At 65.3% G+C, this 56,460-nt stretch carries 48 protein-coding genes, 5 tRNA genes and 2 pseudogenes (2 of these 55 running past the window's edge); 32 read left to right on the top strand and 23 right to left on the bottom strand.

All coding sequences use genetic code 11. The features are described from left to right. Positions 1-102: the 5' portion of a phosphoglycerate kinase gene (pgk, locus tag EZM81_RS09195; RefSeq protein WP_135448766.1), read on the bottom strand. Its footprint begins 1,089 nt before the window's first position; 102 of the gene's 1,191 nt are visible here — the first part of the coding sequence; the start codon lies at positions 100-102; its stop codon lies beyond the left edge, outside the window. Between the two features lie 139 nt (positions 103-241). Between pgk and EZM81_RS09190 the strand changes: the two genes are divergently transcribed. Further along, positions 242-754, top strand: a complete 513-nt coding sequence (locus EZM81_RS09190) for a peptidylprolyl isomerase (protein WP_136645506.1) — start codon at positions 242-244, stop codon at positions 752-754. A 179-nt stretch (positions 755-933) separates the two neighbouring features. Continuing rightward, the gene (locus EZM81_RS09185; RefSeq protein ID WP_136645505.1) at positions 934-1,506 is read left to right on the top strand and encodes a peptidylprolyl isomerase; all 573 of its coding nucleotides are present in this window, start codon (positions 934-936) and stop codon (positions 1,504-1,506) included. Positions 1,507-1,543: 37 nt separating this feature from the next. Here EZM81_RS09185 and tyrS read toward each other — a convergent pair whose 3' ends face one another. Continuing rightward, positions 1,544-2,794 carry a tyrosine--tRNA ligase gene (gene tyrS, locus EZM81_RS09180; protein ID WP_136645504.1) on the bottom strand — a complete coding sequence of 417 codons (1,251 nt, stop codon included), beginning with the start codon at positions 2,792-2,794 and terminating at the stop codon, positions 1,544-1,546. A gap of 55 nt (positions 2,795-2,849) precedes the next feature. Between tyrS and EZM81_RS09175 the strand changes: the two genes are divergently transcribed. After that, entirely contained in the window at positions 2,850-3,950 is a 1,101-nt protein-coding gene (locus tag EZM81_RS09175) for an anhydro-N-acetylmuramic acid kinase (RefSeq protein ID WP_136645503.1), read from the top strand. A gap of 87 nt (positions 3,951-4,037) precedes the next feature. Here the strand turns inward: EZM81_RS09175 and rarD are convergent, their stop codons facing one another. The 6 genes from rarD to EZM81_RS09145 all read right to left on the bottom strand — a co-directional run bounded on the left by rarD (position 4,038) and on the right by EZM81_RS09145 (position 8,576). After that, the gene (gene rarD / locus EZM81_RS09170) at positions 4,038-4,943 is read right to left on the bottom strand and encodes an EamA family transporter RarD (protein WP_136645502.1); all 906 of its coding nucleotides are present in this window, start codon (positions 4,941-4,943) and stop codon (positions 4,038-4,040) included. 78 nt (positions 4,944-5,021) lie between these two features. Then, a complete protein-coding gene (locus EZM81_RS09165) occupies positions 5,022-5,441 on the bottom strand; it encodes a cupin domain-containing protein (RefSeq protein WP_136645501.1) in 420 nt (139 codons plus the stop codon). Next, complete coding sequence (locus EZM81_RS09160; RefSeq protein WP_136645500.1) at positions 5,438-5,974, bottom strand: rRNA large subunit pseudouridine synthase E; 537 nt, start codon at positions 5,972-5,974, stop codon at positions 5,438-5,440. Before EZM81_RS09160 ends, EZM81_RS09165 begins: the two co-directional genes overlap by 4 nt. A 39-nt stretch (positions 5,975-6,013) precedes the next feature. Beyond that, entirely contained in the window at positions 6,014-6,346 is a 333-nt protein-coding gene (locus tag EZM81_RS09155) for a YrdB family protein (protein ID WP_135448758.1), read from the bottom strand. 4 nt (positions 6,347-6,350) lie between these two features. Continuing rightward, entirely contained in the window at positions 6,351-7,628 is a 1,278-nt protein-coding gene (gene eno, locus EZM81_RS09150) for a phosphopyruvate hydratase (protein WP_136645499.1), read from the bottom strand. A gap of 51 nt (positions 7,629-7,679) precedes the next feature. After that, positions 7,680-8,576 carry a DMT family transporter gene (locus tag EZM81_RS09145; RefSeq protein ID WP_136645498.1) on the bottom strand — a complete coding sequence of 299 codons (897 nt, stop codon included), beginning with the start codon at positions 8,574-8,576 and terminating at the stop codon, positions 7,680-7,682. A gap of 142 nt (positions 8,577-8,718) precedes the next feature. Between EZM81_RS09145 and EZM81_RS09140 the strand changes: the two genes are divergently transcribed. The 4 genes from EZM81_RS09140 (at position 8,719) to EZM81_RS09125 (ending at position 14,938) form a co-directional block, all read left to right on the top strand. Further along, complete coding sequence (locus tag EZM81_RS09140; protein WP_136645497.1) at positions 8,719-9,609, top strand: DMT family transporter; 891 nt, start codon at positions 8,719-8,721, stop codon at positions 9,607-9,609. 464 nt (positions 9,610-10,073) lie between these two features. After that, positions 10,074-13,766 carry a vitamin B12-dependent ribonucleotide reductase gene (locus EZM81_RS09135; RefSeq protein ID WP_136645496.1) on the top strand — a complete coding sequence of 1,231 codons (3,693 nt, stop codon included), beginning with the start codon at positions 10,074-10,076 and terminating at the stop codon, positions 13,764-13,766. Then, positions 13,766-14,314: an ImmA/IrrE family metallo-endopeptidase gene (locus EZM81_RS09130; protein ID WP_248298179.1), complete on the top strand. Its 549-nt coding sequence runs from the start codon at positions 13,766-13,768 to the stop codon at positions 14,312-14,314. The genes EZM81_RS09135 and EZM81_RS09130 overlap by 1 nt, the downstream gene beginning before the upstream one ends. Positions 14,315-14,542: 228 nt before the next feature. Next, positions 14,543-14,938 carry a Fur family transcriptional regulator gene (locus tag EZM81_RS09125; protein WP_240783975.1) on the top strand — a complete coding sequence of 132 codons (396 nt, stop codon included), beginning with the start codon at positions 14,543-14,545 and terminating at the stop codon, positions 14,936-14,938. On the opposite strand, the gene EZM81_RS09120 is transcribed toward EZM81_RS09125, so the two are convergent. Next, on the bottom strand, positions 14,935-15,456 hold the full coding sequence (locus EZM81_RS09120) for a flavin reductase family protein (protein WP_248298175.1): 522 nt from the start codon (positions 15,454-15,456) through the stop codon (positions 14,935-14,937). The two genes, EZM81_RS09125 and EZM81_RS09120, sit on opposite strands and share 4 nt — an antisense overlap. 52 nt (positions 15,457-15,508) lie before the next feature. Continuing rightward, positions 15,509-17,533, bottom strand: coding sequence for an NADH:flavin oxidoreductase (locus EZM81_RS09115; RefSeq protein WP_136645494.1), 2,025 nt, complete (start codon positions 17,531-17,533; stop codon positions 15,509-15,511). A 131-nt stretch (positions 17,534-17,664) separates the two neighbouring features. On the opposite strand from EZM81_RS09115, the gene EZM81_RS09110 reads away from it, so the two are divergent. Then, positions 17,665-18,297 carry a TetR/AcrR family transcriptional regulator gene (locus EZM81_RS09110; RefSeq protein WP_136645493.1) on the top strand — a complete coding sequence of 211 codons (633 nt, stop codon included), beginning with the start codon at positions 17,665-17,667 and terminating at the stop codon, positions 18,295-18,297. 257 nt (positions 18,298-18,554) lie between these two features. Here EZM81_RS09110 and EZM81_RS09105 read toward each other — a convergent pair whose 3' ends face one another. The 3 genes from EZM81_RS09105 to EZM81_RS09095 are packed head-to-tail and all read right to left on the bottom strand — an operon-like array spanning position 18,555 to position 23,707. Beyond that, complete coding sequence (locus tag EZM81_RS09105) at positions 18,555-21,884, bottom strand: efflux RND transporter permease subunit (protein WP_136645492.1); 3,330 nt, start codon at positions 21,882-21,884, stop codon at positions 18,555-18,557. Positions 21,885-21,894: 10 nt separating this feature from the next. Further along, positions 21,895-23,076, bottom strand: coding sequence for an efflux RND transporter periplasmic adaptor subunit (locus EZM81_RS09100; protein ID WP_136645544.1), 1,182 nt, complete (start codon positions 23,074-23,076; stop codon positions 21,895-21,897). Positions 23,077-23,083: 7 nt separating this feature from the next. Further along, entirely contained in the window at positions 23,084-23,707 is a 624-nt protein-coding gene (locus tag EZM81_RS09095; RefSeq protein ID WP_136645491.1) for a TetR/AcrR family transcriptional regulator, read from the bottom strand. Positions 23,708-23,870: 163 nt separating this feature from the next. On the opposite strand from EZM81_RS09095, the gene tgt reads away from it, so the two are divergent. After that, positions 23,871-25,001, top strand: a complete 1,131-nt coding sequence (gene tgt / locus EZM81_RS09090; protein ID WP_136645490.1) for a tRNA guanosine(34) transglycosylase Tgt — start codon at positions 23,871-23,873, stop codon at positions 24,999-25,001. Here the strand turns inward: tgt and EZM81_RS09085 are convergent. Then, a complete protein-coding gene (locus EZM81_RS09085; RefSeq protein ID WP_136645489.1) occupies positions 24,998-25,408 on the bottom strand; it encodes a hypothetical protein in 411 nt (136 codons plus the stop codon). The genes tgt and EZM81_RS09085 overlap by 4 nt on opposite strands. 197 nt (positions 25,409-25,605) lie before the next feature. On the opposite strand from EZM81_RS09085, the pseudogene EZM81_RS18535 reads away from it, so the two are divergent. From EZM81_RS18535 to lon, 4 genes and pseudogenes are all read left to right on the top strand, one after another. Then, positions 25,606-26,373: pseudogene (locus EZM81_RS18535) on the top strand (Hint domain-containing protein); the annotation flags it as partial. Beyond that, positions 26,303-26,464, top strand: a pseudogene (locus tag EZM81_RS18755) (hypothetical protein); the annotation flags it as partial. The pseudogenes EZM81_RS18535 and EZM81_RS18755, both read left to right, overlap by 71 nt. Positions 26,465-26,542: 78 nt before the next feature. Continuing rightward, complete coding sequence (locus EZM81_RS18530; protein ID WP_248298173.1) at positions 26,543-26,755, top strand: hypothetical protein; 213 nt, start codon at positions 26,543-26,545, stop codon at positions 26,753-26,755. 187 nt (positions 26,756-26,942) lie between these two features. Further along, on the top strand, positions 26,943-29,339 hold the full coding sequence (gene lon, locus EZM81_RS09075) for an endopeptidase La (RefSeq protein WP_136645487.1): 2,397 nt from the start codon (positions 26,943-26,945) through the stop codon (positions 29,337-29,339). 51 nt (positions 29,340-29,390) lie between these two features. Here lon and EZM81_RS09070 read toward each other — a convergent pair whose 3' ends face one another. Then, positions 29,391-29,822, bottom strand: a complete 432-nt coding sequence (locus EZM81_RS09070) for a tail fiber domain-containing protein (RefSeq protein WP_136645486.1) — start codon at positions 29,820-29,822, stop codon at positions 29,391-29,393. 168 nt (positions 29,823-29,990) lie between these two features. Here EZM81_RS09070 and EZM81_RS09065 point away from each other — a divergent pair, with 168 nt between their 5' ends. From EZM81_RS09065 to EZM81_RS09025, 9 genes are all read left to right on the top strand, one after another. Continuing rightward, a complete protein-coding gene (locus EZM81_RS09065; protein WP_136645485.1) occupies positions 29,991-30,413 on the top strand; it encodes an HU family DNA-binding protein in 423 nt (140 codons plus the stop codon). 13 nt (positions 30,414-30,426) lie between these two features. Next, a tRNA-Val gene (locus EZM81_RS09060) sits at positions 30,427-30,501 on the top strand. A 90-nt stretch (positions 30,502-30,591) separates the two neighbouring features. After that, a tRNA-Val gene (locus EZM81_RS09055) sits at positions 30,592-30,667 on the top strand. A gap of 253 nt (positions 30,668-30,920) precedes the next feature. After that, complete coding sequence (locus tag EZM81_RS09050) at positions 30,921-31,856, top strand: pirin family protein (RefSeq protein WP_136645484.1); 936 nt, start codon at positions 30,921-30,923, stop codon at positions 31,854-31,856. A 121-nt stretch (positions 31,857-31,977) separates the two neighbouring features. After that, positions 31,978-32,054: transfer RNA gene (locus EZM81_RS09045), tRNA-Asp, on the top strand. A gap of 30 nt (positions 32,055-32,084) precedes the next feature. After that, positions 32,085-32,161: transfer RNA gene (locus tag EZM81_RS09040), tRNA-Asp, on the top strand. Positions 32,162-32,191: 30 nt separating this feature from the next. Beyond that, a tRNA-Asp gene (locus EZM81_RS09035) sits at positions 32,192-32,268 on the top strand. Between the two features lie 80 nt (positions 32,269-32,348). Next, a complete protein-coding gene (locus EZM81_RS09030) occupies positions 32,349-32,705 on the top strand; it encodes a hypothetical protein (RefSeq protein ID WP_135448739.1) in 357 nt (118 codons plus the stop codon). A gap of 85 nt (positions 32,706-32,790) precedes the next feature. Then, the gene (locus EZM81_RS09025) at positions 32,791-33,012 is read left to right on the top strand and encodes an RND transporter (RefSeq protein ID WP_135448738.1); all 222 of its coding nucleotides are present in this window, start codon (positions 32,791-32,793) and stop codon (positions 33,010-33,012) included. A gap of 72 nt (positions 33,013-33,084) precedes the next feature. Here the strand turns inward: EZM81_RS09025 and EZM81_RS09020 are convergent, their stop codons facing one another. Together EZM81_RS09020 and EZM81_RS09015 are read right to left on the bottom strand one after the other, a co-directional pair. After that, positions 33,085-33,528 (bottom strand): GNAT family N-acetyltransferase, encoded by a 444-nt coding sequence (locus tag EZM81_RS09020; protein WP_135448737.1) that lies wholly within the window; start codon positions 33,526-33,528, stop codon positions 33,085-33,087. Then, on the bottom strand, positions 33,525-34,910 hold the full coding sequence (locus tag EZM81_RS09015) for a dipeptidase (RefSeq protein ID WP_136645483.1): 1,386 nt from the start codon (positions 34,908-34,910) through the stop codon (positions 33,525-33,527). The genes EZM81_RS09020 and EZM81_RS09015 overlap by 4 nt, the downstream gene beginning before the upstream one ends. A 201-nt stretch (positions 34,911-35,111) precedes the next feature. On the opposite strand from EZM81_RS09015, the gene hemA reads away from it, so the two are divergent. The 3 genes from hemA to ispG all read left to right on the top strand — a co-directional run bounded on the left by hemA (position 35,112) and on the right by ispG (position 38,880). Continuing rightward, positions 35,112-36,341 carry a 5-aminolevulinate synthase gene (hemA, locus tag EZM81_RS09010; protein WP_136645482.1) on the top strand — a complete coding sequence of 410 codons (1,230 nt, stop codon included), beginning with the start codon at positions 35,112-35,114 and terminating at the stop codon, positions 36,339-36,341. Positions 36,342-36,461: 120 nt separating this feature from the next. Further along, on the top strand, positions 36,462-37,673 hold the full coding sequence (locus tag EZM81_RS09005; protein WP_136645481.1) for a helix-turn-helix domain-containing protein: 1,212 nt from the start codon (positions 36,462-36,464) through the stop codon (positions 37,671-37,673). 82 nt (positions 37,674-37,755) lie between these two features. Continuing rightward, complete coding sequence (ispG, locus tag EZM81_RS09000; protein ID WP_136645480.1) at positions 37,756-38,880, top strand: flavodoxin-dependent (E)-4-hydroxy-3-methylbut-2-enyl-diphosphate synthase; 1,125 nt, start codon at positions 37,756-37,758, stop codon at positions 38,878-38,880. 91 nt (positions 38,881-38,971) lie between these two features. Here ispG and EZM81_RS08995 read toward each other — a convergent pair whose 3' ends face one another. Further along, positions 38,972-39,712 carry a DsbA family protein gene (locus tag EZM81_RS08995; protein ID WP_136645479.1) on the bottom strand — a complete coding sequence of 247 codons (741 nt, stop codon included), beginning with the start codon at positions 39,710-39,712 and terminating at the stop codon, positions 38,972-38,974. Positions 39,713-39,896: 184 nt separating this feature from the next. Between EZM81_RS08995 and EZM81_RS08990 the strand changes: the two genes are divergently transcribed. The 4 genes from EZM81_RS08990 (at position 39,897) to EZM81_RS08975 (ending at position 45,904) form a co-directional block, all read left to right on the top strand. Next, positions 39,897-41,105: an N-acetylmuramoyl-L-alanine amidase gene (locus EZM81_RS08990; RefSeq protein ID WP_136645478.1), complete on the top strand. Its 1,209-nt coding sequence runs from the start codon at positions 39,897-39,899 to the stop codon at positions 41,103-41,105. Positions 41,106-41,217: 112 nt separating this feature from the next. Further along, a complete protein-coding gene (locus tag EZM81_RS08985) occupies positions 41,218-43,767 on the top strand; it encodes a penicillin-binding protein 1A (protein ID WP_136645477.1) in 2,550 nt (849 codons plus the stop codon). 89 nt (positions 43,768-43,856) lie between these two features. Then, a complete protein-coding gene (prfB, locus tag EZM81_RS08980) occupies positions 43,857-44,984 on the top strand; it encodes a peptide chain release factor 2 (protein ID WP_135448729.1) in 1,128 nt (375 codons plus the stop codon). A 152-nt stretch (positions 44,985-45,136) separates the two neighbouring features. Next, on the top strand, positions 45,137-45,904 hold the full coding sequence (locus EZM81_RS08975) for a DUF2189 domain-containing protein (protein WP_136645476.1): 768 nt from the start codon (positions 45,137-45,139) through the stop codon (positions 45,902-45,904). Here EZM81_RS08975 and EZM81_RS08970 read toward each other — a convergent pair. From EZM81_RS08970 to EZM81_RS08950, 5 genes are all read right to left on the bottom strand, one after another. Further along, positions 45,883-47,235: an MFS transporter gene (locus EZM81_RS08970; RefSeq protein ID WP_248298172.1), complete on the bottom strand. Its 1,353-nt coding sequence runs from the start codon at positions 47,233-47,235 to the stop codon at positions 45,883-45,885. The genes EZM81_RS08975 and EZM81_RS08970 overlap by 22 nt on opposite strands. A gap of 115 nt (positions 47,236-47,350) precedes the next feature. After that, positions 47,351-47,869, bottom strand: coding sequence for a polymer-forming cytoskeletal protein (locus EZM81_RS08965; protein WP_135448726.1), 519 nt, complete (start codon positions 47,867-47,869; stop codon positions 47,351-47,353). Beyond that, positions 47,859-49,196, bottom strand: a complete 1,338-nt coding sequence (locus tag EZM81_RS08960; RefSeq protein WP_136645474.1) for a M23 family metallopeptidase — start codon at positions 49,194-49,196, stop codon at positions 47,859-47,861. Before EZM81_RS08960 ends, EZM81_RS08965 begins: the two co-directional genes overlap by 11 nt. 190 nt (positions 49,197-49,386) lie before the next feature. Continuing rightward, complete coding sequence (locus tag EZM81_RS08955) at positions 49,387-50,202, bottom strand: ferritin-like domain-containing protein (RefSeq protein ID WP_240783966.1); 816 nt, start codon at positions 50,200-50,202, stop codon at positions 49,387-49,389. A 71-nt stretch (positions 50,203-50,273) separates the two neighbouring features. Further along, positions 50,274-50,735, bottom strand: a complete 462-nt coding sequence (locus tag EZM81_RS08950; RefSeq protein WP_136645473.1) for a peroxiredoxin — start codon at positions 50,733-50,735, stop codon at positions 50,274-50,276. A gap of 164 nt (positions 50,736-50,899) precedes the next feature. Between EZM81_RS08950 and EZM81_RS08945 the strand changes: the two genes are divergently transcribed. The 3 genes in view from EZM81_RS08945 to EZM81_RS08935 are tightly spaced (each overlapping or abutting the next) and all read left to right on the top strand, a layout consistent with a single transcriptional unit that may run on beyond the window. Next, positions 50,900-54,247: a hypothetical protein gene (locus tag EZM81_RS08945; protein ID WP_169052342.1), complete on the top strand. Its 3,348-nt coding sequence runs from the start codon at positions 50,900-50,902 to the stop codon at positions 54,245-54,247. Then, the gene (gene queA, locus EZM81_RS08940; RefSeq protein WP_136645471.1) at positions 54,244-55,284 is read left to right on the top strand and encodes a tRNA preQ1(34) S-adenosylmethionine ribosyltransferase-isomerase QueA; all 1,041 of its coding nucleotides are present in this window, start codon (positions 54,244-54,246) and stop codon (positions 55,282-55,284) included. Before EZM81_RS08945 ends, queA begins: the two co-directional genes overlap by 4 nt. Next, positions 55,284-56,460: the 5' portion of an MFS transporter gene (locus tag EZM81_RS08935; protein ID WP_136645470.1), read on the top strand. Its footprint extends 86 nt past the window's final position; only the first 1,177 of its 1,263 coding nucleotides appear in the window; its start codon is at positions 55,284-55,286; its stop codon lies off the right edge, out of view. Before queA ends, EZM81_RS08935 begins: the two co-directional genes overlap by 1 nt.

Here is a 56,460-nt window from a genome sequence, read left to right as displayed (position 1 = left end):
CATGTCGGTGACACGGCCGGCTTCCATCGGCACGTTGATGTCTACCCGCACCAGCACCACCTTGCCGGCCAGGTCCATCTCGTCCAGCGTTTTCCAGGGCATCGCATCATCCTCCTTGAAAGCCTGCCAGCACATGCCGCCCTTATCACGCGCGCGTCAACAGGTTGCGACGCTTTGTGCTTTCCTTGGCCGGATGCCGCCGCTACGGTCGCGCCCGACCGCAAACCCGAAGGAGACCCCGATGCCCGACATCAAGGACCCGGAAAACACCATCATCATGACCCTGAAGGACGGCGAGGTGGTGATCGAGCTGCTGCCCGACGTCGCGCCCAAGCACACCGAGCGGATGAAGCAGCTTGCCCGCGACAAGGCCTATGACAACGTGGCCTTCCACCGGGTGATCGACGGCTTCATGGCCCAGACCGGCGATGTGGAACATGGCAACATGGCCAGCCCGAACTACAACCCTCGCCGGTCGGGCACGGGCGGGTCGCAATATCCCGACCTGCCGGCGGAATTCTCGAAACTGCCGCATGACCGGGGCACGCTGGGCGCCGCGCGGTCGCAGAACCCGAACTCGGCCAACAGCCAGTTCTTCATCAACTTCCGCGACAATCATTTCCTGAATGGCCAATATACCGTCTATGGCCGCGTGATCTCGGGGATGGAGCATGTGGACAAGATCACGCGCGGCGAGCCGCCGGCCAGCCCGGACCGGATGATCTCGGTCCGCGTGGTGGCCGACGTTCTGTGACGGCAGTTCCGGCGTGACCGGCTGGTCGTGGGGCAGGCCATCGTGCCTTGCCCCGCCCACCCCTGGCGGGATGCGGCAGGCCTGCCGGACAGCCCCCGCGGATGTGATGCCTCCCCGGTTGACGCAGGGGCCAAGGCCATGGACAAGGCCTCCGATCCAACATCTCGAAAGGACATCTCATGCTGCGCAGACTTGTCGTCGCCCTGACGCTTGCGGCGACGCCCTTGCTTGCCCAGGGCTCTGACGGCCCCGGCCCGAACCTCGTGATCGAGATCGCCGGTCAGGCCAACGGCACCGTGGTCATCGACCTTCTGCCCGATGTGGCGCCGAAACACGTGGCGCAAGTCGTCGCGCTGGCGAAAGAGGGCGCCTATGACAACGTGGTGTTCCACCGCGTCATCGACGGCTTCATGGCGCAGACGGGCGACGTGCAATACGGCAAGGCCGGGGGCGACCTTTCCATGGCCGGCATGGGCGGCTCTGCCATGCCCGACATCCCGGCAGAGTTCACCAACGCGCTGTCCTTCCAGCGGGGAATGGTCGGCATGGCGCGGGCGCAGGATCCGAACTCGGCCAACAGCCAGTTCTTCATCATGTTCGATGACGGCAGCTTTCTTGACGGGCAGTATACGATCTTCGGCCGGGTGATTTCCGGCATGGAGGTCGTGGACGCAATCAAGCGGGGCGAGGGGCGGAACGGCGAAGTTACCGCCCCCGCCGATGTCATGGTGAAGGTCACCGTCCAGGAATGAGACCTGCGCGGGGTGGGCGCATGACCCACCCCGATTGCTAGCTCATCACCACCAATGCGTGGCGTTTCTTGCCTGCGCTCAGCTTCATCGGCTCGATCAGATGGCTTGCGCCGAAGCGCAGGCCCGGGTCGGTGATCAGCTCGTCGTTCACCCGCGCGCCCCCTTCCGCGATCAGACGCTTGGCCTCCTTGCCGCTGGATGCCAGGCCCGCACGCACCAGAAGCTGCACAATGCCCACACCTTCGGCCAGCTCTTCGGGTTCCAGAGCCACGGTGGGCAGGTCGTCGCCGATTCCGCCCTTTTCGAACACTTCGCGTGCCGTTGCCTCGGCCGCCGCCGCTGCCTCGGCCCCGTGCAGAAGGGTCGTGGCATGGTTCGCAAGAACAACCTTTGCCTGATTGATCTCGGCCCCGCCCAGCGCGCCCAGGCGGTCGCATTCCTCGACCGGCAGTTCTGTGAAGATCTTCAGGAACCGGCCCACATCGGCGTCGGTCGTGTTGCGCCAGAACTGCCAGAACTCATAGGGGCTCAGCATGTCGCCGTTCAGCCAGACCGCGCCCTGCGCCGATTTGCCCATCTTACGCCCGTCGCTGGTGGTCAGCAGCGGCGTGGTCAGCCCATAGATCTCCTTGTCCACCACGCGGCGGGTCAGGTCGATCCCGTTGATGATGTTGCCCCACTGGTCCGACCCGCCCATCTGCAACAGGCAGCCGTAGCGCCGGTAGAGTTCCAGGAAATCATAGGCCTGCAGGATCATGTAGTTGAATTCCAGGAACGACAGCGACTGTTCGCGGTCCAGCCGGGACTTCACGCTCTCGAAGGACAGCATCCGGTTCACGCTGAAATGCCGCCCGATGTCGCGCAGGAAATCCAGGTAGTTCAGATTGTCCAGCCATTCGGCATTGTTCAACATGATGGCGTCGGTCGGGCCCTCGCCATAGGTCAGATAGTTTGCAAAGACCTTCTTCAGCCCGGCGATGTTGGCGTCGATCGCCTCGGGCGTCAGCAACGGCCGCTCCTCCGACCGGAACGAGGGGTCGCCCACCTTGGTCGTGCCCCCGCCCATCAGCGTGATCGGCTTGTGGCCCGTCTTCTGCAACCAGCGCAGCACCATGATGTTCATCAGATGCCCGACATGCAGGCTGGGCGCGGTCGCGTCATAGCCGATGTAGGCCGGCACCACACCCTTCAACAATGCCTCGTCAAGCGCCTGATAGTCCGTGCAATCGGCAACAAAGCCGCGCTCGAACATCACGCGCATGAAGTCAGATTTCGGATGGTAGTGCATGGGTGCCTCGGTCTAGGATGCGCGCGGTATATCTTTGGCGGGAGCCTAAGGGAAGATGCGCAAGGAAGGGGCCCTGTGGGCGCTGGGCGCGATGTCCGGCACCTCGCTCGATGGTGTCGATGCCGCCATGATCAGGACAGACGGGATCACGATCGAGAGCTTCGGCCCCTCGGCCTTCCGCCCTTACAGCACGAAGGAACAGGCCACGATCCGTGCCGCCCTGGGGCGCTGGCCTGGTGAGCCGGGCGTCGCCGAGGCGGCCCGTGTTGTCGAGGATGCGCATGTCGAGCTTCTGGCCCGGTTCACCGGGGCGGAACTGGTGGGCTTCCACGGCCAGACCCTGGCACATGACCCGGCCGGGCGCGGTACGCACCAGTGCGGGGACGGTGCGCTTCTGGCGCAGGTTCTGGACCTGCCGATCGTCTGGGATTTCCGCAGTGCCGATGTCACCATGGGCGGGCAGGGCGCGCCGCTTGCGCCTTTCTATCATTTCGCCCTCGCCCGCCATCTGGGCCTGACCGAGCCGGTGGCCTTCCTGAACCTTGGCGGGGTGGGCAACCTGACCTGCGTGAACCCCACCGCCGACAGGCCGGAAACGCCGGGCGCGCTGCTGGCGTTCGATACCGGGCCGGCAAATGCGCCACTGAACGACCTGATGCTGGCTAGAACCGGCCAGCCGGTTGACCGCGACGGCGCGCTTGCGGCTCGGGGCCGGGTTGACGAAGGTTTTGTCGCCAGGGTTCTGTCGGACCCATGGTTCGACCTGCCCCCGCCCAAGTCGCTGGATCGCAACGATTTCCAGAGTATGGTCGAGGCACTTGACGACCTTGGCGACGCCGATGCCGCCGCCACGCTGACAGCGGTGGCAGCTGCGGGCGTCGGTGCGGGCCTTCTGCACCTTCCCGCGCCGGTCAGCCGCATCCTGGTGACCGGCGGAGGGCGGCGCAACCCGGTGATGATGGCCGAGTTGCGCCGCCGTCTGCCATGCCCTGTCCAGCCTGTCGAGGATCTGGGTCTCGACGGTGACATGCTGGAAGCACAGGCCTTTGCCTTTCTGGCCGTGCGGGTGCTGCGCAAGATGGCCACGTCGGGCCCCGACACGACGGGCGCACCGGCCCTGGTCGGTGGCGGCCAGATCAGCCGCCCCGAGGGCTAGGCCGCTGCCTCGGCGACCCTGCGCCGGTGTGGCCATCCGGCTCTTGGGCAGCTGTCCCTGATCGTTCCTGGAACGGCCTGCCGAAGCTCAGCGAAGGCGTGCCCTCAGGACCGGCAGCGAATAGAGGGCAAGCGCGCTCCAGATCATTCCAAAGGCCAGCAGCTTCATGCCGCTGAACGGTTCGTCGAAGATGAACACCGCTGTCAGGAAGATCAGCGTGGGGGCGATGTATTGCATTACCGCAATGGTCGAAAGTCGCAGCCGTTTTGCCCCGTTGGCATAGATCATCAGCGGGCCCGCGGTGACGATCCCGCAGCCAAGAAGCAGTGCGTCGTCCCAGGCCACCCCTTGCAGGAAATGCCCGCCCCCCGTTGCGGAAAGCCAGATCATGTAGCCCAGCGCCACGGGCAGCAGGATCAGTACCTCCAGGGCGAACCCTTGGTTCGGTCCGATCGGCAGCCATTTCTTCAGGAAGGCGTAGAAGCCCCATGTGACCGTCAGCCCCAGTGCGACCAGCGGCAGGCGCCCTGCCTCCCACGTCAGGATTGCCACGGCAACGGCAGCCAGGCCAATGGCCACACCCTGCATCCGCCCGATACGCTCGCGCAGAAGTGCCGCGCCCAGGAAGATGGAAAACAGCGGGTTGATGTAATAACCCAGCGCCGCATCCAGCGCATGGCCGGATCCGATGGCCCAGACATAGATCCCCCAGTTCACGCTGATCAGCGCAGCCGTCATTGCGCCCATGCCCAGCATCCGGGGGCTGCGCAGCGCGGCCGTCAGATCGGCCGTCCGCCGAAGCCAGAGCAAGACTGCCATTGCCACCGGCACCGACCAGATGACCCGGTGGGCGATCACCTCGACCGGCGGGACATGCGCAAGCGCCTTCATGTACAGCGGCAGGAAGCCCCACAGCAGATAGGCCGTCAGCGCGAACAGAAAGCCCGACAGGCTGTCCTCGTTCCTTGCAGTCAGGGCAGGGGTATCGACCATGGGCTTCCCCTACCCAATGCGCCCGCCGGCCACCATGACAATCTTGTGCCCGGAACAATGCGCCAGACAGGTCTTGTCTCAGATCTGGCGCGGCAGCGTCCAGCCTGGCGGGGCAAGCTCGAACCCCTCGAAACGGAAGCCGGGCGATACCGTGCAGCTGACAAGGGTCCATTCCCCCGTGGACCGTGCGGCCTGCCACCAGCCTGCCGGCACCACCGTCTGCACGACCTCGCGCCCCAGGATGTCCGGGCCCAGCCGCACATCGGCTGCGGCTGTCACGCCCAGCGAAAGGACCAGCGGGGCACCTGCGTGCCACAGCCAGATTTCGTCCGCATCAACGCGATGCCAATGGCTTCGCTCTCCGGCGCGCAGCAGGAACAGGATCGCGGTTCCGCTGGCCCGGCCACCGATGTCCGGTCCGGCCCAGGTCTGTCGATACCAGCCCCCCTCCGGGTGAGGTTCCAGTTCGAGCTTGCGGATGATGTCTTCTGCGCTCATGCCTGTCTCCATTCGCCGGGGGCCAGCCCCTCCAGCGTCCAGTCCCCGACCCGCCAGCGGATCAGCCGCAGGCAGGGCAACCCCACAGCTGCGCACATGCGCCGCACCTGCCGGTTGCGCCCCTCGCGGATCGTCAGTTCGATCCAGCTGTCCGGCACGGTCTTGCGCACCCGGATCGGCGGCGTCCGGGGCCAGAGCCAGCCCGGCGGCCCCACCGCACGGGCCTTTGCGGGCAGGGTCGGGCCATCGTTCAACTCCACACCCCGCCGCAAACGCTCCAGCGCTGCCTCGGTCACCAGCCCCTCGACCTGCGCGAAATAGGTCTTTTCCAGCTTGAACCGCGGGTCCGCGATCCGCGCCTGCAACCGGCCATCGTCGGTCAGCACCACCAGCCCCTCGCTGTCGCGGTCCAGCCGCCCGGCCGGATAGACCCCTTTGACCGGCACGAAATCGGCCAGCGTCGCGCGCCCCTCGCCGTCGGTGAACTGGCAAAGGACGTCATACGGTTTGTTCAGAAGGATAACCCGCGCCATGTCTTTGCCATAACCCGCCGCAGGCACAGCTAAAAGCCGTCAGGGCCGGTCGGCAAGCCCGAGTATCAGCGACAGCGCGGCTGCTCCGGCAAACAGGGGCCAGGCCCAGCCGGGTCCCCCGGCCCGCCAGGCCAACGTGCCAAGCAGGAAAAGGCCTGCCTTGAGTGCAAGAAGTGCCCCGGGATCAAGGCGGCGGGGCGAGGCAGGGGCCGCCCATAGACCCCAGACCACCGTCACGCCCGCAATGGCCATTGCGGCAATCAGCCATCCCGCCGGCCCGCTCTCGAAGGTCAGGTAGGTTGCACGACCGACCCCGGCCAGCAGCGCCATCTCGACCGCAAAGGCCAGTGCGCCGTTGACCAGGGTCAGCACGCGGTCAACCCTTCAGGATCGACCGCCCGGCATACTCTGCCGTCTCGCCCAGCATCTCTTCGATACGGATCAGCTGATTGTATTTCGCCAGCCGGTCAGACCGCGAAAGCGAGCCGGTCTTGATCTGCCCGCAGTTCGTGGCCACGGCGAGGTCGGCGATGGTGCTGTCCTCTGTCTCGCCTGACCGGTGGCTCATGACGTTCGTATACCGCGCGCGGTGCGCCATCTCGACGGCCTGCAATGTTTCGGTCAGGGTGCCGATCTGGTTGACCTTGACCAGCATCGAGTTCGCTACCCCTTCCGCAATCCCGCGCGACAGGCGCTTGGGGTTGGTCACGAACAGATCGTCGCCCACCAGCTGCAGCTTGTGGCCGAGCTTGTCGGTCAGAAGCTTCCATCCTTCCCAGTCGTCCTCGGCGCAGCCGTCCTCGATCGAAACGATCGGATAATCCGCCGCCAGCCTGGCCAGCCATTCGACATTCTCTTCCGGGCTCAGCGACAGGCCCTCGCCCTTCATCTCGTACTTGCCGCCCCGGAAGTATTCCGTCGAGGCGCAGTCGAGCGCAAGGTAAATGTCCTCGCCAGGTTTGTAGCCTGCCTTTTCTATGGATTTCAGAATGAAATCAAGCGCATCTCGGGCCGAATTCAGATTCGGCGCGAAGCCGCCCTCGTCGCCGACATTGGTATTATGCCCGGCCGCCGACAGTTCCTTCTTCAGCGTGTGGAACACCTCGGACCCCATCCGCACCGCCTCGCGGATGTCCTGGGCACCGACCGGCATGATCATGAATTCCTGGATGTCGATCGGGTTGTCGGCGTGTTCGCCGCCGTTGATGATGTTCATCATCGGCACCGGCAGCACCCGGGCGCTGGTCCCGCCCACATAGCGATACAGGGGCTGCGAGGTATATTCCGCCGCTGCCTTCGCCACCGCAAGGCTGACCCCCAGGATCGCATTTGCGCCGAGCCGCGACTTGTTCGGCGTGCCGTCCATCTCGATCATCGTGCGGTCGATGCCGACCTGCTCGGTCGCGTCGAAACCGACGATCTCTTCGGCGATCTCGCCGTTCACCGCGGCGACGGCCTCCAGAACGCCCTTGCCCTTGTAGCGCTTGGCGTCACCATCGCGCTTCTCGTTGGCCTCATGCGCGCCGGTCGAGGCGCCCGAGGGCACCGCCGCGCGGCCCATGCTGCCGTCTTCCAGCGTTACGTCCACCTCGATCGTGGGGTTGCCGCGGCTGTCCAGGATTTCGCGGGCGTGAATGTCGATGATCGTGCTCATGGGCGGTTTCCTCAAGGCCGAAGGGTGCTCTCCCGGCCCCTTTACCCCGGCTCAGGCGACGAGGGAAGCGCGTTTGAGCCGCCGTTCGCGGGCGAAGGCGTAAAGCCCCGAAGCGACGATCAGACCCGCGCCGGCAAGGGTCGGGCCGTCGGGGCGTTCAGCCAGGAACACCACCCCGAGACTCATCGAAAAGACCAGACGACTGTAACGGAACGGTGCCACGACCGCGACTTCGCCCGTGCGCGTGGCCGCCGTCACCGCCCAGTAGCCCGCGGTGCCGAAGACGACAGCCCCCAGCAGGATGATCGTCTCGGGTCCGGAAACCGCCTTTGCCTGGCCGCTGGCCAGCATCATCCCGATGCCGAGCAGCGTCACCGACAGAAGCCCCCAGGCCGAGACCTGCGCCGTCGTGACCGAGGCCGGAATAGCGCGCGCTGCAAGGTCGCGCAGCACGATCCCGGCGACCGAGATCAGCACCAGAAGCGTTTCCACCCGGAAGCCATCGCTGCCCGGGCGGATCACCAGCAGAACCCCTGCGAAGCCCGCCAGAATCGCCGTCCAGCGCCGCCAGCCAACCCGCTCTGCGAAGACCAGGGCAGCGCCCATGGTGACGGCCAGCGGAAGCGCCTGCAACACTGCGGCAACGGTGCCAAGCGGCACTGCGGCAAGGGCGGCGACGTAACTTGCCGCAGCGATCATTTCTCCGGCATTTCTTGCAATGACAGCGGGATGAAGCGCTTCCTTCACCCAGATTCCCCGCCCTTGCCTGCGCGCCATGACCCAGAACACCGGCGCGCCAAGGGCACCTGAAATCAGGACGATCTGACCGACGGGCAGGCCAGTGGCAGCAAGTTTCAGGAACAGGTCCTCGACCGCAAACAGCGCCATCGCGGCCAGCATCAGAAGGATGCCTGTCAGGTTATCGCTTCGGGGTTCGCTGCGGGCCATCGGGCCGTTCTATGCCCGCCGCGGAGCGAAGGAAAGCGTCTGCACCTCGATCAAGGTGGCTGATCCCGCCACGCTTGGGCATCGCGGCCTTGTTCCCGCCGCGCAGGCCATGCACAAGTGCCGGGCGGCAAGGAGCAAGAGCATGCAGCGCAAGGATCGGCTTGATGCCTTCGGCGGATCAGTCCTTTTGGGGGTGACGCTGCTTCTGGCCTTCAACCAGGTAATCGTGAAGCAGGTGAACCAGGGCTTGCAGCCTGTGTTCTTCGCGGGTCTGCGGTCAGCGCTGGCAGTGCTGTTCGTCTGGGCCTTGCTGCTTTTCCGGCACCGTCCACCGCGACTGAGGCGCAGGGCCCTTGGCCCGGGCCTGCTGATGGGCGCCGTCTTCGCAGCCGAGTTCCTTTGCCTTTTCATGGCGCTCGACCTGACGACGGTGGGGCGCACCTCGGTCATCTTCTATTCCATGCCGGTCTGGTTCGCGATCATCGCGCATTTCGGTCTTGGCGAACGGATCACGCCGATCCGGGCGCTTGGGCTTGCAATGGCCTTCACCGGGGCGGCCTGGGCGATCCTGGCTGGCAGTGCTTCGGGCGAAGGCAGTCTGATCGGCGACCTTTTCGCCCTGGGCGGTTCCTGGGGCTGGGCGGGGACTGCCTTCATCGCGCGCCGCCCGGTGATGCGGGACGAGGGGCCCGAGATGCAGCTGTTCTGGATGGTCCTTGTCTCTGGACCGATTCTTCTGCTGGCGGCGCCGGCGTTCGGCCCGCTGATCCGCGATCTGCAACCGGCCCATCTGTTCTGGCTGGTGTTCCAGGCGTCGGTCGTGGTGGCCGGGGGCTTCGTCACATGGCTCTGGCTTCTGTCGGTTTATCCGGCCTCGACCGTGGCCTCGTTCTCGTTCCTGACCCCGATCCTGGCCATTCTGCTGGGTGCCTTGATCTTCGGCGAATCCGTCACCTGGCCGATTCTCGGCGCGGCCTGTCTGGTCGCGGCCGGAATCGTGCTGATCAATCGGCCGGCGCGCCCGGCGCTCTGAAGGCCTGTGCAGAATCGCCCGCCGCCGAATTGGCGTGGGCCCTCCGGCTGCAAGGCGGCCGGTCAAGCGCGCTGCATTTCTGCGAAATCGGGGACACTTCACAAACTGCTCGAACCTTGTCCCCAAACCTGTCCACAGGGGGGCGTCTGCTGCACCGCTGACAGGGTGGTGTGGCAGCCCAACGTCAAGGGAGAAAATTTCGATGAAGGCAAAATTTTCCCGTTGATCGACTGTCATGATTACGACAGTTTGATAAAGCGGCAGGGGAAACCACAAAATCTAGTGCCGCAGTGGACAGGCAGATTGACCCAGTAGAAAGGGCATCCGGAACGGATGCGCCCCTCCAGCCGGTGCAGGCCGGCAGGATGGTGGGTTGTTGTCTTTCGCTGCAACCGGATCGGTACCCCGCGCAAGATTGCAGCATTCATCGGCCTTATTGGCCGCAAGAACGGGAGTTCAGGGGCATGAAGATCGAGCGGCACTTCACCACCGAGGCCACCGGCGCCTATGGGGCCATGGCCTTCACGACCACCGTTTCGGAAATCCGCAACCCCGACGGGAAGGTTGTCTTCCGCAACGACGCGGTGGAAGTCCCCGAAGGCTGGAGCCAGGTCGCCAGCGACGTTCTGGCACAGAAGTATTTCCGCAAGGCAGGTGTGCCGGCGGCGCTGAAGAAGGTCAGGGAAAAGGGCGTGCCCGAGTTCCTGTGGCGCTCGGTCGCAGACGAGGAGGCCTTGGCCAGCCTGCCCGAGGACCAGCGCTACACTGGCGAGACCTCGGCCAAGCAGGTCTTTGACCGTCTGGCAGGCGCCTGGGCCTACTGGGGCTGGAAGGGCGGCTATTTCACCACCGAGGCCGACGCCCGTGCCTATTATGACGAGATGCGCTTCATGCTGGCCCGCCAGATGGCCGCGCCGAACTCGCCGCAGTGGTTCAACACCGGCCTGCACTGGGCCTACGGCATCGACGGCCCCGGCCAGGGCCATTTCTACGTGGACCACAGGACCGGCAAGCTGACCCAGTCCGACAGCGCCTACGAACATCCACAACCCCATGCGTGCTTCATCCAGTCGGTGAAGGACGACCTTGTGAACGAAGGCGGCATCATGGACCTCTGGGTGCGCGAGGCGCGGCTGTTCAAGTATGGCTCGGGCACCGGCACCAACTTCTCCAGCCTTCGGGGCGAGGGCGAAAAGCTTTCGGGAGGCGGCAAGTCCTCGGGCCTGATGGGCTTCCTCAAGATCGGCGACCGCGCGGCGGGGGCGATCAAGTCGGGCGGCACCACGCGCCGCGCGGCCAAGATGGTGATCGTGGACATGGATCACCCCGACATCGAGGAATTCATCAACTGGAAGGTGATCGAGGAACAGAAGGTCGCCTCTTTGGTGGCCGGATCCAAGATGCACGAGGCGCGGCTGAACGACATCTTCGCCGCGATCCGCCAGTGGGACGGCGCGGACGGGGATGCCACCGATCCGGCGAAGAACTCCGCGCTGAAGGCTGCGATCAAGGCAGCCAAGAAGGCGATGATCCCCGACACCTATACCAACCGCGTGCTGCAATACGCGCGGCAGGGCTTCACTTCGATCGAATTCCCGACCTACGACACCGACTGGGATTCCGAGGCTTACATCTCGGTCTCGGGCCAGAACTCCAACAACTCGGTCCGCGTCACCGACGCATTTCTGCGCGCGGTGAAGGAGGATCTGCCCTGGGAGCTGATCCGCCGCACCGACGGCAAGGTGGCCAAGACCGTCTCGGCACGCGATCTGTGGGACCAGATCGGCCATGCCGCCTGGGCCTGCGCCGACCCCGGCATCCAGTTCCACGACACCGTCAACGCCTGGCACACCTGCCCCGAGGACGGGCCGATCCGGGGCTCGAACCCGTGCTCGGAATACATGTTCCTCGACGACACGGCCTGCAATCTGGCGTCGATGAACCTGCTGACCTTCTACAAGGACGGCCGCTTCGACGCCCAGGCCTATGTGCATGCCACCCGCCTGTGGACGGTCACGCTGGAAATCAGCGTCATGATGGCGCAGTTCCCTTCGAAGGAAATCGCCCAGCTCTCCAATGATTTCCGCACCCTTGGCTTGGGTTATGCCAACATCGGCGGCCTTCTGATGAACATGGGCCTCGGCTATGACTCGGACGAAGGCCGCGCCCTTTGCGGTGCGCTGACCGCGATCATGACGGGCATCTCCTATGCCACCAGCGCCGAGATGGCAAAGGAACTGGGGCCGTTCGCGGGCTATGAGCGGAACAAGCAGCACATGCTGCGCGTCATCCGCAACCACCGCGCCGCGGCCCATGCGACCGGCCAGTATGAAGGGCTGAACGTCCCGGCTGTCCCGCTGGATCATGCGAACTGCCCCGACCAAAGCCTTGTTACCCTTGCCAAATCCGCGTGGGATGAGGCGCTGCGCCTGGGCGAGGCCTACGGTTACCGTAACGCCCAGACCACGGTGATCGCGCCCACCGGCACCATTGGCCTCGTCATGGACTGCGACACCACCGGCATCGAGCCCGACTTCGCCCTGGTGAAGTTCAAGAAGCTCGCCGGCGGCGGCTACTTCAAGATCATCAACCAGTCGGTCCCTGCCGCGCTGGAGGCCCTCGGCTATTCCACGTCGCAAGCCGCCGAGATCGTCGCCTATGCCGTCGGCCACGGCTCGCTCGGCCAGGCCCCGGCGATCAACCACACCGCGCTGATCGGCCACGGCTTTGGCCCGCGCGAGATCGAGAAGATCGAGGCTGCGCTGCCTTCGGCCTTCGACATACGCTTTGTCTTCAACCAGTGGACGCTGGGCGAGGACTTCTGCAAGGGCACTCTCGGCATCCCCGCCGAAAAACTTGCCGATCCGACCTTCGACCTGCTGCGTCACCTCGGCTTCACCAGGGCGCAGATCGAGGCCGCCAACGATCATGTCTGCGGCACCATGACACTGGAAGGCGCTCCGCACCTCAAGCCCGAACACTACAAGGTCTTCGACTGCGCCAATCCCTGCGGCAAGAAGGGCACCCGCTATCTGTCGGTGGAAAGCCACATCCGCATGATGGCTGCCGCCCAGTCCTTCATCTCGGGCGCGATCTCCAAGACGATCAACATGCCGAACTCCGCCACCATCGCTGATGTGCTGGCAGCCTACGAACTGTCGCATTCGCTGGGTATCAAGGCCAATGCGCTTTACCGCGACGGCTCCAAGCTCAGCCAGCCGCTCGCCTCTGCGCTGATCGAGGACGACGACGAGGCCGAAGAGCTGCTCGCCTCGGGCACGGTCACCGAAAAGGCCCAGGTCGTGGCCGAGAAGATCGTCGAGAAGGTGATCGTCAAGGAGATCGTCCGCAGCCACCGCGAGAAGCTGCCGGAACGCCGCAAGGGCTATACCCAGAAGGCGATCGTGGGCGGGCACAAGGTCTATCTGCGCACCGGCGAATATGCCGATGGCAGCTTGGGCGAGATCTTCATCGACATGCACAAGGAAGGCGCGGGCTTCCGGGCGATGATGAACAACTTCGCCATCGCGGTCTCGGTCGGCCTGCAATACGGCGTGCCGCTGGAGGAATTCGTCGAGGCCTTCACCTTCACCCGGTTCGAACCCGCCGGTATGGTCCAGGGGAACGACTCGATCAAGAACGCGACCTCGATCCTCGACTACATCTTCCGGGAACTGGCGATCAGCTATCTTGACCGCACCGACCTTGCCCATGTCGCGCCCAAGGGGGCGAGCTTCGATGACCTCGGCCGGGGCGACGAGGAAGGCAAGCGCAACTTCGCCGAACCCAGCGAGATCGCGGCCTCGAAATCGCTCGAGGTGCTGAAGCAGGTCGCCTCGACCGGCTACATGCGCAAGCGCCTGCCGCAGGAACTGGTGGTGTTGCAGGGCGGGCAGGGGGCCACCGGCTTCGGCGGGGGGCTGGCGACCGGCACCGACAGCGCCGCGCCCCTGACGGCGGTCCTGTCGGAGACAAGGGTCTCGGGCTTCTCGGAAACCACCAGCAGCTTTGCGATCAGCACGGCGGATGCGCGCACCAAGGCCAAGCTGCAGGGCTATACCGGTGACAGCTGCGGCGAATGCGGCAACTATACGCTGGTCCGCAACGGCACCTGCCTGAAGTGCAACAGCTGTGGCGCCACGACCGGGTGCAGCTGATGGGCAAGAAGCAGTTTCTCACCCTCAATGATGCCTTGAGTGTCGTTCGCACCGGCGCCGATGCGCATGCGCTCAGGCAGTTCAACTTCATGAACAAATCGCTACCTGCTTCGGTGGGTGACTTGCTGCGGGAACTCGGGTTTGGCTGCCGTTTTGAAGCTATGCCCCATGCCGTCTCTGGCAAACTCGTGCCCGATACCTGGGCCGAAAAAAGCTACGAGGTGGTCCTGAATAGTCGGCACCCGCGCTTGCGGCAGCGCTTCAGCGCTTTGCACGAAGTGGGCCACTACTACCTGCATGTCGACCCGTGCGATCCTCTTGCGCCCGTCAAGCATAGGGCGACTGGCGATACGTTGGACCAAGTATATGACCTTGCCGGGATGCTCGAAGAGAGCGAGGCAAATCAATGGGCCGACGCTGTCATTTTTGGCAACCACGCTCTGGAGGGAGCCCTTGGGCTATACGGGAGGGATCTGGACGCGCTGTCTCGCCATTTCGCGTTCTCGAAAGAGGTTGTGGAGCGGGCGCTGAAGCGTCGCGGGTTCTGAGCCAGCTTCAGTAGACCTTTCCCTCCCCAAATATCCCACGGGGGGTCCGGGGGTGTGAAACCCCCGGTCCTCGACCAGCCATCCGGCGCAATGACTGAAAGCCTGGGACCTCCCTCCCCCCACGGTGGGGGAGGGATGGGGTGGGGGATATGCCTTCCGGCCCGAAGGTTTGACCCCCGGCAGCCCAGCCGCTACCATCCCGGCATGAAGCCCGATCCTGCCCGCAAGATGACTCAGGCCCTCCGCGACACCGGCGTGCGCGTCACGCGCCAGCGCGAGGCATTGCTCAAGGTCCTGACCGAGGCCCAGGACCACCCCGACGCGGCCGAGTTGCACCGCAGGGCGCGGGAGCTAGACGACAGCCTGTCGCTGGCCACCGTCTATCGGACGCTCTCGGTGCTGGAGAGGGAAGGCGTGGTTCTGCGCCTTGCCCTGGAAAACGGGGGCGCGCGGTACGAGGTGGCGAACACCGCGCATCACGACCACATCATCGACCTCGACAGTGGCGAGATCATGGAGTTCCACTCCGAAAAGATCGAGCAGCTTCAACGCGAGATCGCCGCCGAGCTTGGCTACGAGATCGTCCATCACCGGATGGAACTTTACTGCCGGAAGAAGCCCTAGCCGGCAAAGCTGCCATAGCGGCCCTGGCTGAAGACCAGGGGCTCGCCCGCCCGCACCGCCATGCGCAGCACACGGCCCAGGATGATCGCATGATCCCCACCGTCATGAACGGCATGGCGCGCGCAGTCGAACCGGGCCAGCGCCCCGCTCAGCGCGGGCAGTCCTTCCGACGTCAGCGAATGGTCAAGCCCGGCGAACCCGGCCCCGCCCCGGGCGAAGCGAGCCACCCAGTCGCGCTGCCCTGCCTCCAGTACATGGATCGCGAAATGCCGTGCCCCGGTGAAGATGGCAAACCGCGACGAGGCGCGGGCAGGGGACCACAGCACCAGTGGCGGGTCAAGCGACACCGACGAGAAGCTGTTGGCCACGAAGCCCACCGGCCCTTCGGGCCCCAGCGTCGTGACCAGCGTCACGCCGGTCGCAAAGCGCCCGAAGGCGTCGCGCAGCGCGCGCGGGTCGGAAGGGTCAAGCAGCAGGTCGGTCGAAGCTGTTCCGTCAGGCATGGCAGGTCCGTTCATGGGCCCTACCAGATATGCCGACGTCCGCGACAATCAACGTCAGATCTGCCGGTCAGACTGTGCGCAAAAGCCTGAGTGCGTCGTAGATCGCCGCATGGGTATTGCGCGCGGCCACCGCATCGCCGATCCGGTAAAGCGCAAAGCCGGGTACCTCGGGTTGCGGCCGTCCGCCGATCAGGGCCTCATAATCCACGGCGCCAAGATTGCCTGACAAGGGCTTGAGGTCAAAGTAGATATCTGCCAGCGGCTGGGTGCCGTGATTGACCACCACCTGATCGTACAGCGACGTTTTCGCCAGCTTCATGTAGTCCGACCCGATGGTGGCCTTCAGCTGGTTTCCGGCCCTTTCCACCGCCAGCAGGCGATAGGTCACCGTGAAGGTCACGTCCTTGTCCTGCAAGGCGCGCATGTAGGGCACCAGATTCATGCCCATCACCTCGGGCGCGAAGGTGCGGTCCGGTGTCATGATCTCGACCCTCGAGCCTGCCTCGGCGATGACCTGCGCCGCCTGCAGGGCCGCATGGTCCCCGGCGTCGTCGAACAGCAGCACGTTCGCCCCCGGCTTCACATCGCCTGACAGGATGTCCCAGGTGGAGACGACCAGATCGTTGCCGGCACCAAGCACATCGGTCGTGGGCAGCCCGCCCGTGGCGATCACCACCACGTCCGGGTTTTCTGCCGTCACGTCGGCGGCTTCGGCAAAGGTGTTGAAGCGAAACTCTACCCCCCGTGCGGCGCATTGCGCCATGCGCCAGTCGATGATGCCGATCATCTCGCGCCGGCGCGGCGTCAGCGAGGTCAGCAGCACCTGCCCGCCCGGATCGGCCGCTGCCTCGAACACCACGACGTGGTGGCCGCGCTCGGCCGCCACGCGCGCGGCTTCCAGGCCTGCGGGGCCCGCGCCAACCACAACGACCTTCTTCTTAACCGAAGCTGGCGCGATCTCGTGCGGCTGCGTTTCCTCGCGCCCGGTCGAGGGGTTGTGGATGCACAGCGCCATGCCCCCCTGATAGATCCGGTCCAGGCAGTAGGTCGCACCGACACAGGGGCGGATGTCGGCCTCGCGCCCCTCGACGATCTTGCGCACGATATGGGGGTCGGCCATGTGGGCGCGGGTCATGCCCACCATGTCAAGCTGCCCCGTGGCCACTGCATGCCGGGCGGTCGCCACGTCGGGTATCCGCGCGGCGTGGAAGGTGGGCATCCCCACCTCGGCCCGCACGCGGCCTGCGAAATCCAGATGCGGGGCGGATCGCATGCCCTGGATCGGGATCACGTCCGTCATGGCCGGATCGGTATGGATGCGGCCCTTGATGATGTTGAGAAAGTCCACCAAGCCGCTGTCGCGGAACATCTTTCCGATGGCGATGCCTTCCTCGGGGTCGATCCCGCCGGGCGCGTCCTCGTCTGCCGTATAGCGCACGCCCAGCAGGAAATCCGGCCCCACGCGCCTGCGGCAGGCGGCCAGCACCTCCATCGTGAATCGGGCCCGGTTTTCCAGACTGCCCCCCCAGGGCGCAGGCAGTGCATTGGTCAGGGGCGACATGAACTGGTCCATCAGGTGGCCGTAGCATTCGAATTCCACCCCATCGAGCCCCGCCGCCTGCATCCGTTCGCAGGCATCGGCATAGTCCGTGATGATGCGGCCGATGTCCCAATCCTCGATCACCTTGGGAAAGGCGCGATGGGCCGGTTCCCGGGATGGCCCCGCCCCCACCACCGGAAGCCAGTCGCCCTTGTCCCAGCGCGTGCGGCGGCCAAGGTGGGTCAGCTGGATCATCACGGCGGCCCCGGCCTCGTGGCAGTCGTCGGCCAGCCGCCTCAGCCACGGCACGACCTCGTCCTTGTAGGCCAGAACGTTGTTGAAGGCTGGCGGACTGTCCTTCGACACCGCGGCCGAGCCGGCCGTCATCACCATCGCCACGCCCGCCTTGGCCCGTTCCAGATGATACAGCCTGTAACGGTCCTTCGGCATGCCCTCTTCCGGGTAGGCCGGTTCGTGGCTGGTGGTCATGATCCGGTTGCGAAGCGTCAGGTGCTTCAGTTGATAGGGCTGAAGAAGCGGGTCGTTCGACATGGGCCGGGGCCTCTGGCTTGGAAGTCTGGGCCAACGCTAGACCGGGGATGGAGTCGGCTCAAGAAAAATCGACATGTGTGTCGAGTTTTCTGGCCTTGTGCCGGAAGCCGGCCCGCGCATAGGGTGCCGCCATGGATGCAGAGCGCAACGAACGCGGCTGGCGTGGCAGTCCGGACCTCTGGCTGGATGCCGCCTACGAACTGCTTGTCGAAGGCGGGGTCGAGGCCGTCAAGGTCATGCCGCTGGCCCAGCGCCTTGGCCTGTCGCGCACCAGTTTCTACTGGCATTTCCCCGACCGTGAGGCGCTTCTGGCCGGGTTGATCGACCGGTGGCAGGCAAAGAATACCGGCAATCTGGTCGCACGATGTGAGGCCCCGGCCCAGACCATAGCCCAGGCCATGTTGAATCTCTGCGACTGCTGGCTGGACTCTGCGCTGTTCGATAGCCGCCTGGAATTTGCCATGCGGACCTGGGCGCTGACCGACAGGGCGGTTGAGCAGGCGATGGCCGATGCAGATGCCACACGCATCGCCGCGATTACCGCGCTTTTCCGTCGCTTCGGCTATCCAGAGGGCGAAGCCGACACCCGGGCACGCACGCTGTATCTGACCCAGGTGGGCTATATTGCACTTCGGTCGAACGAGACCCTCGAACAGCGGATGGCACGGATCCCGGCCTATGTTCTGACCTTCTGCGGTGTGCCGCCCACCTCGGATGACGTGGCCGCCTTCGAGGCCCGCCACCAGGAATGGTCAGGCGGCTAGGCCGGGCCGGAAGCTGCCGGCTCAGCTTTGCGTTCGGGGCCGATTGAAGCAGCCGCTGACACATCCTTGCGCATGGATCCCTACAGGGGGGGGCGGGCGTATCGCGTCCCCATTTCAGAGCCTGCTGACCGACCTGCATCGCAAATCGTCTGCCGCCATGATCTTCAATGGGGAGCGTCAGGGATCGTGCGGGGTGCCGCGACCAGTGCCCACGCCCCCATCCCCTCCCCACACACAAGGGGGGAGGGGGAGGTGCCTCATTCTGCCGCGTGTGGGCGCGGCTTGCGGGCGGCAAGCGCTGCTTCCAGCGCGGCAAGGCGGCCTTGCAGCAGGGCAAGGTCCATCTCCCCGCGCTCGATCCGTTCGGCCAGCACATGCGGCTCGGGGGTTTCAGGCTCGGCCTCCTTCCTGCCGATGAACCGACCGAGCACCCACGAAAGCAGCCGCGACAGATCGTCCATCACCAGATACATCGACGGCACGATCACAAGGCTGAGGACGGTCGAGACGATGATCCCGCCGATCACGGCGATGGCCATGGGCGAACGGAACGCGCCGCCTTCGCCCACCCCCAGCGCCGAGGGCAGCATCCCGGCCGACATCGCGATCGATGTCATCACGATCGGCCGCGCCCGCTTGTGCCCGGCCTCGATCACGGCGTCGATCCGCTTCAGGCCGCGCGCCCGCATCTCGATGGCAAAGTCGATCAGCAGGATGGCGTTCTTGGCCACGATCCCCATCAGCATCAGGATGCCGATAAGAACGGGCATCGACAGCGGATTCTGGGTCAGGATCAGTGCCGCGGCCACCCCGCCCACCGACAGCAGCAGCGAGAAGATGATCGTCAGCGGTTGCAGCACCGAGTGGAACAGCAGGATCAGGACGAACATCATCAGAAGCACGCCCAGCACCATGGCATTGACGAAGCTGCCGACCAGTTCGGCCTGGATCTCGGCGTCACCCGAGGGGCGCACCACGACCGAAGACGGCAGGTTCAGTGTCGGCAGGATCTGCATGAAGCGTTCGGTCGCCTGGTCCAGCACATAGCCCGGTGCGATGTCGGCGCCGATGGTGGCCACGCGCTGGCGGTTCAGCCGCTTGACGATCGAGGGCCCTTCGCCCACTTCCACGGTCGCCACGGCCGACAAGGGCACCGGGCCCCTTGCGGTCTGCACTTTCAGCGCCGAAATCCGGGCCAGACTGTCGCGCGACACCTCGTCAAGCTGCACGCGGATCGGCACCAGACGATTGTCGATCGAAAGCTTGCCCAGCGCGGCAGACACGTCACCGATCGTCGCGACGCGGACAACGTTGGCGATCTGCTGCACCGTGACTCCCAGGCGCGCGGCTTCTTCCAGCTTGGGCGTGATCTGCACCTCGGGACGGGGCAGGGCGGCCTCGGCCGAGGGATTCACCAGCATCGGCTCGTCCCGTAGCGCGGTTTCGATCTTCTGCACCGCATGGTTCAGCGCCGCCTCGTCAGAGGACAGGATGTCGAAACTGAAGGGCCGCGACCCGCCGCCGGGACCGCCCACCTTGAAGGCGCGGACGTCGGGGATGGCGCGAAGGGCAAGGAAAACCTCTTCCTCGATTTCGGATTGCGGCCGGATCCGGCCCTGCAACGGTGTCTCTGGCAGCAGGGCGCCGATCAGCGGCAGTTTCTGACCCAGATCGGAAAGCTTGCGGCCTAGCCCGTTGTCCAGGCGGTCCAGGATGATGGTGAAGCTTGCCCGCCGGATGTCTCGATCACCCAGCGGGGTCGAGCCGCCGACCACGAGAACCGATTTCACGCCGTCTATGTCCGCGACCACCTGGCGCATCGCCTCGGTCGTCCGGTCGGTATCCTCCAGCGTAGCGCCCGGCGGCAGCTCCACGGCAACGACGATGCGGCTTTCGTCCTCGGGCGGGAACAGGCTGCCCGGAACCCCCAGCATCGCCTGGACCGAGAAGATCACCAGTCCGATGGCGGCCACGACGGTCAGGTAATAGGTGGGCAGGCCCAGCCATGGCAGCTTGCGGAAGCGCCAGACCCGCGTGGTGAGGCGCACCAGTCCCAGATAGCCACGCATGATGAAGCCGTCGCGATGGCTGTTTTCGCGATGCCCCTCGGCATCCTTTGCGCGCATCAGGTAGGCGGCCATCATCGGCGTGATGAGGCGCGCCACCGCCAGCGAGAACAGGACAGCAATCGCCACGGTCAGGCCGAACTGCCGGAAATACTGACCCGGAATGCCCGGCATGAAGCTGACCGGCACGAAGACTGCCACGATGGTTGCGCTTGTGGCGATGACCGCAAGGCCGATTTCGTCCGCCGCGTCGATCGCCGCGCGGTAGGGCGTCTTGCCCATGCGGATGTGCCGGGCGATGTTCTCGATCTCCACGATCGCGTCATCGACCAGGATGCCGGTTGCAAGGGTGAGGGCAAGGAAGCTGACAAGGTTCAGCGAGAACCCCAGCATGTCCATCAGCCAGAAGGTCGGCACGGCAGAAAGGGGCAGGGCAACCGCCGCAATCAGCGTTGCGCGCCAGTTGCGCAGGAAGGCCAGCACCACGAGAACCGCCAGCAGCGCCCCTTCCAGCAGCGTATGGATCGCCGCTTCGTAGTTGCCGTATGTGTAGAACACCGAATCGTCGATCATCGTGATCTTGACGTTCGGATTGTCCCTGCGCAGCTGCTCGACGACGCTGTTGGTGGTCTCGGCAACGCTGACCTCCGATGCGCCCTTGGCGCGGAACACAAGAAAGCTGACCTGCGGCTCGCCGTCGATGCGGGTGAAGCTTTTCAGTTCCTCGTAACTGTCGATGACCTGGCCGAGGTCGGACAGGCGTACGAACCGACCTGATGGCAGGGCGATAGTGGTGGCGGCCAATTGCTCGACCGTGCCGCTGTCGCCCAGGGTGCGGATCACCTGTTCGCCCGAGCCGAGGCTCAACTTGCCCGCGCCAAGGTTCGTGTTCGTCGCCGCGATCTGGGCGCTGACCGCCTGGGCCGTAACGCCGAAGCTGTCCAGCTTGACCGGGTCGAGTTCGACGCGGATTTCCCGGTCGGCCCCGCCGATCCGGGTGACGCGGCCGATCCCGGGGCGGCCTTGCAGCGCGCGGGTCACCGTGTCGTCCACGAACCAGCTGATTTCCTCCATCGTCATGTCGGGGGCGCTGACCGCGAAGGTCATGATCGCCTGGCCCTCGACGTCGATCCGGCTGACGATGGGCGCCTCGATGCCGCCGGGCAGGTCGCCACGGATCTGGTCTACCGCATCCTTCACATCCTGCACGGCCTTGTCGGTGGGCACCTCCATGCGGAATTCGACAACCGTTGTGGACAGCCCGTCGGTGACGTTCGAGGTGACGTTCTTCACCCCGGTGATGCCGGCGACGGCATCCTCGATTTCCTTGGTGACCTGGCTTTCCATCTCGGCCGGCGCAGCGCCGGACTGGGCCACGCTGATGGCGACAAGCGGCACGTCGATGTTCGGAAAGCGCGTGATCGGCAGGGTATTGAAGCTCTGCCAGCCAAGCACCATCAGCAGGAAGAAGGCCAGAAGCGGCGCAACCGGGTTTCGGATCGACCAGGCGGAAAAGTTCATGATGCGATCCTCAGTTGGTGGCGCCGGCATCCGGCACCGGGTTGATCCGGTCGCCTGCCCGCACGAAGGCCCCGGCCTTGGCAACCACTAGGTCGCCGGCCGCAAGACCGTTGACGATCTCGACAAAGGCGCCGTCGCGAATGCCGGTGGTGACCACCACCCGTTCGACCAGCCCATCCCGGACGCGCATCACCGTGGGGCCCTCGGCGGATGAACCGACTGCGGTCAGCGGCACCGCCAGAGCCTGATGCTCGTCTGCCACGATCTCTGCCTCGACGAACATGCCGACGCGCAGCCGGTCCGGCTCGTCGATGTGGATCCGTACCCTCCCCAGGCGGGTGACCGGGTCGATGGTGGGTTCGACCATCCGCACAATGCCGGACAGGGTATCGGGCACACCCACGGCACGCAGCAGGGCGGGCTGGCCTTCCTTCAGCCGCAGCACATCGCCCTCGGATACATCGGCGCGCAACTCCAGTGCCCCGTCGCGGATCAGCACGAACATCGGCTGTCCCGCAGCCGTCGCGATGGCGCCCAGCCTGGCGTTGCGCGCAATGATCTTGCCGGCAACCGGTGCCTTCACCTCGGTCCGGCTGAGCATAAGATCCACGTTCTCAAGCCGGGCCTCGGCAAGGGCAAGTTGGGCCCGTGCCGATTCCAGGGCCTCTTTCGCCACTTGCACCCGCGCCTTTGCCGCGGTGGCGTTCGCGTTCGCGGCGTCCAGTTGCGCCTGCGGGGCGGTGCCCTGTTCGCGCAGCCGCGCGGTGCGATCGGCAACGCGGACGGCCTCGGCCTCGGCGGCCTGGGCCTCGACCAGTTGCGCCTCGACCTGGGCGATTCCCGCCCGAGCGGCTGCCAGGGATGCCACGGCCTCGGACTTCTGCAGCTCCAGCGACGTGCGGGAAAGGACCGCCAGCACCTGCCCTGCAGCGACCGTATCGCCCACGTCGGCCCGCAATTCTTCCAGCGGCTGGCCCTCGATCAGGGGCGCGACTTGGACCTCCTCGACAGCGGCCACAAGGCCCGAGGCGATCACGCGGTCGGTCAGCGTGCGCGACCGCACCTCGGTCACGGTGATCGCCGGAAGCGACGACATCGCCGGTTCGGCCGCAGCTTCCTGCGCCAACAGCATGGGGGCCGGCAGCACCAGACCAAGGGACAAGGCAAGTGTCAGGAAATGAGAGGAACGCATCACGCGGTCAGCCTTCTGCAATATCGTTGGAAATGTCGGCAAGGATCCGGTCGATCACCGCAACAACCTGTTCCCGTAGCGCCGGAGAGGCCGGCCCGCACTGTGCGGTGCGTGTTGCCATGGCCTTCACCAGCATCACCAGCAACTGGCACTGCCCGAGATAGCGGGCACAGGCATCCTCCTGACTGCGGCGGGTTACCCGGGCGAAGATTGAGCAAAGCAGCCGGGTGATCGTTTCCTCCATCTGGCCGGCAGCGGCACGGATCTCGGGCTTGCGGATTGCCGCAGCGGTGATCTCGGCCCAGAGCTGGCCATCTTTCAGGCTGTCCTCGTGGAAATGCGACAGGATCCGTTCCCGAAGGCACGCGATCGGCTGATCCGATGTCTGGATTTCCGCGAAATCGGCCTGGATTTCGGCAAGGTCGTAGCTGCACATCGCCTGCACGATGGCCGCCTTGGACGGAAAATAGCGGTAGAAGTTGCCCACGCTCATGCCGGCGGCACGGGCGAGATCCTGCATCGAGGCCCCGTCGAACCCCTTTTCGGCAAACGCCTGCCGGATGGAGCCAAGGATCTCCATCGTGCGTTCTTCAGAGCCTTGCGGCGCGCTGGGGATTGGAAAACCTGCCATGTCTGAGGAGTGACCTGGTTGGGAATGAACGTTCATTCACGCAAATAGACAACTGCACGGGAACGTCAAGTGGAATACGCAGCAGTGGGTGCTGCGGATGTCTTCCGCTTGGCATTTCCGAAGTTTTGGCCCAAAGGGTCGGCAGAAAGGGGACGTTTCCGCCATGGCCGAAGGCTTCAGTTTCTCGATTTCGGCGACAGACGGCGCCGCACGGACCGGGGTGATCCAGACCCCGAGGGGAGAGATTCGCACCCCCGCCTTCATGCCGGTGGGCACCGCCGCCACGGTCAAGGCAATGCTGCCCGAAAGCGTGCGTGCCACGGGGGCTGACATCCTGCTGGGCAATACCTATCACCTGATGCTGCGCCCCACGGCCGAAAGGATCGCGGCTCTGGGGGGGCTGCACCGGTTCATGAACTGGCCGAGACCGATCCTGACCGACAGCGGCGGGTTCCAGGTCATGTCGCTGGGCCCCTTGCGCAAGCTTACCGAGGAGGGGGTGCGCTTCTCCTCGCATCTTGATGGCTCTCGGCACATGCTGACGCCGGAACGCAGCATGGAGATCCAGCGCCTTCTGGGGTCGGACATCGTGATGTGCTTTGACGAATGCCCCGCGCTGCCGGCGACCGAGGCAGAGGTCGCGCGCGCCATGCGCCTGTCGATGCGTTGGGCGCAGCGGTCGCGCGACGCCTTCGGCGACCGGCCGGGCCATGCGCTGTTCGGGATCATGCAGGGCGGTGTCACGCGCGAGCTGCGCGAGGAATCGGCCGAGGCGCTGAAATCCATCGGCTTCGACGGCTATGCGATCGGCGGCCTTGCCGTGGGCGAGGGGCAGGAGGCGATGTTCGGCGTGCTCGACTATGCGCCGGGTTTCCTGCCGGCGGACAAGCCGCGCTACCTGATGGGCGTGGGCAAGCCCGACGACATCGTGGGCGCGGTCGAACGCGGGATCGACATGATGGACTGCGTCCTGCCCTCACGGTCCGGTCGCACCGGTCAGGCCTGGACGCGGCGCGGTCAGGTGAACCTGCGCAACTCGCGACACAAGGACGACCCGCGTCCCCTTGACGAGGCCTGCACCTGCCCGGCCTGCACAGGCTATTCCCGCGCCTATCTGCACCATGTGGTCAAGGCCGACGAGATCATCGCCTCGATGCTGCTGACCTGGCACAACCTGCATTATTACCAGACCCTGATGCAGGGCCTGCGCGACGCGATTGCCGGGCAGCGTCTTGCCGCATTCGTGGCCGAATTTCATGCAACGCGCGCGGCGGGCGACCTGGAGCCTGTCTAGGCCGTTGCCGTGACCGGGCGCCGCTGGCGCTGGCGCGTGGCAACGATGGCCATGCCGCCCAGAATGACGACGGTTGCACCGAGAAGGGGCTGATCGGCAACCGGACGCAGCACGGCGGGAAAGGCCGCGACCGCCGCTGCGAAAGCCAGCCTCGCCCACTGAACGGCATCCGAAAGCGCGGTGAGACCCGGAAGCAGAAGTGCTGTCGCCACCGCGGCCGGCGTCACGAATGCCATGTAAAGCAGCCCCGTGAACAGCGGTATCGGCAGGTTGCCCACATGGCCCGTGCGATCGACGTGCAGCAGCAGGCCCGCTAGGAAGGAAAGAACCGCAACCCGCAGGGCCCGATGCCGCTGCGCGGCAATTCCCCTCAGCCTTACCCTGACCTGATCCAAGCGCGGTTTCATGCCGCCTTGGTGTCATCTGACTGCGGAAAGATTGAGGCAGAAAGGGTGTGAAATGTTGTCCGCCTTCTGCAGCAAAGCGGCTTGGTGTGCGAATGCCGTTGGGATCGGCGGGCACTGGCGGAAGATCATGGGAATGTGACTGATTGGCCGCAGTAGCCTCGGTAAGAGTGCCTTTCGGGCAAGGCTTATCGGTCCCGATGTTGACAGCAGGGGGCCGTGCTTGTTTTGTTCGAGCAAAGGATCGTCGAACGGGAGATCGGGCAGTGGGGACGTTTACTGTATGGGCTCGACAGGACTCGATCACAGCCAACAATGCGACCCTGAACCCCATCGGGACTAATCAGGCGCCGACCACGGAACTTACCTTTACCGACAACAACGGTGCCGGTGACCTGAATATCGAATACAATGGTGGGTTGCCCGACCCGGATACCCAAGTCATAATCGATGGCACCTCCTACAATTTTACCGTGGTGCTTTCCGGCACTCTGCCCAGCAACTCTCAAGTGCCGGCGTCCCTTGTCGGGCGAACGGTGCTTCTTCTGCGAGTGACGGTCGGCGGAACGGTGCGCGAGTATTTCTACGTTGTTGGTCAACCACCGGCGACGTTCGCCCAGATGAACGCTATCGGCAGCGGCGCCATTCCCCTTCAGAATGTCAACACCACGCCGCCGCCCTACTGCTTTGGCATGGGGACAGAGATTGCGACACCATCGGGCCGGCGCAAGGTCGAGACGTTGCGTGCGGGTGACTGTGTTCTCACCGCGGATGACCGCACCGTCACCATCGCCTGGATCGGAATGTCGCGTTACACCAGAGAGGAGGCTGTTGCTTCCTCTGCTTTGCGCCCGGTGCATATTCATGCCAATGCGTTCGGGCCCGGCTGCCCGGATCGTGCACTTGTCGTGTCGCCGCAGCACAGGATCGTCGTCCAGGGTGGCGCCTGCGAGCTTCTGTTCGGCCATTCGAAGGTCTTTCGTCACGGCCCGTCACCTGATCGGAACCCTTGCAAGCGCACCAGAACCAGAGGACGACGTGGTCTACTACCACATCCTGCTGGAAAACCACGATATCCTGTTGTCGAATGGCCTTTCCACGGAAAGCTTCCAGCCGGCGCGGCGCATGGTAGAGGCCATGGACACCGCCGCGCGCGCATCGCTTGAGGCGGTCTTGGATGTTCTGGGCCGCGACGCGATGCTGACAAGGACTGACGCCTTGCAGACGCTTACCCACCGGGAAACCCTGGCGCTTCTTGATGATCTGGTCGAGGAAGTGCCGCCAATCGGTGTAAGCCTGTCATCAACTCGGCGCGCGACGGTCTTAGCTGATCGTGGATGCGCGGCCTGACTGGGGCAGCTCATCGCAAAGGCGGCGCAAATGGTCTTGTCCCTGCCTGCGCAGAGGTTCAGACTGAGCCTTCCGAACGCCGCTTGAATCCCGAAAGCCGGGACCACAAATAACAGCCAACAGGCGGAACGGGCCGGGTTGCCGATGGTCGGGGCCCCGCCGCGTTGCCGCGAGTGAAGGTAGTCACATGAGCACCGAAAGCTATCCCGTCCTGCCGCTGCGCGACATCGTGGTCTTTCCCCACATGATCGTGCCGCTTTTCGTCGGCCGCGAAAAATCGGTCCGCGCGCTGGAAGAGGTGATGCAGGACGACAAGCAGATCCTTCTGTCCTCGCAGAAGGATCCCACCGCAGATGACCCGCAGAGCGACGGGATCTTCCGCGTGGGCGTTCTGGCCAATGTCCTGCAACTGCTGAAGCTGCCCGACGGCACGGTGAAGGTGCTGGTCGAGGGCAAGCAGCGCGTGCGGATCACCGGCTTCCTGGACAACCCCGCTTTCTTCGAGGCGACGGTCGAGCCGCTGGTCGAGACCGAGGGCGACAAGACCGCCGTCGAGGCTCTGGTCCGCGCCGTGAGCGAAGAGTTCGAGCGCTACGCCAAGATCAAGAAGAACATTCCCGAAGAGGCGCTGGCGGCGGTGTCAGACACGCGCGACCCGGCGCGTCTGGCCGACCTGGTGGCAGGCCATCTGGGCGTGGACGTGAACCAGAAGCAGGCGATCCTTGAGACGCTGGAAATCGCCGAGCGGCTGGAGAAGGTCTATGGCCACATGCAGGGCGAACTTTCGGTCCTGCAGGTCGAGAAGAAGATCAAGTCGCGCGTCAAGACCCAGATGGAGAAGACCCAGCGCGAATACTACCTGAATGAGCAGATGAAGGCCATTCAGCGTGAACTGGGTGACGGCGAAGACGGCCAGAACGAGATCGCCGAACTGGAAGAGCGGATCAAGAAGACCCGGTTCAGCAAGGAGGCGCGCGAAAAGGCCGAGGCCGAGCTGAAGAAGCTGAAGTCGATGTCGCCGATGTCGGCCGAGGCGACGGTCGTGCGCAACTATCTCGACTGGCTTCTGGGTGTGCCGTGGGGCGTGAAGTCCCGCGTGAAAAAGGATCTGTCGGCCGCTCAGAAGGTGCTGGACGCCGACCATTACGGGCTTGAGAAGGTCAAGGAACGGATCGTTGAATACCTGGCGGTGCAGGCGCGCTCGACCAAGCTGAAGGGGCCTATCCTGTGCCTCGTCGGCCCTCCGGGCGTGGGCAAGACCTCGCTGGGGCGGTCGGTAGCCAAGGCCACGGGGCGCGAGTTCATCCGCATCAGCCTTGGCGGCGTGCGGGATGAATCGGAAATCCGCGGCCACCGGCGGACCTATATCGGGTCGATGCCGGGCAAGATCATCCAGGCCCTGAAGAAGGCAAAGACGACCAACCCGTTGATCCTGCTGGATGAAATCGACAAGATGGGCCAGGACTTCCGGGGTGACCCCGCGTCGGCGCTGCTCGAGGTGCTGGATCCCGAACAGAACTCGACCTTCGTCGATCACTATCTGGAGGTCGAATACGACCTGTCGAACGTGATGTTCATCACCACGGCCAACAGCTACAACATGCCGGGGCCGCTGATGGACCGGATGGAGATCATCCCGCTGGCCGGCTACACCGAGGATGAAAAGCGCGAGATCGCCAAGCAGCACCTGCTGCCCAAGCAGATCAAGGCGAACGGCCTGAAGAAGGGCGAATTCAGCATCACTGACGAGGCGCTGAACCATGTCATCCGCTACTATACCCGCGAGGCGGGCGTGCGGAACCTGGAACGCGAGATCGCCAAGCTGGCCCGGAAGGCCGTGACCGACATCCTGAAGGGCAAGGCCAAGCGCGTCGAGGTCGATCCGGCGAAGGTCGAGGAATACCTGGGCGTGCAGAAATACCGCTATGGTCTTGCCGAAAAGGAGGATCAGGTCGGCGTGGTGACGGGGCTGGCCTGGACCAGCGTCGGCGGCGATCTGTTGCAGATCGAGGCGCTGAAACTGCCGGGCAAGGGCCGGATGAAGACCACCGGGAAACTGGGCGACGTGATGAAGGAATCGATCGACGCGGCGTCGAGCTATGTCCGCTCGATCGCGCCCCAGATCGGGGTGAAGCCGCCCAAGTTTGACACGATCGACATTCACGTCCACGTTCCGGATGGCGCGACGCCCAAGGATGGCCCTTCGGCGGGTCTGGCCATGGTGACGTCGATCGTCTCGGTGCTGACGGGCATTCCGGTCCGCAAGGACATCGCCATGACCGGCGAGGTCTCCCTGCGCGGCAACGCCATGCCGATCGGGGGCCTGAAGGAGAAGCTGCTCGCCGCACTGCGCGGGGGAATCAAGACCGTTTTCATCCCCGAGGAAAACGCCAAGGATCTGGCAGAAATCCCCGAGAACGTGAAGCAAGGGTTGAAGATCATCCCCGTGAGCCACGTGCGCGAGGTTCTGGCCCAGGCGCTGGTGCGCCAGCCCGAACCCGTGGAATGGGACGAGGCGGCGGAAGAAGCGGCCGCTGCGGCCAGGGCGGCGCAGAACCAGCCGCCAGCGCAGACCGCGCATTAGCCAGGCAGAAGGCGCGCCCATGGGGCGCGCCTTTTCCTTTCCGGCATTGTGCTATTCGATGCGGCGCAGTTCCAGGCCGAGCTTTGCGTAATCGACCGCCTTGTAGCCATAGGGCAGCGGCTTGATGGCGCCGGGGTGCATCACTTCGACCTCCTGCGCCATCACGCCCTCCCAGACGCCCTCCATGCCCTTGTAGCGATACCGGTAGACGCCAAGGCCCAGATGGTTCGTGCCGACGCGGCGGATATCCTCCTTGAGCCGGATGTCGCTGACCTCGACCGGCGGTTGCGGATCATCGTCGCCCGAGGCGACGGCGACCAGGATAGCCGCCACCAGCAGAAGCGGGATCAGCGCGCCGCTGGAGGATGCGGGTTTTTCCTGGACGACCTCGACCTCGTCCTGGATCGCCACTGGTCCGCCGGCGCTGGCGGGGTTGAGGGTGCCCAGGGTCAGGGCGGTGGAAAACAGAAGGGCCTTGCGCATGTCTACTCCTGTCACTGAAACGCGCGCTTTCGCGGCGTGCAATGAAGGCTAATCCCTTGAGGTTCGGCGTGACAAACCTTTCTGTCGCGAGGGTCGCAATGCCGCTGGCACAGGGACGGAACGCCGACTACAGTTCGGCGCTGACGCGAGAGTCTTTCAGAAGGCATCATGGCACCGCGCACGTCCAAGACCCCCGAGATGAAACCGGCCAAGTCCTCGGCCAAGGCCAGGTCTGCAGGCAAACCGGCAGCGAATCCCCCAGCGGCGGCGAAGCCTGCCAAACCGGCGCTGACCGTCGCCGAGAAGGCTGCCTCGGCAGACGGTAAAGTCGGCATCCTGAGGCTCAAGAACCTGGTCGATCGCGCGGCCGCTGCCACCGGGGGCAAGAAACCACAGGTCAAGAAGACGGTCGAGGCGACGCTTGCCGCGATGGCTTCGGCGCTGGCCTCTGGTCATACTCTTGTCCTGCCACCGCTTGGCAAGCTGCGGGTCGCGAAATCCACCGGTGGCGCGATGACACTGAAACTGCGCGTGCCGACTGGAAAGGTTCCGGCCGGAAAGCCCCTTGCAGACGACGGCGAGGACGAATAAAAGCGCGGACATCGGGCGATTAGCTCAGCGGTAGAGCGCTTCGTTCACATCGAAGATGTCAGCGGTTCAAATCCGTTATCGCCCACCATCCTTTCCGAAAGCGCGCCCCTTGGGCGCGTTTTCTTCATTTCGGCGGGGCTTGCGCTGCCCGTCTGCAAAAGGGTAGGGACAAAGGCGGGGGCGGTTAGCTCAGCTGGTAGAGCGTCTCGCTTACACCGAGAATGTCGGGGGTTCGAATCCCTCACCGCCCACCATTTCCCATCCGATCGTCTTGCCACCCGAATCGTCGCGCGAGCGGACGGATACGCGAGGCATTTCCGGCCTTCCTCTCTGCACAAGTATCCCGGGGGTGCGGGGCCTGGCCCCCTCCTTTGCCCCGGTGAGGCGTGGGCCACTGTCCGCGGAAGCGTGGCGGCGCGTGTTCGCCCCTGCACAGGGTTCGCGCGGGGCTTCGGGGGTGCAATTCCGCTCTGTCGCCCCTACCTGTCAGACAAAGGAGATCCGCCCATGTGGAACCCGCTGCTTGACCCGTCCATCCCGATCGGCGACGCCGTCGATGCGATCGAAACCGTCATCGTCCCTCGTGCCCGCGACCTGGGTGGCTTCGAGGTGCGCCGTGCGTTGCCTTCGGCGCAGCGCCAGATGGTCGGGCCGTTCATCTTCTTCGACCAGATGGGCCCGGCCGAGTTCCTGACCGGGCAGGGCATCGACGTGCGGCCGCATCCGCACATCGGGCTGGGCACGGTGACCTATCTGATGAAGGGACGCCTGCACCACCGCGACAGCCTTGGCACCGACGCCTGGATCGAGCCTGGCGCAGTGAACTGGATGCTGGCGGGCCAGGGCATCACCCATTCCGAACGCACCGATGGCGAGGCCCGCAAGGCCCCTCAGTCGATGTTCGGGCTTCAGACCTGGCTGGCGCTGCCGAAGGACCGCGAGGAAGACGCGGCGGGTTTCGTGCACCTGCCCAAATCCGCGCTGCCCGAACTGGAAGGCGAGGGCAAGGAGGTGCGCCTGATCCTGGGCAACGCCTGGGGGGTGCGCGTACCGATGGAGATGCCCTCCGAGGTCTTCTACGCCGACGCGCGGCTGGCCCCCGGCGCGGCGATTCCCCTGCCGGACGATCACGAGGATCGAGGCGTCTATGTGCTGGAGGGCGAGGTCTCCGTCGGCGGGCAGGTCTTCGATTCGGGGCGGATGCTGGTCTTCCGGCCGGGCGACCGGGTTTCGGTCAGGGCAGGCAACAGGGGCGCGCGGATCATGCTTCTGGGCGGCGCCACGATGGACGGGCCGCGCTTTATCTGGTGGAACTTCGTCGCATCGAGCCGAGAGAAGATCGAGGCCGCGCGCGAGGCCTGGCGTGCGGGTGACTGGATGCACGGCCGCTTCAGCCTGCCGCCGGGGGATGACCAGGAATTCATCCCGGCACCCGAGCGGTGAAATTTCGCTGTCGTGCCCATTGACGGCGGCGAAGGGGTTCAGTATCACGCCCCCCACGTCCGGGGGACCGGAGGAAAGATCNTCACGCCCCCCACGTCCGGGGGACCGGAGGAAAGATCGCGCGGTGGTAGCTCAGTCGGTTAGAGTACCGGCCTGTCACGCCGGGGGTCGCGGGTTCGAGCCCCGTCCACCGCGCCAGTTTCCTGAAATCGTCCCGGTCGCCCATGCGCGGTGGTAGCTCAGTCGGTTAGAGTACCGGCCTGTCACGCCGGGGGTCGCGGGTTCGAGCCCCGTCCACCGCGCCAGTTTCCTGAAATCGTCCCGGTCGCCCATGCGCGGTGGTAGCTCAGTCGGTTAGAGTACCGGCCTGTCACGCCGGGGGTCGCGGGTTCGAGCCCCGTCCACCGCGCCATTTCGTTCCCGACCCCGAATACCGGCTTGCGATTTGTTCCTGTGGCTGGATAAACCAGAAGCAGTTGCAGAAGGTGTCGGATGGTTCACCGCAAGCTTGCCGTCGTGCTGAGTCTCGTGTGCGGGCCCGTTCTGGCCGAGGCTGTTGATCTGCCATACGGGTTCGATGGTCTCTATGCGCCCGAGGGCACGAAGTGCGGCTCGGCCGAGATGTTCGTGGTCAAGGAGGGCACGATGGTGGGTGCCGATTCGGCCATCGTGGTGACTGGACTTGTCGAGACGCCCGGCGTTGTGGGGCGGGTCGAGGCGACCCTGTTCGTGCGCGACCGTCGCGGCGACCGTTTCGATTCGGCGGTGATCACGCTGGACGAGGACGAAGGCATGCTGGAGATGGTCTTCATGGACGGCATGTCCCTGCGCCTGCGTCGCTGCGAATAGGCTGCATTGCGCTTGAACGGCGTCTGGGTCAGGGTCCGCCCCGTCTGCGCCGCCGGGCGCCGGACTTGCACCAGGAGGCCTGACCATGTCGTTTCTTGATCAACTTCCCCTGGCGATCCTAGTGATCGCGGCGCTGACTCTCGGCCTTGCGCCCTTCGTGCCCGAGCCGCATCTGTGGGAAAAGCTCAAGATGCTTGCCGCGGGCAATCTGGTCCGTCCCATCGACATCTTCGATCTGCTGATGCATGCCGCGCCCTGGCTGCTCTTGGCGGCCAAGCTGGCCCGCATGGCCCTGGCACGAGGTTAGGCAGGGCAGTGAACGCCTTGCTCGGGGCGCTGCCCGGCAAGGCGGCAAGGTTCGGGCGACAAGGGACGCGGGTCAGAGCGTCATGCGGTAGCGGATGTGGCCGTCATTCTCGCAAAACTGGTCGTAAAGGCGCCGGGCCGTGGTGTTGCCGATCTCGGTCAGCCAGTAAAGTCGCCGCCAGCCGCGCGCACGGCCGATGGCGATCAGATCCTCGATCAGTGCCCGGCCCAGACCCCGGCCCCGCGCCTCGGGCGCGACATAGAGATCCTCCAGATAGCCGTCGTCGCCCATCACCCAGGTCGAGGGATGGTGCTGGTGGATGGCAAATCCTTGCGGAATTCCGTCAAGGCAGGCCAGCCTGGCCTTCAGCGGACTGTCCGGATCCATGAGGCGCGTCCAGGTGAAGGCAGTCACCCCTTCGGGCAGGGTCAGGTTGTAGCCTTCGGTAAACCCCTGCCAGAGACGCAGGAAGGCGGCCTCGTCGGCAGGGGTTGCATCGCGGATCTCGACGCTCATGCGATGCGAGCCAGGATGCGCGCCCAGGCGCGGATACCCTTGTGAAACGACTCGACATCGTATTTCTCGTTCGGGCTGTGGATGTTGTCGTCATCCTTGCCGAAGCCGATCAGCATGGCGTCCATCCCGAGGATCGACTTGAAATAGCCGGCGACCGGGATCGACCCGCCCGAGCCGATGAAGGCCGCAGGCTTGCCCCATTCGTCGGACAGGGCCTGGCGGGCGGCCTCGAAGGCGGGGTCGGAGATTTCCATCACGCTGGCCGGCGCGCCGTCGCTGCCGCCGTGCCAGAAGATCTGGCAGTCGGCCGGCATCTGTGCCTCGGCCCAGGCCTTGAAGGCGGCGATGATCTTTTCCGGGTCCTGGCGCGAGACAAGACGGAAGCTGACCTTGGCATGGGCCTCGGACGGCAGCACGGTCTTGAACCCTGCGCCGGTATAGCCGCCCCACATGCCGTTCACCTCGGCGGTCGGACGCGACCATATCATTTCCAGCGGCGTGCGGTCCTGTTCGCCCGCGGGGACCGACAGGCCGACATCGCGCAGATAGGCAGCGTGGTCGAAGGCCAGCGCCTGCCACTGCTGGCGCAGCGTCTCGGGCAACTCGTCCACATCGTCGTAGAAGCCCGGCACCTGCACGCGGCCCTGGCCATCATGCAGGCCCGCCAGAAGCCGCGCCATCACATGCAGCGGGTTCCGTGCCAGCCCACCATACATGCCGGAATGCAGATCGCGGTTCGCCGCGCGGATGGTGAATTCGGCCTTGCAAAGGCCCCGCAGCATGGTTGTGATCGCCGGGGTATGTTCGTCGTAAAGCCCGGTGTCGCAGATCAGCGCCAGGTCGCAGGCCAGTTCGTCCCGGTGCTGTTGCAGGAAGGGGACCAGCGATGGCGAACCCGATTCCTCTTCGCCTTCCAGGAAGATCGTCAGCTTGCCGGGCAGTGTTCCATGCACGGCCTTCCAGGCGCGGCAGGCTTCGATGAAGGTCATCAGCTGCCCCTTGTCATCGGATGCCCCGCGCGCGCGGATCACGCGGCCTTTCGGGGTATCCTGCACCTCGGGATCGAAGGGGGCGCGGTGCCACAGTTCCAGCGGATCGACCGGCTGCACATCATAGTGGCCGTAGAACAGGATGTGCCGTCCCGGTCCGTCGCAATGCGCGACAACCATGGGATGGCCCGGCGTAGGGGCTGCACGGGCCTGAAAGCCCAGGGATTGCAGGTCGGCGACAAGCCAGTCGGCGGCGCGGGCGCAATCGGCCTTGTAGGACGGATCGGTCGAGATCGAGGGAATGCGCAGCAACTCGATCAGCCGCTCGAGGCTTTCGGGCAGAGTGTCGTCGATGCGTGCCAGCACGGCGTCGATCTGCGGGGCGGGGCTCATGTCGTCTCTCCGGATTGTGATTATCGGGCAGCCTATCAGGCGGCGGGGGGCTGTCCAGAGCGGCCGGGTTGGGGTAGAACACCGCGACCGTGACAAGGGGGTGACAATTCGCCCCCTTGGACTGCGGGGCCGATTGACCGAAATCAAGGCACCACGCCCGCGGGTCCGGCAGGATCGGGGCACAAGGGACCGAGGAAGACCATGGATTACGAGCGCGCGCTTGAGGCCAGCCTGCAACGCCTGCACGACGAAGGCCGCTACCGGACCTTCATCGACATCGAACGGCGGAAGGGCCAGTTTCCGCACGCGGTCTGGACCAGGCCGGACGGCACGCAGAAGGACATCACGGTCTGGTGCGGCAACGATTACCTTGGGATGGGGCAGCACCCCGATGTGCTGGCCGCGATGCATGAGGCGCTTGACGCGACCGGCGCAGGTTCGGGTGGCACGCGCAACATCAGCGGCACCACGGTCTATCACAAGCGGCTGGAGGCGGAACTGGCCGACCTGCACGGGAAGGAGGCCGCTCTCGTCTTTACCAGCGCCTACATCGCCAATGACGCGACGCTTTCCACCCTCAGGACGATCTTTCCCGGCCTGATCATCTATTCCGACGCGCTGAACCACGCCTCGATGATCGAGGGCGTCCGCCGCGGGGGCGGCGAGAAGCGTATCTTCCGCCACAACGACGTGGCCCATCTGCGCGAGCTGCTGTCCAGGGACGACCCGCAGGCGCCGAAGCTGATCGCCTTCGAATCGGTCTATTCCATGGATGGCGACTTCGGCCCGATCGCGGAAATCTGCGATCTGGCGGCTGAATTCAGCGCGCTGACCTATATCGACGAGGTGCATGCCGTCGGCATGTATGGCCCGCGCGGGGCAGGTGTTGCGGAACGCGACGGCCAGATGCATCGCATCGACATCATCAACGGCACCCTGGCCAAGGCCTATGGCGTGTTCGGCGGGTATATCGCCGCCAGTGCGAAGATGGTGGATGCCGTGCGTTCCTACGCGCCGGGGTTCATCTTCACCACTTCGCTGCCGCCGACGGTGGCGGCGGGGGCGGCGGCTTCGGTCCGCTTCCTGAAAGGGCAGGGTGGACAGGCGCTGCGCGAACAGCATCAGACGCAGGCAAGGATCCTGAAGGCACGGTTGAAGGCCATGGGGCTGCCGATCATAGACCACGGAAGCCACATCGTGCCGGTCCATGTCGGCGACCCTGTGCACTGCAAGCTGATCTCGGACATGCTGCTTGAACGGCATGGAATCTATGTCCAGCCGATCAATTTCCCCACCGTCCCGCGGGGCACGGAACGGCTGCGGTTCACCCCGTCTCCGGTGCATGGTCCGAAGGACATCGACCGCCTTGTGAAGGCCATGGATGAGCTGTGGAGCCACTGTGCGCTGAATCGCGCCGAAGCGGTTGCCTGAGCCATACTGCGTGTGCAAAAGGCCTTGCCGTATGCTACCGTTTCGCCAATACGAAAAATGAGTGAGTCGTTCGGGAAGGCGACTTCACGAAATCGGCGCACCTAAGGGGACAGGGCGGACATGATCGGTTGGAGGTCGAAACCTTCGACAACCGAAGAGGACAAGCCGAAAGGCTTTGACGACTTTGAGTTGCGGCTGGGGGATCTCATGCGCGGCGAGCGTGCCACGCTGGGCAAGTCCCTGCTCGACGTGCAGCGCGAGCTGAAGATCAAGGCCACCTACATCGCCGCAATCGAGAATGCCGACCTTTCGGCCTTCGAGACCCCCGGTTTCGTTGCAGGCTATGTCCGGTCTTATGCGCGTTATCTGGGCATGGACCCGGAGTGGGCGTTCGAGCGGTTCTGCGCAGAGGCCGGCTATACCGTGTCGCACGGTCTGTCGTCGGCTGCGGCACCGCAGATGATCGTCAAGACCCGCCCGCGGACCGAATTTTCCGAGCCGCTGGCCAATCCGAACGCGACCTTCATTCCGCGTGCCGAGGCTGTCTGGTCGCAGATCGAACCCGGTGCCGTTGGTTCGGTGGCGGTGCTTGTTGCTCTGATCGCTGCCCTTGGCTACGGTGGCTGGTCGGTCCTGCAAGAGGTGCAACGCGTGCAGCTTGCCCCGGTGGACGAGGCGCCGAAGGTCGTGGCGCAGATCGACCCGCTGGAAAGTATCGGCCCGGCGGCGACGAACCTGGTTGCCACACGTCCCGCGGCGGAAACGGTTGCCAAGGGCACCGCATCCGCCGAGGTGATGGACCGACTCTACCGTCCGCAGGCGCTGGACGTTCCGGTGCTGACCTCGCGTGACGGTCCGATCGCGGCGATCAACCCGCGCGAGGCGGGCGTTCTGGCGGGCGCGGCCAGCACGGCCTCGGCCGTGGATGCGGCCCTTGCCGAGGCCTTGGGAAGCGATGTGCAGGTCGTGGCCGAAGCCAAGCAGGGCATCGAGGTTCTTGCCGTGCGTCCAGCCTGGGTTCGGGTGAATGCGGCGGATGGCACCGTCCTGTTCGAGAAGATCCTGGATGCAGGCGAACGTTACGCCGTGCCCGCTCTGGAAGAGCCGCCGGTGTTCCGCACCGGAAATTCCGGTGCCGTGTACTTCGTCGTCGATGGTAAGACATACGGCCCTGCTGCGCCGGGGGCGAATGTGGTACGTGACATCTCGCTGTCGGCCGAGACCCTGACCCAGACCTTTGCGCAGGCCGATCCGGGTCGCGATGACGACCTTGCGCGCTTCGCCACGGCCGATGCGGGCGCGCTGGCTCCGGCTGAAGGCGCCACCGAATAAGCATCTGCCGAGGCGTCAGGCTGGTTGCCGCCGCGCCCGGCAGACCCTATCCTTTCGGGGAAGGTGCAGCCAAGGCTTCAAGATGACCCACAATCCGATCCGTCCATGGCGCAATATCGACCGGCGCAAGTCGCGGCAGATCCGGGTCGGAAAGGTGCTGGTGGGCGGCGATGCCCCGATCAGCGTGCAGACCATGACCAATACGCTGACCACGGACGTGTCGGCGACCATCGAACAGATCCAGCGTTGCGCGATCGCCGGGGCCGACATCGTTCGTGTCTCGACCCCGGACGAAGACAGCACGCGCGCCCTTCGCAAGATCGTCAGCGAGAGCCCGGTCCCGATCGTCGCGGACATCCATTTCCACTACAAGCGCGCCATCGAGGCGGCCGAGGCCGGTGCAGCCTGCCTGCGGATCAACCCCGGCAACATCGGCGACGCGAAGCGCGTGGCCGAGGTGGTGCGGGCCGCCAGGGACCACGGGTGCAGCATCCGCATCGGGGTGAATGCCGGCAGCCTTGAAAAGCATCTGCTTGAGAAATACGGCGAGCCCTGCCCGGATGCGATGGTGGAGTCGGCCCTGGATCACATCAAGCTGCTGCAGGACAACGATTTCCACGAGTTCAAGATCAGCTGCAAGGCCAGCGACGTGTTCCTGGCGGCGGCAGCCTACCAGCAGCTTGCCATTGCCACCGACGCGCCGATCCACCTGGGCATCACCGAGGCCGGGGGGCTGATGTCCGGCACGGTGAAATCGGCCATCGGTCTGGGCAGCCTTCTGTGGTTCGGCATCGGCGACACGATCCGCGTGTCGCTGTCGGCCGACCCGGTGGAAGAGGTGAAGGTCGGCTACGAAATCCTCAAGAGCCTTGGCCTGCGCACGCGGGGCGTGCAGATCATCAGCTGCCCCAGCTGTGCGCGGCAGGGGTTCGACGTGATCAGGACGGTCGAGGCGCTGGAGAAGCGGCTGGAACACATCAAGACGCCGATCAGCCTGTCGATCATCGGTTGCGTGGTGAACGGCCCTGGCGAAGCCCTGATGACCGACATCGGCTTCACCGGGGGCGGGGCGGGCAAGGGAATGGTCTACATCGCCGGCAAGCAGGACCATACGCTGTCCAACGACCGGATGATCGACCATATCGTCGAACTGGTCGAGAAGAAGGCAGCCGAAATCGAGGCGGCAGAGAAACTGGCGGCGGAATAGCGCGGCCAGTTGCCGAACACGCGGCAGGGCGCTAGACGCAGGCTACCGCCGGGCGGCTGTCTCAGGGCGGCACGCGTGCTGCCTTGTCGCTTCAGCCGTCGGCCCGCACTTCGGCCACGATGTTTCGCATCGCATCCAGCGGGATGTAGCCGCGCAGCATCATGTTCTTCAGCACGAAGGTCGGCGTCCCTGAAATCTCCAGCGTGTCGGCCAGTGCATGGTTCGCCTTGATGACCGCCATCACCTCCTCCGAACCCATGCGATCCAGGATCGGCTGTGGATCAAGGCCCAGATCCGTTGCCAGGCGGGAAAGCGTTTCGGTGTTCGGCTCGCCCCGCAGGGCGATCAGGGCGTCATGCACTGTCTCGTAGGCGGCATCGCCATGCAGCTGCCGGACGGCAATGGCGAACTGCGCAGACAGTAGCGAGGCCTCACCCAGGATCGGGAATTCCTTCACGACAAAGCGGATGTTGCCGTCGGATTCCACCAGCTCCGCCACCTCGGCATAGGCCTTGCGGCAGTAGCCGCAGCGGTAGTCCATGAATTCCACCAGCGTCACGTCGCCGTCCGGGTTACCGCCCACCCAGTCATCGGGGCTGGCAAAGATTGCGTCGGCATTTTCGGCCAGAAGCATCAGGTCGCGCTGCGCCATGGCGTCCTGCTCGCGCGTTTGCAGCACGTTCATCGCCTCGATCAGCACTTCGGGATTTTCCAGAAGATAGGCCCGGATCTCTTCGCGCAGGGCAGCACGATCAAGGTCGGTGATCTCGGCCACGGCGGGCGGCACAAGAAGGCCGGTTGCCAGGGCGGCGATGGCGGCAAGGCGGCGCATGGGTAATCCTTTCTGCTCGCGGCGGGATGCAAGACAAGGACACCCCTGCGTCGTCGGGCGGAGGATGCGGTGGCTGCCGGCAAAGATCAAGGCAGGGCATTGCCCATCGCCGGTTTGTGAACGGTGCCGATGGCCTTGCGGTGCGGAATTTACTTTTCCTTTCCGGGCGGGAATAAGTCCAGCCATGCCGATCCCGTTCCGCGCCCTCTGGCCCGTTCTTCTGCTGCTTTCGCTGGTCCTGCCGGTGCAGGCGCAGGGGCTTTCGGCGCTGGCCCGCCTTGACCGCGCGGCCTCGTCGGTCACCCGGTCGGGGGATGAGGTCGATCTTGTGCTGTCGCTCAGCCAGCCCGTTCCGTGGCGGATGCGCTTCCTTGACGGGCCGCCGCGTCTGGTCATCGACACCCGTGAGGTGGACTGGACCGGCGCGGCCGATCTTGACCTGCCCGAAGGGCTGGTTGCGTTGCGGGCGGGCAGCTTCCGGCCGGGCTGGTCCCGGCTGGTGGTCGAGATGTCCGCACCCAGCAGGATCGTGTCGTCCGAGATGACCACCGAAGGCGGCACGGCAATCCGGGTGCGGCTGGCCGCGACCGACCCGGAAAGTTTTGCCGCGCTTGCCGCCCAGCCGGAGCTGCCCGAATGGGTGGCGCCTGCCGCTGCCGACCTGCCGCCCCCCTTGCCTGAAGGCGCCGGGCCGATCACCGTGGTCCTTGATCCCGGCCACGGCGGCATCGACCCCGGGGCCGAGCGTGAGGGCCATACCGAGGCTGCACTGATGCTGACCTTCGCGCGTGAGCTGAAGGAGGTGCTTGTCCGGGACGGCCGCTTCCGCGTTGTGATGACCCGCGAGGAAGACATCTTCGTGCCGCTTGAAACCCGGACTTCGGTGGCGCGCGATGCCCGCGCCGACCTGTTCATATCGCTTCACGCCGATTCTCTGGCGCAGGGCGATGCGATCGGGGCTACGGTCTATACGCTGGACGAGAAGGCGACAGATGCCGCAAGCGCGGCGCTCGCCGAACGGCACGACCGCGACGATCTTCTGGCGGGACTTGACCTGTCGGATCAGGATGACGTGGTAGCGCAGGTGCTCATGGACATGGCCCGCACCGAAACCTCGCCCAGGACCGATAGACTGGCCGGTGCCATCGTGGAAGCGATCCGGGCGGAAGGTCTGCGGATGCATCGCCGGCCGCGCCAGACCGGCAGCTTCTCTGTTCTGAAATCCCCCGATATCCCTTCCGTTCTGCTGGAACTGGGGTTCCTGTCATCGGAACGCGACTTTGCGCGGCTTACCGATGCAAAGTGGCGGGCCCAGATGGCCGAGGCCCTGCGCAGCGCCCTGGTGGCATGGGCACAAGAGGATGCCGAACTGCGCGCACTGGTTGCCCCCTGAGTGCGCCCGGCATCGGCGCAAAAGCCCGCTGCTGCTGAAAAAGTGACCGGTCAAGGTTTTGACGGGCCCCGGCGTCTGGTATAGGGGAGGCTGGCAATCTGCGGGGGCGCGCGTGCTTCGTTTCGTCGGCAATGTTCTGGGCGGCATCTTTTCGGCGGTGACGCTGGGCCTGGTCTTTGCCGCGCTCACGCTGGGCGGCATTTTCTACATGTATTCCCGTGACTTGCCCAGCTATGAAAGCCTGGCGCAATACACGCCTGCCACGATCAGCCGCATTTATTCCGGCGAAGGCGAGATCATCGACGAATTCGCCCGCGAACGCCGCCTGTTCGTGCCAGCCGAGGATATCCCCGATCTGGTGAAGCAGGCCTTCATCAGCGCAGAGGACAAGAACTTCTATACCCACCACGGCTATGACACGCGCGGCATGATCGCGGCCGTGGTCGAGGCCGTGCGCACGCGGGGCGAACGGGTTCGGGGTGCCTCGACCATCACCCAGCAGGTGATGAAGAACTTCCTGCTGTCTTCGGACCGGACGGCGGAACGCAAGATCAAGGAAATCATCCTGGCCGCCCGCGTCGAAGGCGCAATGAGCAAGGAAAAGATCCTGGAACTCTATCTGAACGAGATCTTCCTCGGTCAGAACTCGTATGGCGTGGCGGCGGCGGCGCAGACCTATTTCAACAAGACCCTGGCGCAGCTGTCGGTTGCCGAGGTCGCCTATCTGGCCGCGCTGGCACAAAGGCCCGGCAACCTGCATCCGGTCCGCCAGGAAAAGGAAGCCATCGCCCGGCGGAACTATGTGCTGCGCGAGATGCGAGACAACGGCTACATCGACGACGCGACCTATGAGGCAGCGCGCAACGAACCGCTGCTGACGGTCCAGGGCGGCCACTACGAGGCATTCCGCGAGGCGCTGCCGCCGCGAGACTACTTCACCGACGAAATCCGGCGCCAGCTTTCAGGCACCTTCGGGGAAGAAGAGTTCTTTTCGGGCGGTCTGACGATCCGCGCTACGGTAGACCCTGATCTTCAGGCCGCCGCCGCCGCGGCCCTGCGCGAGGGGTTGGAGAAATACGATCGATCCCAGGGGGTCTGGCGCGGAACCGGCAAGAAGATCCCGGCCGATCGGCTGACCTCGGAAGCCGACTGGCGCGCCGCTCTGGCGGAGGTCGAGGTGCCGCGCGACGTGGCCACCTGGTTTCCGGCCGTCGTGCTGGAGGTTGGCAGCAACAGCGCGCGCATCGGCATCGAGGGCGTCGCCGAGGACGAGGACGGCCATTTCATCCCCGCCGAGGATGTGACCTGGGCGCGCAAACGCCGCGCCGACGGGACGCTGGGGCCGCGCGCCAAGGTCGCCGGCGATCTGGTCGAGGTCGGCGATGTGGTTCTGGTTCGCGCGGTGACAAACGACGATGGCACCTTCCGGCGCTGGTCGCTGCGCCAGGTGCCGGAGGTGCAGGGTGCCTTCATGGCCATGGACGTGAACTCGGGCCGGGTTCTGGCGATGCAGGGCGGGTTCAGCTATCAGGATTCGGTGTTCAACCGGGCGACACAGGCCACGCGGCAGCCTGGGTCGAGCTTCAAGCCCTTCGTCTATGCCGCGGCACTGGATTCGGGCTTTACCCCGGCGACAATCGTCGTCGATGCGCCGATCGAGGTGGACACGCCGCAGGGTCTTTGGACGCCGAAGAATGCCTCGGGCAAATACTACGGCCCCACGCCGTTGCGCACCGGCATCGAGCAGAGCCGCAACCTGATGACCGTGCGCATCGCGCAGGAAATCGGCATGCAGACGGTGGCGGCCTATGCTGAGCGCTTCGGGGTCTATGACCGGATGGGCCCGTTCCTTGCCAATTCGCTGGGGGCGCAGGAAACGACGCTGTTCAAGATGGTCGCGGCCTATGCCATGTTCGCCAATGGCGGCGAGCGGGTCGAGCCAACGCTTGTGGACAGGGTGCAGGACCGCTACGGCCGGACGATCTATCGCCACGACCAGCGCGTCTGCGAAAACTGCAGCGCCGCCGATCTGCCGCAGGGCAGGGGCGTCACCATCCGCACCAACCGCGAGCGGGTGATGAACGCGATCACCGCCTATCAGTTGACCAGCATGATGGAGGGGGTCGTCCAGCGCGGCACGGCGCGCGGCATCAACCTGCCGGTCCCGGTGGCGGGCAAGACCGGGACGACGAACGATTCGAAGGACGTCTGGTTCATCGGTTACACCTCGAACATCGCGGCCGGCTGCTACATCGGCTATGATCAGCCGCGCACCATGGCTGGCGCCTCGGGCGGGGGCTTCTGCGGGCCGGTGTTCGAAAGCTTCATGCGGGAAGCGATCAAGAAATATGGCGGCGGCAAGTTTGCCGTGCCGCCAGGTGGCTATTTCATCAAGATCGACCGCTTTACCGGCCAGCCGCTGCCCGACGATGCGACCGGCGATCATGTGGTGGCCGAATATTTCCGCGAAGGCGAGACGCCGATCTTCGGCCTTGGGGCGATGGTGGATGGCGGCTTTGCAATGGGTTCGAACCTGCCGCTCTTCGCCTATGGCGAGGGCGAGGGTGACAGTGGCACCACCGTAACCAATGCCGAGGGCCAGACCGTCGTCGTGCCGAAGAAGGCCGATTTCGGCACGGTTTCCTCTGGCGGCCTGTACTGACCCATCCCCCCTGGCGCTGCCCGCGCCCTTGCCGGCGCGCGGCCAAAGCCTTATGACCGCCCGCTGAAACCTCAGGACACGACCCGAAGATGCGCGCCGAGACCCAAGCCAACATCGAAGCGATCCAGAAATCGCTGAAGCTTCTGGCTCAGCGGATGGACTGGGAGACCGCGCCGCACCGGCTGGAGGAATACGACGCCATGATCGAGGCGCCGGATCTGTGGAACGATCCGGCCCGCGCGCAGAAGCTCATGCGCGAACGCCAGGCGCTGCTGGATGCCGTCAATGGCTACAAGATGATCGACCGCGGGCTGAAGGAAAACGTCGAACTGATTGAACTCGGCGAGGCCGAGGGCGATGCCGAGATCGTGGCCGAGGCGGAAAAGGCATTGGCCGATCTGGTCAAGACTGCCCACGCCAAGGAAATGGAGGCCCTGCTGAACGGCGAGGCCGACGCCAACGATACCTTTCTGGAAATCAACGCCGGTGCAGGCGGCACCGAAAGCTGCGACTGGGCAGCCATGCTGGCACGGATGTATGTCCGCTGGGCGGAAAAGCACGGCTATACGGTCGAGCTTCAGTCCGAGACCGAAGGCGAAGGTGCGGGCATCAAGTCGGCCAGTTACAAGATCTCTGGCCACAACGCCTATGGCTGGCTGAAGACCGAGGCCGGGGTACATCGCCTTGTCCGCATCTCGCCCTATGACAGCGCGGCGCGGCGGCATACGTCTTTCTGTTCCGTCTGGGTCTATCCGGTGGTGGACGACAACATCGAGATCGAGGTGCTGGACAAGGACATCCGCATCGACACCTTCCGCTCCAGCGGTGCCGGCGGCCAGCACGTCAACAAGACCGACTCTGCCGTTCGGATCACCCACTTTCCGACGGGGATCGTCGTCACCTCGTCCCTCAAGTCGCAGCACCAGAACCGCGACATCGCGATGAAGGCGCTGAAGTCGCGGCTGTATCAGATGGAGCTGGACAAGCGGAACGCCGCGATCAACGAAGCCTACGAGAACAAGGGCGAGGCTGGCTGGGGTAACCAGATCCGGTCCTATGTGCTGCAACCCTACCAGATGGTCAAGGATCTGCGGACGGGGTATCAGACGTCCGACACGCAGGGGGTGCTTGACGGCGATCTGGACGGCTTCATGCAGGCGACGCTGGCCCTGAATGCCAGCGGCAAGAAGCGCGGCGACATCGAGGACGTGGACTGAGGCCGGCCATGTCCGCCGGTCGGTAGGCATGGCCTTGCCCGGAAAGCCTTCAGGCGCAGGCCGGCAAGCAGACAGTCGCAGCCGCGGCGGTCGGCCTGCGCCATGGCGGATCCCGCTTGCCAGATCCTTGTCGTGCCGCCTAATCTTTCGGCATGAACGACGCCCCCGCCACTGCCACGCCCGAAATCAACCAGGTTGATCTTTCTGACCTGAAGGCCAGCCTTGCCCTTGGCTGGCAGGATTTCCGCCGTGCGCCGTTGCTGGGCTTCATCTTTTCGCTGGTCTATGTGCTGGGGGGCTGGCTGATCGTCTGGGCGATGACGACGAAGGGCCAGGTCTGGTGGACCCTGCCGGCCAGCGCTGGCTTTCCGATCCTGGGGCCTTTCATCGCCTGCGGCTTCTATGAAATATCGCGGCGGCTCGAGGCGGGCGAACCCCTGCGCGCGGCCGAGATCTTCGGCGTCATCTTCCGCCAGAAGGACCGCCAGATCCCGGCCATCGCCGCGGTGATCGTGGTCTATTTCCTGTTCTGGAACTTCCTCGCGCACATGATCTTCGCGCTGTTCCTTGGCAATGCGACGATGACCAATGTCTCGTCCTCGCTGGCGGTGTTCCTGTCGGCGCAGGGGCTGGCGATGCTGGCCTTCGGCACAGCGGTTGGCGCAGTCTTTGCGGCGCTGCTGTTCAGCCTGACGGTGGTCAGCCTGCCGATGCTTCTGGACCGCGAGGTGGATTTCGTCACCGCAATGCTGACCAGCTTTGCCCTGGTGCGAGAAAACCCGGTCGTCATGCTGGGCTGGGGCGCGCTGATCGGGGCCTGCCTGTTTGTCGGCATGCTTCCCGGTTTCGTCGGCCTGTTCGTCGTGCTGCCGCTGTTCGGCCACGCAAGCTGGCACCTTTACCGGCGCGCGATCACCTGAGCCTTCCCCCCGATCCCCATGGCAAGCAGGGCGGCAAGCCCGGCCATGATTGCCCCGATCAGCGCGACGCTGCCGAACGCTGCGCCGGTGGCCGCCAGGTGCACGGGTCCGGCACCGGGCAAGCCGAAGCCTGGCGTCCCCGATCCGTAGGCGCGCTCGGCGACCTGCCCAAGGGCGGCAATCGCGATCAGCCCGGCGACCCGCGCCACGGCATTGTTCACGCCCGATGCCGCGCCCTGTTCGCCGTCTTCCGCTCCCTGCATCGCTGCAGCTGTAAGCGGCGCGACCGCAAGGCCCAGGCCCAGTCCGCCAAGGGCCATGAGGGGCACCACATGGCCCCAGAAATCGCCGGATGCGGCGGTCCACCACAGCCCGGCATAGGCGCAGGCGACCAGCGCCGATCCCGCCGCCATCAGTGGGCCGGGCCCGATACGATCGGCCCAGCGACCGGCTGGCGCCGAAAGCAGCCCGATCAGAACCGAGATCGGCAGGAAGGCCGCCGTCACCTGCAGTTCCGTCACGCCCCAGGCCGAAACCGCAGTCATCGGCAGATAGAACATCACGCCGTTCAACGCGAAATACAGGAACAGCGTGACCAGATTCGTCAGGCTGAAGAGACGCGAGCGGAACATTCCCAGCCGCAGCATCGGCGCAGGCGCCATGGCCTGCCAGACCAGGAAGGCGGCAAGTGTCAGGGCCGTCAGAAGCCACAGCCCCAGAGGCGCCCCCGGCTGCGTCAGCGCCCAGGCCAGAAGCCCCAGGCCAAGCGTCGCCAGCACCACCCCCACCCAGTCCACCCGCAGCACGGCTGCGCCGCGATCCCCTGCGGTCCGGCCCCGGATCAGCGCCAGAGCGGCCAGGCCCAGAGGCAGATTCAGCCCGAAGATCATCCGCCAGCCTGCCTCACCGCCCCATGTGATCATCATGCCGCCCAGCACCGGCCCCAGCGCGGTCGTCATCGTCGAGGCGGCAGCCCAGAGGCCAAGCGCCCGACCGCGATCGGCGACCGGATAGGCGCGCGAGACCAGCGCCATCGAGCCTGGCACCATGAGCGCGGCGCCGAAGCCCTTGACAGCGCGGGCCGCGATCATCTGACCGGGGTCAAGTGCCAGCGCACAGGCGACCGACCCGGCGACAAAGATCAGGATCCCGGCGGCGAAGACCCGAGCCGTGCCGAAGCGGTCCCCCAGCGCGCCGCCGGCCAGCACCATCGAGGACAGGGCCAGAAGATAGGCCGCGTTGATCCATTGCGCCTGGATAAGGCTTGCCCCCAGCCCGGTGCGCATCGCGGGCATGGCGATGGCGGTCACCGAGGAATCGATGAACCCCATGGACGAAGCCAGAATCGCCGCTGCCAGAACCAGCCCGCGGTCGGCGGGCGCACAAAATGAAACGGGCACCGAGGCGTGCCCCGATGCCCTTGAAAGCCGCATGCGCGGTTCAATCTCAGCCTGCGTCGCCCGGCGCCGGTGCGACGGCCGCCGCGTCAGGCCTTGCGGAACCGGCGGTCGTCGGCCGGCCGGTGGCCAGCGGATCTTCCTGCCGCTGGACAGAGCCCTCGAAATGCGCGCCGGATTCGATGGCGATGGTCTTGTGGATGATGTCGCCTTCGACCCGTGCAGTCGATGTCAGGCGAACCTTCAGCCCGCGCACGCGCCCGATCACGCGCCCGTTCACCACGATGTCGTCGGCCACGATCTCGCCGCGAATGGTGGCGCTTTCGCCCACGGTCAGCAGGTGGGCGCGGATGTCGCCTTCGACGGTGCCCTCCACCTGGATGTCGCCGGTGGTGCGCAGGTTGCCGACCACTGTCAGGTCAGAGGACAGAACCGACACAGCCGCCTTGCCCTTCGGCGCCGAGGCAGTGAAGTCCATCGCGGGTTTGGTCATCGGGGCCTCCGGGGCTTTGGCCTTATCTGCTTCAGCCTTGGGGCCGGGCTCGTTGATGCGGCTCTTAGAAAACATTTTTCGCTGCCTTTATGAAGGTCATCGGGTTCACGGGCGATCCGTTCAGACGCACCTCGTAGTGAAGGTGGGTGCCAGTCGACCGGCCTGAATTGCCCATATCACCGATCCGGTCCCCGCGCGAGACCCTTTGGCCTACCTCGACGCGGATCTGACTAAGATGTGCATAGCGCGTCTCGACGCCGAAATCGTGGCGGATGGTCACAAGCCGGCCATAGCCGTTGTCCCATCCGGCATGAACCACCACACCGTCCGCCGTGGCGTAGATCGGGGTGCCGTAGGCGCCGGCCATGTCGGTGCCTTCGTGCATGCGGGTGCCCGCACCCTTGGGGTCACGACGGTAGCCGAATCCCGATGTCCAGCGGAAGCGGTCCTTGACCGGTATCGCGAACGGCAGCTTGAAGGCTGCGATGCGATACATGTTCATCTCGTCCAGACCGTCCAGAATTGCGTTTGCACGCAGTTCCTCGGGTGTCGGCACCGCGCCCGAAGTCGACATCGAAATCGGCGTAAGCGGCCCGCCCTGGCCGGAATAGCCGCGCCGGATGGTCTTTAACAGGTCCTCTGGCGACATGCCGGCCTCGCGGAACATCCTGTTCAGCGGCTCCATCGACACGGTGACGGCCTCTTCCAGCCGTGAGAAGATGAGATCGTTGCGCTGTTCCAGAGCGCGCTTTTCTTCCGCGATCAGACGGGCTTCCTCGCGCGCGGCGTCCGCGGCGGCAAGCATCTCGTCCCGTTCCTCGGCGGTCAGACCAAGCGCATTCACCAGGAATTCCAGTGTTGCCACCGCGTCACGGATGCGACCGATTTCGGTTGCCCCGCCGTGCTGTTCGTTCAGCGCCAGCGTAGCCCTTTCCGCCTCGGCCCGCGCCTCGTCCCGTTCCTTGATGGTCCGGCGGAGCGTTTCCTGAATGGCGTCGATTCCGGTTTCCAGTTCGCGCCGGCGGTCCTCGGAAGCAAGAAGCCGTTCCTGCATGTCCGATACCTGCGCCAGGGCAAGGTTGTATCGTTCCTGCGCACGGGCCGCTTCCTCGGCGCGCAGGTCGCGATCGGCCGACAGCGCGTTCAGCCGCTCTTCATAACGTGCCTGGGCGCGCGCCGACTGTTCGCGCGCCGACCCCGCACCGATCGTATCCATCATGATCACTGCGGTAGCGACGATGGTCCAGGCCAGCGCCAGTGTGCCCCCCACCAGCGCGATCAGCTGGGTGGCCGGGCGCAGGCGTATGAAGCGGGTTTCGGTGTCCGACTTGAGGAACAACCGCTGTTCGGGAAAATGGTGCTCCAGTGTCTGGTGAAACCGGTAGGCGAGGCGGTTCAGCACGTCTTGGTCATCCGTTTCATGCCCTTGTTGCGGGTGACAGGCGTTTCTGCCGTCAGCTGGTCCCGTCCAGCGCGTGAGGCGGCGTCGGGTGCCGTTTGATTAGCCAGCCTGTTTCAGCGCCGCAACGATTTTGACCACAGGGTGGGTTTTCCTGCCCGGTCTCGTGATTTCATCGGCAAGAAACCGCCGATCAGTCGGCGGCCTCGGCCAGCGGCCAGTAGAAGTCGGGTGGAAGGCCCGCGTCTGCGCGCTTCTCCTCGTTGAAGGGTGGCTTCAGCGCGCCGTGGAAATAGCGTCGGACCAGCGTGTGGAACACCTCCTTCGGGTCGGTGCCGTCCCGTCCACAAAGCCAGTTGAACCATTTCGAGCCATAGGCGACATGGCCGACCTCTTCGGCATAGATCATCTCAAGCGCCGAGACTGCTGCGGTTTCGCCCGCTTTGCGGAAGATCTCGATCATGCCCGGCGTCACGTCGAGGCCCCGCGCTTCCAGCACCATGGGCACGACGGCAAGTCGGCCTTGCAGGTCGGATGCCGTATCCTCGGCCGCGCGCCACATTCCGGCATGGGCGGGCAGGGCGCCATAATGGCTGCCCATGCCTTCCAGACAGTCGCAGACCAGGTTGAAATGCTTGGCTTCTTCGTCCGCGGCCTTTACCCAGTCATCGTAGAAACCCATCGGCATCGGCTGGTCGGCGAAACGCGCGATGATGTCCCAGTGCAGATCGACCGCGTTCAGTTCGATGTGGGCGACGGCATGCAGCAGCGCGATCCGCCCCTGCAACGTGCCGGGGCGGCGGCGGGGAACGTCCTTCGGCGCCAGAAGTTCGGGCCGCGCCGGACGGGCCGGGCGCAGGGGAGGGTTTGCGCGCCCGATCGGCAGGGGCTGCCCCTGGGCGCGCGCGGCGAACCATGCTGCGGCATGCGCGCGCGAAAGCGCCGTCTTGGCGCGACCGTCAGGGGTGGTCAGCACATCGACGGCCATTTCGGCAAGGGACAAGGGCATCCGGCAGGCTCCTGCAAATCTTTCCGAAAGACTTGCAAATTCCGGCGTGGGAATTTGCGCCCGGCCTTATCTCACAGGGCCTTGACCGCCGCCAGCACCTCGTCGGCGTGGCCCTTGACGCTGACCTTGGGCCAGACGCGCACGACCTTGCCTGTGCCGTCGATCAGGAAGGTCGAACGTTCGATGCCCATGTAGGTGCGGCCATACATGCTTTTTTCGACCCATACGCCGTAGTCTTCGCAGGTGGTGCCGCCTTCGTCCGAGGCCAGGATGATGCCAAGGCCATGCTTCTTGCAGAACTTGTCATGGCTCTTCACGCTGTCCTTGGAAATTCCGATCACCGTGGCCCCGGCGGCGGTGAAGTCGGCGAGTCGCGCGTTGAAGTCCTGCGCCTCTAGCGTGCAGCCGGGGGTGTCGTCCTTAGGGTAGAAGTAGAGCACGACCTTACCGGGCCGCAGGGCAGACAGCGTGACCGTGGCGCCGCCATCGCGCGGCAGGGTGAAATCGGGGGCGGTATCGCCGGCGGAAATCATGGGCGGCTCCTTGCCTTTTTAGGGAATGTGACTTCCGTTCTAGTTGCCTTCTGCCAAAGTCAAAGGCAAGGAACCCGGTGACTTTCGGCAGGGGTCGCAGGATAGGGGCAAGGTGCGCACGGGCAGGTATGGAGGACGGAAGGGCGGCCCATCTGGCGGACAAGGTGCCTGAACGCAACAGGCAGACAGCCGAGGTCGCAACGGCCCCGGTGGGGCCCCCGCGCCGCCCTGCGCGCGGGGCGAAGCGTGTTCGCTTCAGCCTGACGGTGGTGCTGACCCTGGTCGGGCTTGCGCTTGGTTTCGGCTATCTTGCCATGGCCTACACCGGCAAGGCACTGCGCCTTCCCACGGCCGCGGTGGCCGAGATCGAGGCGCGTCTGAACGCCGGACTTGCCGGAGACAACCTTCCAGCGGGAACCGCCGTATCGCTGGGGGCGGTGGAAGTTGCCGTGGACGATCACTTTGCGCCGCGCTTCCGGCTGCAGGACATCAGGCTGCTGTCCGCTTCGGGCCGGTCGCTGCTGACCCTGCCCGAAGCCCTGGTTGCCTTCGATCTTGCCTCGCTGGCCGAGGGCAGGGTTCGGCCTGTCTCGGTCCGCCTGGTCGGCGCCCGGCTTGCCGTGCGTCGCGACAGCGCCGGTCGGCTGGATCTGGATTTCGGAGGGGGGGGCGCGGCAGGGCCGCAGACGGTTGCCGACGTGCTGGACGGGGCGGCGGCACTCTTTTCCACCCCCGCACTTGCCGCGCTGCGCACGATCGAGGCCGAGGCGCTGACCCTCAGCCTGACCGACGATCGCGCCCGTCGGACCTGGGAGGTGGGTGATGGGCGCCTGACGGTCGAAAGCCAGCGTGACAGGATCGCGGGCGAACTTGGCCTGACGCTGCTGGACGGACAGGCAGCGGCGCAGGCGACGCTGCGGCTGAATCTGGACAAGGCAGACGGGGCGGCCAGCCTTTCCGCCTCGATGGACAATCTGGCAGCGGGCGACCTGGCTGCCCTTGCGCCGCCGCTGGCCTTTCTGGCCGCAGTCGATGCGCCGATCTCGGGCGGGCTTGATGTCGCCATTTCCGGCGCCGGCGCGATTTCCGATCTGTCGGCCGAACTGGAACTGGCCGCCGGCAGCCTGGCGCCCGGTGGCGCGGCGCGGCCCGTTGCCTTTGACCGCGCAAGGCTGGCGCTGCGCTTCGATCCCGAGACGGCGCGGCTTAGCCTGACCGACCTTTCGGTGGAAAGCCCATCGCTGCGGTTGCGGGCAACCGGCTTCGGCTTTCTGCAGGATTCGCAGGGGGCGCCTCTGGTGTCGGGAAACCTGCCACAGATGCTGTTGATGCAGATGGCCGCGTCTGAGGTGATGGTCGATCCCGAGGGTCTTTTTGAGGAACCCGTTCGCTTTGGTCAGGGCGCGCTGGACCTGCGGTTGCGGCTGGATCCGTTCCGGGTGGAGATCGGCCAGCTTGCCCTGGTGGACGCCGGAGAGCGGCTGCACCTGAGCGGTGCGGTCACCGCCACCCCAGAAGGCTGGGACGGGGCGCTGGACGTTCAGCTCGACCGTATCGATGCCGACAGGCTGCTTAAGCTCTGGCCGCTATCGGCGGTGCCGAAGACGCGGGACTGGTTTGCCAGCAATGTCGGCGCCGCCAGTCTGAGCAACGTGCGCGCCGCGCTGCGCCTGTCGCCAGGCGGGCAGCCGCGGCTGGCGCTTGGCTACGAATTCTCGGAGGCGCGGGTGCGCTTTGTCCGCACTCTGCCAGAAGTCCTGGGCGCGCGTGGACATGCCATGCTGGAAAACAACGTCTATACCGTGCGGCTTGAGCGCGGCCATGTCGTGCCGCCCGAGGGTGGGCGGATCGAGGCGGATGGATCCATCTTCCAGGTGCTGGACGTCACGCAGCGCCCGGCCACGGCAAAGATCATCCTGCGCACCTCCTCGCCGCTGACAGCCACGCTGTCGCTGCTGGACCAGCCGCCGTTCAGCTTCTTTTCCAAGGCCGGACAGCCGGTGAACCTGGGTGATGGCCGGGCCGAACTTGTCACGACGATGTATCTGCCGCTGAAGCCGCGGATCGACCTGCCGGATGTCGATTTTTTCGTGACTGGCAGGATCGTTGACTTCACCTCGCCGTCGCTGGTGCCGGGCCGTATCCTGCGGTCTGACGAGATCGCGGTTGCGGTGGACACCGACGGAATGGAGCTATCGGGCAAGGGTGTGCTGGACCGCATGCCCGTCGATCTGACCTATGTGCAGGGCTTCGGCCCCGACCAGAACGGACGCGCGCGGGTGAATGGCACGGTGATGCTGTCCGATGTGGCACTCAGGGATCTGGGGGTGGAATTGCCCGAGGGCAGCGTTCGCGGCGAAGGGCCGGCGGCGATCGATATCGCGCTGGTCAAGGACCAGCCGCCGCAACTGACGCTGACCTCGACCCTGGCCGGCCTTGCGCTGCGGCTGGATGCGTTGGGCTGGTCCAAGCCCGCAGGCACCCGCGGTTCCCTGGACCTGGAGGTGCGCCTGACCCGCACGCCCGAGGTGGAGCGGCTCAAGCTTTCGGCGCCGGGTCTGCAGGCCGAGGGCCGGATCACCACACGCGAGGGCGGCGGCCTCGATACTGCGCAGTTCACGCGGGTCAGGGCAGGCGACTGGCTGGACGCGCCCGTGACACTGAAAGGCGGCGGTCGGGGCGGGGCGCTGGATGTGGCCGTGACCGGTGGGCGGATCGACATCCGTCGCATGCCGGGCGGCAGCACTGGCAGCGGGGCGGGCCTGGGCGGAACGATCCGGCTGGCCCTGGACCGGCTGGTGATCAGCGACGGGATCAGTCTGACCGGGTTCAGCGGTGAATTCCGGCAACGCGGCGGGTTGAACGGCCAGTTCCGCGCCGGCGTCAACGGCCAGGGCGAGGTTCTGGGCACCATGGCGCCGGCCGGTGGTGGCAGCGCCTTCCGCATCACCTCGCGGAATGCGGGCACGGTGATGGCTGCGGCCGGAATCTTCGACAAGGGCCGCGGGGGCGAACTGGACTTGACGCTTTTGCCGCGCGGGCCGGCGGGCCAGTATGACGGCCGCGCCACATTTACCCGGATGCGGGTGCAGGGTGCGCCGGCGCTGGCCGAGCTTCTGTCGGCGATTTCGGTCGTGGGTCTGCTCGAGCAGATGGGCGGAGAGGGGCTGGCCTTCAACAATGGCCAGGTCAGCTTCATCCTGACGCCAGAGGCGGTGGAGATAAGCCAGGGCTCGGCCGTGGGTGCCTCGCTTGGCATTTCCTTTGCCGGGCTCTATCAGACCGGAAGCGGACGGATGGACCTGCAGGGCGTGATCTCTCCGATCTATCTGGTCAATGGGGTCGGACAGATCTTTTCGCGCCGGGGCGAGGGGCTTTTCGGCTTCAACTACCGGGTGACAGGGACAGCCGAGGCGCCGAACGTGTCGGTCAATCCCCTGTCGGTCTTCACGCCCGGCATGTTCCGCGAAATCTTTCGTCAGCCCCCGCCGAATCTGAAGGATGCCGGATGAAACTTTCCGATTTCGATTTCGACCTGCCGGAGCATCTGATCGCCACCCGGCCTGCGCGGCCGCGCACCCATGCACGGCTGCTGCTGGCCGAAGGCGACCGGATCAGCGACCTGCATGTCTTTGACCTGGTGGAGATCTTCCGCCCCGGCGACCGGCTGGTGCTGAACAACACCAAGGTTCTGCCCGCCCGCCTGTTCGGCACGCGGCAACGTGGCGACGCTGTCGCCAGGATAGAGGTGACGCTGCTGGAGCCCGTTTCGCAGGGCTGGCGCGCGCTGGCCAAGCCCCTGCGCAAGGTGCAGGCGGGCGAGGTGATCCGCTTTTCCGACCGTCTGTCCGCAACCGTGGCCTCGAAGTCCGAAACTGATCTGACGCTGGCCTTTGACCTGACGGGCGAGGATTTCGACGCCGCACTGGCCGAGGCAGGTGTCATGCCCCTGCCGCCCTACATCGCCGCCAAGCGCGCAGCGGATGACCAGGACAAGACCGACTATCAGACCGTCTTTGCCCGCCATGCGGGGGCGGTGGCTGCCCCCACTGCCAGCCTTCACTTCGACGAACCGCTGTTGCGGGCGCTGGCGGCGAAGGGGGTGGATTTCACCGAGGTCACCCTGCATGTCGGTGCCGGTACCTTCCTGCCGGTAAAGGTCGAGGACGTGACAACCCACCGGATGCACGCCGAATGGGGTCGCGTCACCGCGGCGGCGGCGGCAGAGATCAATGCAACCAGGCGGGCAGGGGGACGGGTGATTCCGGTCGGCACCACCGCGTTGCGTCTGATCGAAAGCGCAGCCGACGAGGCCGGCGTCCTGCACCCCTTCGAGGCCGAAACCGACATCTTCATCTATCCCGGCTACCGCTTCCGCGTGACCGACGGGCTGATGACAAACTTCCACCTGCCGAAATCGACGCTGATGATGCTGGTTGCGGCGCTTATGGGAAAGAGCCGGATCGACAGGATCTATCAACATGCGATCCAAAAGGGCTATCGCTTCTTTTCTTACGGCGACAGCTCGCTTCTGATCCCGGAGCCCTGATGCTGCGCGTTCTTACCCAGTCCTGGCCGCTGCTGATGGGCGTAATGCTGCTGATGGTCGGCAACGGCATCCAGGGCACGCTGCTGGGTATTCGCGGCAATCTGGAAGGGTTCACGACCTATCAACTGTCCTATGTGATGGCGGCCTATTTCGTGGGTTTCCTGTTCGGATCATGGGCCGCGCCGCGGATGATCCGGCGTGTGGGGCATGTGCGGGTCTTTGCGGCCATGGGGTCGCTGATCTCGGCGGTGCTGGTGATCTACCCGGTCTATCCTGACTGGATGGCCTGGACGTTGCTGCGGGTTCTGGCAGGACTCTGCTTTTCCTGCATCTACATCACCGCGGAAAGCTGGATCAACAATACCTCCGGGAACGAGACCCGGGGTCAGGCGCTTTCTGCCTACATGATCGTCCAGATGCTGGGGATCATCGCATCGCAGGTAATCCTGAATCTGCCGGATCCTTCGGGTTTTGCACTCTTCATCATCCCTTCGGTGCTGGTCTCGCTGGCCTTCATGCCCATCCTGCTTGCCCCCACGCCCGCGCCCGCCTTCGACACCACCCGCCGCCTGCCCTTTGCGGATCTGTTCCGTATCTCGCCCCTGGGCTGTGCGGGCATGCTGCTGACCGGGGGCGTGTTTTCCGCAATGTTCGGCATGGCCGCAGTCTGGGGCGCGCAGGAGGGGCTGACGGTGCGCGAGATCTCGATCTTCGTGGGCGCGCTCTACGTCGGTGGGCTGGTGCTGCAATACCCGATCGGCTGGGCATCAGACCGGATGGACCGGCGCACGCTGATCATGGGGCTGTCGGCCATGGCGGCGCTGACCATGCTGGTTGCCGCCTTCGTGCCGCTTCCCTTTGTCGCGCTTATTCTGGTGGCGCTGCTTCTGGGCGGGATCACTAACCCGGTCTATGCCCTGCTGATCGCCTATACCAACGACTTCCTGACCCGCGAGCAGATGGCCGCAGCTTCGGCGGGGCTGATCTTCCTGAACGGTTTCGGGGCGATCTTCGGCCCCACCGCCACCGGCTGGATGATGGAGACCGTTGGCCCACGCGGATTCTTCCTGTTCATCGGCATCCTCTATGTCGCGCTGGCGGCCTATGCGCTGTACCGGATGACCCGCCGCGCCGCGCCGCAGGTGACGGGTGCCTTCCGCACGGTGACGCCGACGG

This window comes from Tabrizicola sp. YIM 78059 (genome assembly GCF_004959785.1).
GTDB classification, from domain to species: domain Bacteria; phylum Pseudomonadota; class Alphaproteobacteria; order Rhodobacterales; family Rhodobacteraceae; genus Tabrizicola; species Tabrizicola caldifontis.
The sequence above is the reverse complement of the archived record's forward strand: the minus strand, read 5'-3'. Positions and strand labels throughout refer to the sequence as shown.

What these genes read in the sequence shown, in the direction of transcription:
- EZM81_RS09015 (WP_136645483.1), bottom strand. Translation starts at nt 34,910, where the DNA reads ATGAGCCCCGCCCCGCAGATCGACGCCGTGCTGGCACGCATCGACGAC.
- EZM81_RS09140 (WP_136645497.1), top strand. Translation starts at nt 8,719, where the DNA reads ATGCAGCGCAAGGATCGGCTTGATGCCTTCGGCGGATCAGTCCTTTTG.
- EZM81_RS08965 (WP_135448726.1), bottom strand. Translation starts at nt 47,869, where the DNA reads ATGTTTTCTAAGAGCCGCATCAACGAGCCCGGCCCCAAGGCTGAAGCA.
- EZM81_RS09165 (WP_136645501.1), bottom strand. Translation starts at nt 5,441, where the DNA reads ATGAGCGCAGAAGACATCATCCGCAAGCTCGAACTGGAACCTCACCCG.
- tgt (WP_136645490.1), top strand. Translation starts at nt 23,871, where the DNA reads ATGGCCGAAGGCTTCAGTTTCTCGATTTCGGCGACAGACGGCGCCGCA.
- EZM81_RS09115 (WP_136645494.1), bottom strand. Translation starts at nt 17,533, where the DNA reads ATGTCGAACGACCCGCTTCTTCAGCCCTATCAACTGAAGCACCTGACG.
- EZM81_RS09145 (WP_136645498.1), bottom strand. Translation starts at nt 8,576, where the DNA reads ATGGCCCGCAGCGAACCCCGAAGCGATAACCTGACAGGCATCCTTCTG.
- tyrS (WP_136645504.1), bottom strand. Translation starts at nt 2,794, where the DNA reads ATGCACTACCATCCGAAATCTGACTTCATGCGCGTGATGTTCGAGCGC.
- EZM81_RS08995 (WP_136645479.1), bottom strand. Translation starts at nt 39,712, where the DNA reads ATGCGCCGCCTTGCCGCCATCGCCGCCCTGGCAACCGGCCTTCTTGTG.
- EZM81_RS08970 (WP_248298172.1), bottom strand. Translation starts at nt 47,235, where the DNA reads ATGGGGTTCATCGATTCCTCGGTGACCGCCATCGCCATGCCCGCGATG.
- EZM81_RS09160 (WP_136645500.1), bottom strand. Translation starts at nt 5,974, where the DNA reads ATGGCGCGGGTTATCCTTCTGAACAAACCGTATGACGTCCTTTGCCAG.
- EZM81_RS09085 (WP_136645489.1), bottom strand. Translation starts at nt 25,408, where the DNA reads ATGAAACCGCGCTTGGATCAGGTCAGGGTAAGGCTGAGGGGAATTGCC.
- EZM81_RS09130 (WP_248298179.1), top strand. Translation starts at nt 13,766, where the DNA reads ATGGGCAAGAAGCAGTTTCTCACCCTCAATGATGCCTTGAGTGTCGTT.
- queA (WP_136645471.1), top strand. Translation starts at nt 54,244, where the DNA reads ATGAAACTTTCCGATTTCGATTTCGACCTGCCGGAGCATCTGATCGCC.
- EZM81_RS09070 (WP_136645486.1), bottom strand. Translation starts at nt 29,822, where the DNA reads ATGCGCAAGGCCCTTCTGTTTTCCACCGCCCTGACCCTGGGCACCCTC.
- EZM81_RS09110 (WP_136645493.1), top strand. Translation starts at nt 17,665, where the DNA reads ATGGATGCAGAGCGCAACGAACGCGGCTGGCGTGGCAGTCCGGACCTC.
- ispG (WP_136645480.1), top strand. Translation starts at nt 37,756, where the DNA reads ATGACCCACAATCCGATCCGTCCATGGCGCAATATCGACCGGCGCAAG.
- EZM81_RS08975 (WP_136645476.1), top strand. Translation starts at nt 45,137, where the DNA reads ATGAACGACGCCCCCGCCACTGCCACGCCCGAAATCAACCAGGTTGAT.
- EZM81_RS09005 (WP_136645481.1), top strand. Translation starts at nt 36,462, where the DNA reads ATGATCGGTTGGAGGTCGAAACCTTCGACAACCGAAGAGGACAAGCCG.
- EZM81_RS08950 (WP_136645473.1), bottom strand. Translation starts at nt 50,735, where the DNA reads ATGATTTCCGCCGGCGATACCGCCCCCGATTTCACCCTGCCGCGCGAT.
- EZM81_RS09185 (WP_136645505.1), top strand. Translation starts at nt 934, where the DNA reads ATGCTGCGCAGACTTGTCGTCGCCCTGACGCTTGCGGCGACGCCCTTG.
- EZM81_RS09190 (WP_136645506.1), top strand. Translation starts at nt 242, where the DNA reads ATGCCCGACATCAAGGACCCGGAAAACACCATCATCATGACCCTGAAG.
- eno (WP_136645499.1), bottom strand. Translation starts at nt 7,628, where the DNA reads ATGAGCACGATCATCGACATTCACGCCCGCGAAATCCTGGACAGCCGC.
- hemA (WP_136645482.1), top strand. Translation starts at nt 35,112, where the DNA reads ATGGATTACGAGCGCGCGCTTGAGGCCAGCCTGCAACGCCTGCACGAC.
- rarD (WP_136645502.1), bottom strand. Translation starts at nt 4,943, where the DNA reads ATGGTCGATACCCCTGCCCTGACTGCAAGGAACGAGGACAGCCTGTCG.
- EZM81_RS08990 (WP_136645478.1), top strand. Translation starts at nt 39,897, where the DNA reads ATGCCGATCCCGTTCCGCGCCCTCTGGCCCGTTCTTCTGCTGCTTTCG.
- EZM81_RS09025 (WP_135448738.1), top strand. Translation starts at nt 32,791, where the DNA reads ATGTCGTTTCTTGATCAACTTCCCCTGGCGATCCTAGTGATCGCGGCG.
- EZM81_RS18530 (WP_248298173.1), top strand. Translation starts at nt 26,543, where the DNA reads ATGGACACCGCCGCGCGCGCATCGCTTGAGGCGGTCTTGGATGTTCTG.
- EZM81_RS08955 (WP_240783966.1), bottom strand. Translation starts at nt 50,202, where the DNA reads ATGCCCTTGTCCCTTGCCGAAATGGCCGTCGATGTGCTGACCACCCCT.
- prfB (WP_135448729.1), top strand. Translation starts at nt 43,857, where the DNA reads ATGCGCGCCGAGACCCAAGCCAACATCGAAGCGATCCAGAAATCGCTG.
- EZM81_RS09105 (WP_136645492.1), bottom strand. Translation starts at nt 21,884, where the DNA reads ATGAACTTTTCCGCCTGGTCGATCCGAAACCCGGTTGCGCCGCTTCTG.
- EZM81_RS09030 (WP_135448739.1), top strand. Translation starts at nt 32,349, where the DNA reads ATGGTTCACCGCAAGCTTGCCGTCGTGCTGAGTCTCGTGTGCGGGCCC.
- EZM81_RS09050 (WP_136645484.1), top strand. Translation starts at nt 30,921, where the DNA reads ATGTGGAACCCGCTGCTTGACCCGTCCATCCCGATCGGCGACGCCGTC.
- EZM81_RS09175 (WP_136645503.1), top strand. Translation starts at nt 2,850, where the DNA reads ATGCGCAAGGAAGGGGCCCTGTGGGCGCTGGGCGCGATGTCCGGCACC.
- EZM81_RS09135 (WP_136645496.1), top strand. Translation starts at nt 10,074, where the DNA reads ATGAAGATCGAGCGGCACTTCACCACCGAGGCCACCGGCGCCTATGGG.
- EZM81_RS09065 (WP_136645485.1), top strand. Translation starts at nt 29,991, where the DNA reads ATGGCACCGCGCACGTCCAAGACCCCCGAGATGAAACCGGCCAAGTCC.
- EZM81_RS09120 (WP_248298175.1), bottom strand. Translation starts at nt 15,456, where the DNA reads ATGAACGGACCTGCCATGCCTGACGGAACAGCTTCGACCGACCTGCTG.
- EZM81_RS09020 (WP_135448737.1), bottom strand. Translation starts at nt 33,528, where the DNA reads ATGAGCGTCGAGATCCGCGATGCAACCCCTGCCGACGAGGCCGCCTTC.
- EZM81_RS09125 (WP_240783975.1), top strand. Translation starts at nt 14,543, where the DNA reads ATGACTCAGGCCCTCCGCGACACCGGCGTGCGCGTCACGCGCCAGCGC.
- lon (WP_136645487.1), top strand. Translation starts at nt 26,943, where the DNA reads ATGAGCACCGAAAGCTATCCCGTCCTGCCGCTGCGCGACATCGTGGTC.
- EZM81_RS09100 (WP_136645544.1), bottom strand. Translation starts at nt 23,076, where the DNA reads ATGCGTTCCTCTCATTTCCTGACACTTGCCTTGTCCCTTGGTCTGGTG.
- EZM81_RS09095 (WP_136645491.1), bottom strand. Translation starts at nt 23,707, where the DNA reads ATGGCAGGTTTTCCAATCCCCAGCGCGCCGCAAGGCTCTGAAGAACGC.